A 57,671-nucleotide genomic window follows, 5' to 3' on the forward strand; every position below is an offset into this window, starting at 1 on the left:
CGCCGGACGGTCGTAGACCTCCAGCGGCGTGCCGATCTGCTCCACGCGGCCCTTGTTGAGGATGGCGATCCGGTGACCGAGCGACATCGCCTCGACCTGGTCGTGGGTGACATAGACCATCGTCGCCCCCAGCTCTCCCTGCAGGTGCTTGATCTCCGTGCGCATGTCCGCCCGCAGTTCCGCGTCCAGGTTGGTGAGAGGTTCGTCCATGAGGAATGCGCGCGGTCGCCGCACCAGGGCGCGAGCCAGCGCGACACGCTGCTGCTCCCCGCCGGACAGCTGGCGTGGTCGCCGGTCCAGGAGCGGACCGAGCCGCATCAGCCGGGCGGCCTCGTCGACCCGCGCGTGCACCTCCTGCTTGGGCAGTCCCTCGGCCCGCAGGGGGAACGCCAGGTTGTCGCGGGTTCGCAGGTGTGGGTAGAGAGCGTAGAACTGGAACACCATGGCGATGTCGCGCTCGGCCGGCGGCAGGTCGTTGACCAGCGTGTCGTCGATGCGGATGTCGCCCGTCGTCTGCCGCTCCAGGCCGGCGATGGCCCGCAGCGTGGTCGTCTTGCCGCAACCCGAGGGGCCGAGCATCACGAACAGCTCGCCGTGGCCGATGGACAGGTCCACGTGGTCAACTGCAACCGTCCCGTCCGGGTAGCGCTTGTGCAGGGCGCTCACCTCGATGCCCGCCATCAGCGTCGCACCGCCCCGAGCGTCACACCGGCGATGAGGTGCTTGCGCACCAGCCACGCGAAGACGAGCACCGGTAGGGCGAACACCACGGAGGCGGCGGCCACGAGACCCCAGTCCGTAGTGGTGCCGCCGATGAGGCCGGCGATGGCGGGTGGGGCCGTCCGCACGCTGTCGCTGGAGGTGAGGAAGGTGGCGAACACGAACTCGTTCCACGAGAAGATGAGTGCGAAGACCGCCGTTGCGGCGATGCCGGGCACGAGCAGCGGCAGGGTGTGCCGCCAGAACGCCTGCAAACGGGTGTAGCCGTCGAGCATGGCGGCATCCTCGTACTCCGCCGGCACCTCGTCGACGAACCCCTTCATCATCCAGATCGTGAACGGGACGTTGAACGCGGTGTAGATGAGGATCAGGCCGAGCTTGTTGTCGATGAGCCCGACCTGGCGGTACATGAGGAAGATCGGGATCACGACCACCACGGGCGGCATGAAGCGGGTGGACAGGATGAAGAACAGTTGGTCCTTCTTGGCCTTCACACCGAAGCGTGCGTAGGCCCAGGCCGCCGGGACCCCCAGCACGGTGGCCAGCACCGTGGAGACACCGGCGACCACCACGGAGTTGAGGAACGAGACGGACAAGGCTGAGCGACCGCCGGCGGGGGCGACGAACACGTCCTTGTAGTGGTCCAGAGTGACCGTGAAGTCGAAGAACTTGGCGGGGATGGCGTAGACGTCCCGGTTCTCCTTGATGGACGTCTCGATCATCCACAGCACCGGAAAGAGCATCACGACGGCCAGCACGGTCAGCAGCGCGATTTCCAGCACGGAGCGGCCCCGGCCGCCAAGGCGGCGCACGGGGGGCGTGTGATCCCGGGCAGGACCTGTGGACACGGCCTCGTCGACGGAGACGGCCATCAGCCCTCCTTGAGCTTGTTCAGGTAGCGCAGGTAGAACTGCGTGAGCACGATGACGACGAGGACCATGAGGATCCCGTACGCCGAGGCGGTTCCGGTGTTGAAGCCGAGGAACGCGACCTTGTAGATGTGGAACGACAACGTCTCGGTGGAGACGCCCGGACCTCCGTTGGTGAGGATGTAGACGAGGTCGAACAGCCGGAATGCCTCGATGGCCCGGAACATCACGGCAATGAGAAGCAGTGGCCAGACCAGCGGAAGAGTGATGGTGCGGAACTTGAACCACTCGGACGCCCGGTCGATCGAGGCGGCCTCGTAGAGATACTTGGGAACCGCGGTGAGGCCCGCGAGCGCGATGAGCATGATGAACGGCGTCCATTGCCAGGTGTCGACCACGATCAGGGAGAGCAGTGCTGTTCGCTGCCGGGTGAGCCACTCCACCTGCCCCAGACCGACCGAGCCGAGCATGCTGTTGACCACGCCGAACTGCGCGTCGAGCATGAATCGCCAGAACAGCCCGACCACGACCGGCGACAGCATCATCGGAACGAGGAACAGAGTGGTCAGCACTCCTCGCCCGTGCGTGCGTCGTGAGATCAGGTAGGCGATGCCGAAACCGAGCACGATCTGCAGGCCGACCGCGCCGACCACGTAGATCAACGTCGTCAGGGCCCTCGTGTGGACCTGCGCCGACGTCAGGATGGCGGTGTAGTTCCCGAACCCGATGAAGTTGGCGGGCCCCCCGCGGGTGGCCGAGTAGTCGGTGAAAGACAGGTACAACGCCCACAGCAACGGGAACACCGACATGGCGAGCAACAGCAGCATCGCGGGGGAGATGAAGGTCACGGCGAGCCAGCGGTCGCTCAACCGGCGGGACCGACCCGGTGCAGGTGGCGTCGCGGACGCCACCTGCCCGGGGTGATCGGTCGTCAGAGGGACGGCGTCACTCACAGTCCGCCGCCGCCCTTGCGGTTGCTCGAGTCGAGCACGCTCTGCTGCTCCTTGGCGATGTCGTCGAGCGCATCCTTTGGCTTCTTCGCGCCGTTGAGAGCCGCGTTCACGTTGGTGTTCTCGATGTCGACGAGGCGCGCGTACTCGGGCACGTTCCACATGTCCCGCATCCGCGGAACCGAGTCGGTGTACACCTGGTTGAACGGTCCGGCATTGAGGAACTCGGGCGACTCCAGGGCGTCCGTCCGCGATGGCACGCCACCGGCCGCGGCCCACTTCTTCTGGATGTCAGCCTGCTCGAACCACTTCATGAAGTTCAGGGCCTCCGCCTGGTTTGCCGTGGAGGAGTAGGCCGACACGTGCATCCCCATACCGCCGAGCGGGACCAGGTTCGTCTTCTGGCTCGGCAGGGTGGCAAAACCCAACTTGTCGAGAATCTGCTCCCGCGTGGTGCCGAGCGTCGACTGCTTCGGATCGAGCAGGCCGCCGCTCGCGGCGATCCAGTTGAACGCGATGCAGGCCTTGCCCTGGGCGACCGCCGCGTTCACCTCGTCGATGAACCAGTTGCCGGAGCCCTTGGCAGTCAGCGGCTTCATCTTGTTGACCAGGACGTCCATCGCCTCCTGGCCGGCAGCGTCGTTGAGAACGCCCTCGATCTTGCGGTTCTTGGGGTCCCAGAGGTTGCCGCCGTAGACGCCGTTGACCGTGTTGTAGGTGACGGCTGCGGCGTCGGAGCCGTTGGCCTGGTGGAAAGCCAGCCCGCTGACGCCGGGGTTGTCCGCCTGGCACTTCTCGGCGGCTGCGATCATCTGGTCCCAGGTCTGCGGTGGCTTGTCGCCGATCAGGTCCTTGCGGTAGATCATCGTCCAGGTGTCGCCGAGCAGCGGCAGTCCGTACAGGCTGGCGTTCTCGTCGCGCTTGCCGGTCTCCGCCTGGGGGAACTGGCCGTACGCCGCCAGGAGGTACGGGTTGTAGGCCGTGACGTCGATGTTGTTCTTGACGAAGTCGGTGAGGTCGAGGATGTTGCCGTTCGTCACGGCCTCGCCGATGTGTTGCGAGTCCAGGATCGCGATGTCGAAGTCGGTCTTGCGCGCGGCGAACTGGGTGAACATCGCGTCGTGCCAGTTCGCGTTCGGCACGGTGTTGACCTTGATGGTCGCGTTCGGCCGCTCCTTCTTGTACTCCGCGTTCGCGAAGGCTTCCAGCGCTTGGGCCGGGGGCCAGTCGAACCAGATGAAGCTGAGAGTCAGCGGATCCTTGGTGAGCTCCGGGATGGTCGCCGGTGCCTTGGGGGCGCTCGCCTTCCCGCCGTCGTCCTTGCCATCGCCGCAAGCCGTTACGGCCGTGGCCACCAGCAGCATGGCCGCCGTCGCCAGCCGCACCTTTCGTCCGGGAGCGGATGTTCTTCCTATTTGCTTCGGATAGCGCATTTTTATGCCTGCTTTCTGGGTGGGGACTTCTAGAACCTCGCTATGTGCTTCGCCGAGCAGTTGCTGGGTTGTTCAGGCGTGTCGCCGGGCTGTCGCGGGGGCCGACCCGCGGACCGGCGTCACGGGTACGCCGCGATGTACGGGGTCTTCCTGCATGCTCATCGCGGCTCCGGGTGATCGAAGTAGAGCGATGGCCGGCGGTTCCGCGGTGGTGCAGGATGGCGGGCGTCCGTCACTTTTCCTATACGATCGAGTTGGGGCGTCAGCATGTCGCAGCGTTGTGACTGATGTCAACAGGTTCCCGAAGACGCAAGGAAGGACCTCACGTCACGATGGACGACGAAGCGATGATCACGCGGGGCCGTAGGGCCGTGACGGGCGGAATGCCGGCGGGAAGAACTGCCGGCCGGCTTGCCGACGAGGTGTACGACACGCTGCTCGGCCAGTTGATGTCGCTACGGATCGAGCCCGGCTCCCGGGTCACGATCGACGTCCTGGCGCGAGAGTTGGGGGTCTCGCAGACGCCGATCCGAGACGCTCTGAACCGCATGGAGGCCGAGGGCCTGGTCGTGCGCGTACCCCATGCTGGCTATCGCATTCCCCCCCAAATAACCCGTCAACGATTCGAGGACATGCTCGAGGTCCGCCTGCTCCTCGAGCCGGCGGCGGCGCGCAGATCCGCCGAACGCGCATCCGCTGAGCAGGTGGCCGTTCTGCGGCGAATGCTGGCGGAGATGGCGGAGCTGGAGAGGGGCGACGGTCCCATGGCCTATGGCGCCTTCGGGCTACGCGACGCCGCTTTCCACGATCTCGTCGCCCTGAGCGCGGAGAACCAGGTCATTCGTGAAGCACTCGCCCGCCTGCACAGCCACGTGCACCTCTTCCGGCTTCACCACGACACCCAGGTCACGCACTTGGCCATGGCCGAGCACGAGGACGTCGTCGCCGCGATCGCCGCGCGTGACCCCGACGCCGCCGCCTACGCGATGCGTCGGCACATCTTGCGGTCCGGCGAGCGTTTCCGGCGATTGTTCGACGAGGTCAAGGACGCGGACGGAATGGCGGTGGAGGCTTGACGGGCGGGCAGGGCCGAGGAATGCTAACTCGATCGGATCGGATTGGATCTACCTCCACCACCCCCAGATGCGAGGAGAAGCAGGTGCCCAGAGCGCTGCTCCTGACCGGCGACGCCGCCGAGGAACTCGACACCATGTATCCCTACTATCGCGTGCAGGAGGGCGGCTGGGACGTCGACGTCTCGTCACGGACGATGCGTGACGTGCAACTGGTCATCCACGAGTTCGACCCCAACTCCGACGCCTACGTGGAGAAGAACGGCCGGAAGCTGCCCGTCGACGTGCCCTGGGCCGAGGTAGACGTCGAGCGCTATGACGCCCTCATCATCCCCGGGGGACGTGCCCCCGAGTGGATCCGGGTCGACGCCGACGTCAGGCGCATCACCGAGCACTTCTTCGCGCGCAACCTCCCCATCGCGCTGGTGTGCCACGGCGCGCAGGTACCAGCGGTGTACGGGCTGCTGAAGGGCCGAAAGACGGCATGCTTCCCACCCATCACCGGTGACATGGAGAACGCGGGCGCGACGGTCATCGACGCTCCCGACGTCGTGGACGGCAACCTCGTCTCCTGCCGCGGCTGGCCCGACATGCCGCAATTCGGCAGGGCGATGATGGAGCTCTTCTCGAAGTCCGTCAACTCCGCCTCGGCATGAGCACACCTGGCCTGCCCCGGTGACGGCACTTCGGACCGTCACAGTCGACGGGTCGCCCGTACACGTCCTGGAGAGCGGCACCGGGCCCGCGGTGCTGATGCTGCACGGCTCCGGACCCGGCACGACCGGGTCCGGAGCCTGGGCAGCGACGGCGCAGGCGCTGGGCACGTCCTGGCATCTGGTGGCTCCGGACCAGGCGGGGTTCGGCGGTACACCTGTCCCGGCGGGCTCCAGGGGCGGGCTCCGGCTGTGGACGGAGCAGGCCGCGGGCCTGATGGATGCTCTCGGTATCGAGCACTACGCCGTGGTGGGTCACTCCATGGGCGGTGCCGTGGCGCTGGCGTTGGCGGCCGCGCGCCCCCAGCAGGTCACCCGTGTCGTGGCGGTCTCGACGATGGGCGCCCCCGGGGCACCGCTGTCCGCCGAGCTCGACGCGATCTGGGCCGCCCCCGCCGGCCCGCTCGGGGCCCGAGACATGCTGAGTCGCCTCGTCCTCGACCAAGCGCTCATAACCGATTCGGCCGTCGAAGCCCGTGCAACTGCGATGCGGGCGGGCGCGGCCGCGTTCGCGTCGCTGTTCCCTCCACCCAGGGCACGATGGGTCGACGAGCTCACCCTCTCGGCGCAGACGCTGGCCGCGGTCCGCGCGCCCGTGCTGCTCGTCCACGGCGCAGACGACCGAGTCACCCCGCTCGAGACGGCAGCCCAGCCCCTGCTCGAACACCTGGCCGATGTCCGTCTGCACGTGCTCGGCCGATGCGGACACGTGCCGGCGATCGAGCACCCGCACGAGTTCCGGCAACTGCTGTCGTGCTTCCTTCGCCGGGACCGAGGTCACTGATCGCCGTTGCGGGCGATGTGCCGACTGATCGCCAAGGCGACGACCGTGCCAGAGTCACGGCAGGTCATGGGGGCGAGCCCGTGCCCGTGAGGCACCGCCATCATGGTGCTGCCGAACGTGTCGGCCAGGACCTCGCGAAGGAACGGCACGTCCTCGGCGACGGCATCCCGGACGGTGATGTGAGCGGCCGGTGCGGGTGCGTCCATGTGGGAATCTTGGCGTACTCGCCTCCGCCCGGCTCCCCCCGGTCGGGGACGCCGCCGGCCGCACGCTCACGGCCGGAGTACCTGCCGGTCGCCTGGACCGGCCGGGCGCTGCTCCCGTCATGGGTGTGGCGATTGCTGCGTGAGTATCAGCTGTCCGAGCTCCTGGGTGCATCGGGTGAGCGCGACGTAGAGGCCGTTCCAGCCGCGCGGCTCGGCGGCGATGCCTGGGGGGTCGATGAGTAGCGTCGCGTCCCATTCCAATCCCTTGGACTGGGTCGCGGTGAGCACTGGCACATCGCTCAGCACGGCGAGGAGTTCGGCGATGCGGTCGGCGGGGGCGATGACGCCGACGGTGCCGCCATGCCACCGTTGCTGCAGCTGGCGCACAGCGCGGACGGCGGCGTCGGCAAGGTCGGCGGGTGTGATCGTGAGCTCCCAGGGGGAGATGCCGGAGGAGCGTACCGCCCGCGGCGGCGTGTTGTGGCTGCCCGCTTTCTTCAAGACCGGTTCGGTGAGGTCCATGACCTCGCGCGGGGTCCGGTAGCAGATGGTGAGCTCAGCGGCGCTCCAGCGGTCTCCGAAAGCCGCCTGCACCGCTTGCGCCCAGCTGGTGTGCCGGTGCGCTGCCGCTGCCTGGTCGATGTCGCCGACGGCGGTGATGGATCGACTGGGACAGCGCCGTAGGACCATGTGCCACTGCATCTCGGACAGCTCTTGCGCCTCGTCGATGACGACGTGGCCGTACACCCAGCCGCGCTGCCGGCGAGCGCGGTCGGCGACGAACTCGCCCTGTGGCTGCGGGGCGTCGACCTCGCCGAGCAGGTCGGCGAGTGCGTCGAGCAGAGGGATGTCGCTTGATGCCCATGAGGCGGGCTCGGCCGAGACCGCGGCGATCTCCTCGGGGGACAGCTGCGGGGCGAACCGGGCCAGCAGGGTGCGGTCGGTCAGGAAATCACCCAGCAGGGTCTCGGGGTCGAGGGTTGGCCACCATGCCTCGATGAACCGGGCGATGATGGCGTTCTCGGCGATCCGACAACGCAGGTGCTCGAGCTCCTCCTCGGAGAGCAATCCGTCGATCTCGCTGCCGGTGGACGTCCGGGTGGAGTGGTGATCATGCCCCATGCTCCTGTCGACGCGGGCGAGGATGTCCTCGAAACCCTCCTCCATCTCGTCCATCAGCGCCTCGCGCTGTTCGGCGACGACATCGGCAAGGAGGTGGTGCAACTGCTCGGCGAACGCCGCGCGGGCGCGGTGGTACGGGCGTCCCTGTATCGCCGAGGCGAGCGCCTGTGCCACCGGTGCGGCCGCGATGACGTAGAACTCGCCCTCCCAGCGCAGCCTCAGCTCGCGCGGCCGGGGGAGTAGTGACGCGACGTAGCTTTCGAGCGTGGGCTGCCAGAGCGCGCGGCCCTTGATTTCGGCGAGCGGTCTGCTCTCGCTGCGGCCCACCTGGACGCCGGTCAGCAGGGTGTCGCAGGTCGCCGAGACGACGGCGGTCTCACCGAGTGCGGGCAGCACCTGGGCGATGTACTGGAGGAAACGCGGCGAGGGGCCGAGGACCAGGACCGCCTGGTCGGCCATGTTTCGGTGAGTGAACAGCAGGTACGCGACGCGGTGCAGAGCAACCACGGTCTTCCCCGTGCCGGGACCGCCCTGAACGATCAGCGGGCCGGTCGCCTCAGCCCGGATGATGTCGTCCTGTTCGCGTTGCAGCGTGGAGATCGCCGTCGACATCCGACCGGTGCGCCGCTGGTCGAGGGCGGCCAGTAGAGCGCCTTCACCGACGAGTTCCGCCGTCATGGTCCCGTCCAGTGGCTCGTCGTCCACGCCCACAACGGTCGATCCCGTCGTGCGTATGTGGCGGCGCCGTGCCTGACCTTGTGGGTCGACAGCCGTCGCGGTGTAGAACGGCCGAGCTGCGGGAGCGCGCCAGTCCACCAGTAGCGGTTCACCGTCCTCGTCATCGTTGCGGAGACCGACACGGCCTACGTGTCGCACGGTGCCATCAAGACCGTCGAGGCGGCCGAAGACCAGCCCTTCCCGTGCTCGCCGTAGCTCTTCGTACTGCTGGCGGAGCAGGCGCTGCCGGGCCCGTTCCAACGCGTCCAGGGCCTCTGCCGAAAGCTCGGCCTGCAGGTGATCGGCCAGCCTGTCGCGCCGGGCCGTGGCCATGTCGAGAAACGCCTGTTCCTCGGCGACCGCGGATCGGCGCGCGACGCCCTCCGCGGTAGAGGTCGGCGGTTCGCCGTCCGGTGTTACGTCGCTGACGCCAGCAGTGTCGTTGTTCAGAGCAGACTTCGGGCGCATGCGCAAATCCTTGATTGGTGTTCCTCGGCGCGGACGAGCCGCAGTTCATTCGGCGGCAAGCATAGAGTTCGTTTCTCTCGTCGGCCAGGAACTCCGGCGACAGAGATGGGAGTCTCAATGCCTTGCCGTTCCGGGTTTCTTGTGGCCTCATCCAATCTTGATTCGCTTATTGACAGTCCGGTCCTTATCTGATCTGCGGGTGCGTTCCGAGAGGCCATACGCCCGGTAACGGGATCGCAGCGGGCGAATAGGCCGGTGTCGTCCCGAAAGAAGGAAGCCCTGACCAGCGAGAACGCTGGTCAGGGCTTTTTGGGTTCCATCTATCAGGTGCTGTACAGCCCATCCCACGGTTCCGTGAACCCGAGGCGGTCAGGGCACAACTCGACCCAGTCGCCTCGCTCAACGTCTGACTCGTCAATCAGGCCGAATGTGACACCGTCATGGACCACGCGAAACAGCTGGACGGCGATGTCGCCATACTGCCGTCCGGGTAACTGATCGAGCAGGCCAACCAAGCGGGCCTCGGCTTGGTCACCAAGCTCACCTCGTAGATACGGAGCGATGGCCACCAGGGAGATGTCTGACCGGCGGTGGCGGCCGTCGACGTCGAACAGGTGCAGGTAGGCGTACCAGCGAAGCCGCTCCCGGTCCGGATCCGACTCATGGTCGTCGTCGCGATGCGCGCCGTGTACCGCCGCGTAGAACTGTCCGTCGGAGTATCGCCCTACCCGGTCGGTACGGCAACCCGGTTCGCGCGCAATGGGCACCAGGTCAGGCAGCGTCATTCCGGCGACGACACCCTCCTACGGTTTGCGGGCGAGAAGCCCGACAAAGGTGTGATAGGTGTCGGTCTGCTTCGGAGCGGGCGTACCCGACTCTGGACGCCACTCGGCCAGCGGCACCAGGCCCGGTTCCAGCAACGTCAGCCCATCGACGAACGAGAGGATCTCCTCGTCGGTGCGCCAGCGGCCGGTGCCCAGCGACTCGTTGAAGACCCGCTCGACCTCGCGGGCCTTGCGGGAGCCCTCTGGGTCCCGCTCGGCCGGGTCGCGGAAGTGCGATATCGCCACGTAGCTGCCGGAGGGCAGCGCGTCGATCAACTCCGCCGCCACCGCTCGCGGGTCCTCGTCGTCACCAAGGTGGTGCAGGATCGCGAAGAGCAACAGACCAATCGGCCGGTCGAAATCGAGGAACCGACGTACGTCCGGGTGGTTGAGGATTTCCTGTGGTGCCCGAACGTCCGCCTGGATCACGGTCGCGGTGCCCTCCGCGGCGAGTAGGGCCCGTCCGTGTGCCAGAACGATCGGATCATTGTCCACATACACCACCTGAGCCTTCGGGTTCTGCTCGGTGGCGACCTCGTGCACGTTGCCCTGGGTGGGCAGCCCCGACCCGATGTCGAGGAACTGGTCGATGCCCGCCTCGGCGACAAGGAAGCGAATCACTCGACGCAGAAAGGCCCGGTTCGCCTGGCCGGCTGCCGGACCGTCCGGTGTGATCCGCAGGGCGTGCTCGGCGACCTGCCGGTCGACCTCGAAGTTGTCCTTGCCCCCCAGGAAGAAGTCATAGACCCGGGCCACGCTGGGAATGCGGGGGTCGATGCCGGGGGGCGCCGCCTTGTCGCGGGTCACAGGCGTCTCCATTCGATGGGGATGGGCGCAGGCTGGGGTCTGCGGGCGGTGCCGGCGTTGCGGCGAGTGTAGCGATCGGAAGGGTCTATTTCCGCCCCGCCTGGTATCGCTCCCAACGAATCGTTCCTTCACGAGCACGGGTTGCGGCGGATGCGCGCACTCGAGCGCGAGTAGCCGCACTCCTCGAACGCGGCCTCAGACCGCTCGAACCTCGGCGAGCCGCTTGACCGCGTACTCGTCGTCCCAGCAGACGGCGGCTTCCCATGCGGCTGAGGCTTGCGCGGCGATGTCGTACGCGCCGGCGTCGAGGCCGGCGGCGTTGTCGGGCAGCACGAGGTCGAGGTCGGGGACGTCGACGTGCGACTCGTCCCAGTCGATCAGCGCGACCTGATTCGCGGTCAGGCGGACGTTGCCAGGGTTGGGATCGCCATGGACGACGCATGTCTGACGTCCGCTGAGCCGTGCCCACGCTGCTCGGCATCGCGCGACGCCCTCAGGGGGCATCGCTCCGAGGTTGATCTTCGTCCCGGTCTCGGCGTGTAGGAGGTCGGTCGACGACCGCCAACCTGGGCGCTGCGGCCAACCCTGCGTCAACCGATGCAGCTCACGGAGCATGCCGGTTACGCGCCGCCAGTCGGCCTGCGTCTCGGGCGGTCCGCCCTCGATGTAGGTCATCACCACCAGACCGTCGGCGAACAGTCGGCCGTCCCTGGTCGGGATCGGCAGCGGCACGGTCAGACCCGCACGGTCGAGGTGTTGAAGGAGCCCGGTCTCCCACGCCAGATCAGCGTCGCTCCTGGCACCGAGACGACCGACCGCGAGCTGCCCGTTGACGCGCACACTCCACACGTCGTTGGCGATTCCGCCAGCAAGCGGTTCGATGCGAGCAGCGTCTTCACCCCACTGCCCGAGTGCCTCCCACCCCACTGGCCAGATCTTACGCGGCTCCGAGCAGTGCGCAGGTCGCCGCCGTGCCGCTGCACGATCGATTCGTTCCTGGCGGGAGGGTGCTCCCCGGGGGATGCTCTCGTGTAGAGCTTGACCGGTCGACTCCAGCGGATATTCTTTCGACCTCAGATCTCTCTGTCCCACGTCTATAAGTAGCCGGTGAGCGAAAGCCGTTAGCAGAGCGGAATACTCGAGCCTGGTGGTGGGCTATCGACGCGCAGGTCACTGAGGGCGGAGGCGAGTCGGGCTGCAAGCGCCGCATCGGCGAGCGCGAGTTCCGCGGTCAGCGCAGCCGTAGCTGCGGAGAGAGCGCGGGTCAGCTCCGCTCCTTCGAGCGCACGGACCAGGGTGGTGTTCAGCGATGCGGTCACCTCTGCGGGAAGCAGGTGGGCGCCTTTCGCGTAGCTGGTGGGATGACCGAGGCGCAAGCAGGCCAAGGCGAGGACCTGGCCGCGTAGGGCGCTGATCCACTGCTCCGCCTGCCACCAACGGTGGCGTTGGATGCATATCCACGCGTGCAGGGCGTGGTGCCATCCCAACCCGGCCAGGGTCCGCCGACAGGGTGGCGGATCGTCCCTCGCGAGCGCGGGATGCCCGAAGACGGTACGCCAGTGCGCACCGTGCGGTCCGAACTTCGCAGCCGGGGTGAAACCGATGTCCAGTTCGAGCATTCCGGGAAGCAGGAACACCCGATACACCGCCGAGCCGGACGGCAAGTCCCAGTGGTGAACGGCGGCGAAGTCACGGTAGAGCAGTTCGGTCCAGCGGTGCATTGCTGAGTCCAGCGAACCTTCGATACCAAACATCAAGTCGATGTCCGACCACCGGTCGCTGTCGCCGACAGCGTGGGATCCGGTGATGGCGGCCCCGACGACGGCGGGGTCACCTTCGGCTAAGGCGAGCAACTGCTCCCGGATCGAGTCACGCTTGCCGCCGGAGAACACCGCGCCACCCTATCGCCTCGATTCCGGTGTCATAGGCGTTAGCCGACGGCGCACGTGACGGCGCGGTGTGACCCCGTCCATCACGACGCCGGGGCGGCCAGCTGTCAGACGCCGACGCGATCCAGGAGCCGCCAGCCGGCTACGCGCGGTGCCCGCTGGCGCGGTGCCGGCGCTGGCCGACGCCGCCGAACTCGCCGATCTGCTGATCCGCCGACAATCGGACCGCCGCGTTGGGAGACCTGCGCCGCCTCATCCGCGCCGACGGCACTCTGCGTGGCGTAGAGCCAGATGTCCGCGTGCCCTCTGGCTGAAGCGAGTTTGTCCTATCCCTGTGCTCCAATTCCGCCATGCATATCGTCGTCTGTGGCGCGTTCGTGGAGAACGGGGCGGTCCTGCTGGTGCACCGCAGCGCGGCCCGCCGGGCATACCCGGATCTCTGGGATCTGCCCGGGGGGCACGTCGAAGCAGGTGAGTCGGAACTACAGGCCCTCGCGCGTGAGATGCACGAGGAACTGGGGGTTCACATTGTGGCGGAGTCCTCGTCACGGTTGGGCGACCTGCGTGCCGGCAGTGGCGAGGACGGCGTCCACGTGGGCGTCTGGCACATCAGAGACTGGGTCGGCTCTCCCACCAACCGCGCACCTGAGGAGCATGACGACCTTGCCTGGGTCGGGATCAGCGAGCTGGGCGGTCGACCCCTCGTGTTTGGCACCCTGCCGGTGTTGCTTCGTTCCCTGCCTGAGCCTGGCCGGCTGTCTCAGCTCGAGGAAGCACGGGCAACCGCATCCAACGGCACGCCTTGACGGAGGGCTGCACACTCCCGGTGGCCGCGACGGGCATCGTGATGGTGCTGCCGCAGGTGATCCCTCGGAGCAACGCAGGCAGCCGCGCGGACCTCGTCGGCCGGCCGGGCCGGCGGCGTCACGCCGTGCGGTAGTGGCCGGTGAGCCGACCGAGCTTCATGGCCAGGTGCAGGCACAGCCGTTCGTTGCCGTCCTTGAGGTCGGTCCCGGCGAGCTGTTCCACCCGCTGTAGCCGGTAGTAGAGAGTGGTCCGGTGCAGTCGGAGTTTCTCGGCGGTGGCATGCGCGTTGCCCGCCAGGTCGAGGTAGGCCTCCAGGGTCTCCAGCAGCACCTGGTGGGCGTCGTCGCGCAGCAACCGCTCCAGCCCGGGATGGACGCCCGCGACGTCGAGGTGCTGGCTGTCCAGTTGAGACAGCACCCGGTAGATGCCCAGGCTGGCCCAGGAGACCACCCGGCCCAGCGCGGGCAGTTGCGTACCGACGCGGGCGGCCTGCGCGGCCTCCTGGTAGGACTCGACCGCGCTGGACAGCCCGGCGCGTGGCTGGCCGATTCCGGTCACGGTCCGGTCCACCGAGGCCAGGCCCCGGGTCGCGGTGCGCAGCGCCTCGTCGAGGTGCCCGGCGGCAGCTTCCGGCGAGGGGCGGCCGGCGACCCGGTCGCCGCAGACCAGCAGCACACCGTGGTCGTGCCAGACCAGGTGCAGCGTCTCCCGTACTCCGATCCACCGGCGGGTGGTGACCAGGGCCTGTTCCAGGGCGATCCGGGCCACCTCGTCGGGCTGCCGCCCGCCGCCCGGCACCAGCTGGGCGACGAGTGCGACGGTCGACCCGTCGGCGGCCACCACGCCCTCCTCCAGCAGCGCCCGCGCCGCGTGCTCGCGCGCCTGCCGGCTCTCCACCAGCAGGGTGCGGGTGGCCTCGGTCTCCCGCTGTGCGGCGAGCTCACCGAGCAGGTTCTCCCGGTACAGGGCCAGCGACAGGTCGGTGAAGGGGCCGGTCGCGGTGGCGATGTCGGCATCGGTCATCGACCCGTCCGCGTCGATGAACCAGACGAACCCGAGCAGCAGGTCGTCGTGCCGGATGGGCACGCAAACCCTCGCCAGCAGGTCCAGCTCGGCGCATGCGGGGGTGCGGACCGGCGCGTGCGCCGTGAGCACGCCCATGCCTCGGAACCAGGCGATCACCTCCGGCGTCGTCTGCCGGCGCAGGATCGACGTCCGGCGGACGTCGTCCATCGGGCCGTCGTGCTCGCTGTAGGCGACCACCCGCTGTCGCCGGTCCTCGATGAGGGCGGGTCGCCCCACCCGGGCGGCGACGGCGTCGACGATTCGCTGGAGCTCACCGTGCATGTAACTCCCCTGGTTGCACTGCGTGACAGGGATCGCGCGACCGCCAGTCCTTACCCTCCGGTGTGGGTGGGTCATCGCGCAAGGTCCACTGTCGAACTGACGACAAAAAGACGGGCGGCAACGCGACTGTTCCGGCATCTGTCCGAAGACCGAGGGCGACAGACGTTCCTAGGGTTCGGTACGGACCGCACCAGCGGCGCCGCGCACGGTGCGGCGGGAAGGTGGGGCGGTGCCGGCGCGGAGAGGGGATTTCCGAGTGGGAACTGGTAGGCCCTGGCGGGGTGTGCTGGTGGCCGTCACCACGCCGTTTCGCGCCGACCTGTCGGTCGACTTCGACCAGCTCCAGGAACACGTCCGTTGGCTCGCCGCCGAGGGGTGCCACGGGGTCGCGCCGTGCGCGTCGATGGGGGAGTACCGGGCGCTCTCCGACGGGGAGCGGGCCGCCGTGGTCAGGGCGACGGTGGCGGCCGCGCCGGCCGGCTGCGCGGTGGTGCCCGGCGTCGGCGGCTACGGCAGCAGGCAGGCCCGCCGCTGGGCGGAGCAGGCCGCCGAGGCCGGCGCCCACGGCGTGCTCGCGCGGCCACCCGATGGGCCCGCCCGCGCCGCCGACGTGCTCGCCCACTACCGGGAGGTGGCGGCGGTCGGCCTGCCGGTGGTCGCCCACAACGAGCCGTACGACACCCGGTTGGACCTCACGCCGGACCTGCTGGCGACCGTCGCCGAGATCGACGGGATCGTCGCGGTCAAGGAGGTCACCGGCGACGTCCGCAGATTGCATCGCCTGCGGGACCTCTGCCCGCACGTCGACGTGCTGGTCGGCGCCGACGACGTGGTGCTCGAACTGGTGCTGTGCGGCGCCACCGGATGGGTCGCTACCCTGCCCAACGCGCTACCCCGCCAGGCCGTGCGCCTGTACGACCTGTGCGTCGCCCGCGATCTGGGCCGGGCGCTGCCGCTCTACGCCGAGCTGCACCCGATCCTCGGATGGGCCTCCCGGCCGGAAGCCGTGCAGGCCGTCAAGCTCGCCATGCAGTGCGCCGGGCGGTTCGGCGGGCGGTGCCGCCCACCGCGCGGACCCCTGTCCGGGCCGGCCGCCGACCAGGTGCGCCGGGACGTGCTGCGGGCCCTCGCGGCAACGGGCGAACCGGCTCCCGGTGCCGGTCCTGGCTGATCCGCCGACGGGTGCCGGTCCTTCAGGTGTCGGAAGTCGCCGGCCCACCTGCCGACATCTGCACGGTGACCGGCACCCGTCCGCCCTCCTAGATTCGCTGCGCGGCCTGCTGACGGGCGTTCCGCGCAACCCCCACCGGGACGCCGGCGCCGCGTTTTCCTCCGACGAGAGGTGGTTCCGTGCACCGTGCTACCCCCCACCGCACCCGGCTGAGGCGGGCCGTCCTGGCCGCAGCCGTGGTGACCACGCTCGTGGCGACCGGGGCGGCGCAGGCCGCCGCGGCCCCGGCCAACCCGGCCGGCGGCACCGCGCCGTTCCAGGTCCTCGACCCGCAGGCCTGGCAGAACCCGGACACGATGACCTGGAACGATTTCAAGGCGGTGCCCGGCAAGAACTGGGCCGACCCGAGCGTGTCGGGCTCGGTCCGCAACTTCAAGATCGCCCTGGTGGCGCTCGACTATCCGGACGAGACGTTCGCGGTCTCCCAGCGGGCCCGGTCGACGGTCTTCGGCAACCCCCAGTCCGTCGCGACCAACGTTCCCCGGGCGGACGTGCCGAAGTTCTACCAGGACTTTCTGAACACCCCGAACACCCTCAACAAGGGCCACACCCTGCACGAGTACTGGATGCAGGACTCCAACGGCCGCTACGGCGTCGACCTCACCGGGTTCGGGCCGTACCAGATGCCGGCCAAGTCCTACCAGTACGGACTGGACAATGGGTTCAACCCGGGCGCCTGCCCGAGCGGGGACGTGTGCGGCAAGAACATCCGCACCGACGGCCTGGGTGCCTGGCGGGCGGCCGTCGGCGAGGAGGTCGCCAACCAGTACGAGCTGGTGTTCATCCTCAGCGCCGGCCAGGACGAGTCGTCGACCTGGCAGGAGTTCGGGCAGATGATCTTCCAGAACAAGGAGGACGTGCCGGACGCGTGGGGCCCGCCGGACCCCAACCTGCCGAACTGGTCGAAGACCCGCTACGTGGACTGGACCTCGTGGAAGGCGGCGGCGACGCTGTGGCCGAACGCCGGCGGCGGCTCCTCCACCCAGGGGGAGAGTTCCGGCATGGGCGTCTACGCCCACGAGCTGACCCACCTGCTGGGCATCGGCGACAACTACAACAACCCGTACGGCGAGCCGCTGCGCAGGGCGTACACCGGGATCTGGAGCATGATGTCGCGCGGGTCGTTCAACGGCCCGGGCGGTCCGCACACCCGCTGGCAGATTCCGCCGACCAACGGCGGCTCGATGGGTTCGTTGCACACCGTGCGGGACAAGCTCAAGATCGGCCTGCTCGGTGAGGAGCACGTGCTGCGGCTGTCGCGGGAGTCGCTGGCCTCCTCGGGCCTGGTGGTCGCGCAGGTCACGGCCCGCGCGGTTGACGCTGGGCCGAAGGGTCTGAGCGGTGTGAACATCGCGCTGAACAAGGACCTGTCGCCGGCGTGTGGTGTCAGCACCGACCCGCTGTGCGACGGTGGCAGCTTCAACAACTACACCGTCGAGGTCGTCGACCGGATGGGTGCGGACTCCTTCACCCCGGACAGTGGCGTGCTGCTGAGCAAGACCAAGAACGCCGACAGCGCCCCGTTCCAATGGGTGGTGGACGCCAACCCGCAGGACATCGACATGATCGACTTCTACCGGCCCGACGGCACTCCACAGAAGATCACCATGGGTGACTACCGGCAGCTCTCCGACGCGCTGTTCCACGCCGGCGCGGACACCGGCAGCCAGTACGAGTTCGTCGACGAGGCCAACCGGCTGCACTTCTACATCATCGACCTCAAGCGGGACGCGGCCGGCTTGCTCTCCTACACGGTGGCGGTGCGTTCGCTCGACGGCACCGGCGGGCCGAGCAGTCACGGCGTGACGCTGGGCAAGGGCGAGGTGACTGGCGGCGGCAAGCCGACGAGCCGCGGGGTGACCTGCTCGTTCGAGCTGACCAACACCGGTTCGTACTCGGCCGGCGGCCAGCAGCACCCGGAGGACGTCAGCGCGTACCTGAAGTCGGACGTCTACCGCCTGTCAGCGGAGGTGGCCGGTAAGGGCTGGCGGTCCTGGCTGCCCAACCAGCTCGCCACCGCGCAGTTCGGCAAGGCCACCACGGTCAAGGTGTCGGTGGGCGCCACCGCAACCGCCGCGGCGACCGGTTTCGTGAAGCTCACCGCGACCTCGGAGAGCGACCCGACGAAGACGGTGACCAAGCAGTGCCGGGTAGAGAAGTCCTGACCGACGCCCGAGGTCGACCCCGTTCCTGCCGGGTCCGCGGCGGCCTGTCGCCGCGGACCCGGCAGGCGGGCGGAAGGAGGATGACGTGCGGCGAAGCATCATGACGCTGCTACCGCTGCTGCTGGCCGGCGCAACCGGCTGCGGCGCCGTCGGCGCCACCCAGGAGGCGGTCTCCCCGACGACCGTCCGGGTCCTGGTTCGCGACATCAACATCCGGGCCGCGGGGGTGGACTGCGCCGGCACCGGTCCGTACCAGCACTTCCACAACCGGGCGCCGTTCCGGGTGCTCGACCCGGACGGGACGGCGCTGGCCAGTGGGCAGTTGCCGGCGGGGACTGCGGTGGCCGCCTTCGCCGAGGATCTCGGGGTCGAGCGCCTGCCCACGTACTGCGAGTTCGCCGTCGGTGTGCGGGTGCCGCAGCGGGCCTCCTATCGGCTGGAGGTGGACGGCCGGGCGGCGCTCGACCTGACGCCGGACAGCAGCGAGGGCCCGGCGCTGGTGGCGGTGGTGCCGTCATGAGGCACGCACTCCTGCCACTGTTGCTGGCGGCGGCGCTGTTGGGCGGATGCAGCACGCCCGATCCCGTGCCCGCGCCGACGCCCGCCGGAGGAGCTGCGGCGCTGCCCGGCCCGGTCCCCGCCGACCTGGTGTTGCGCCCGGCACCCGGCACCGCACCGGCCGCCCCGGCGTTCACCGGCGCGCTGACCGACGGCACACCGTTCGCCGCCGCCGAGCTGTGGGCGCAGCGTCCCGTCGTGCTCACCTTCTTCAGCTCCTGGTGCACCACCTGTGCCAGCCGCCAGGCCGCCCTCAGCGAGCTTGCCCGCAGCTATCGGGACCGGGTGGTCTTCGTCGGCGTGGTCGGCACGGACCAGGCCGACGAGGTCCAGGACTACCTGCGCGCGCACCGGGTGGAGTATCCGGTCGTCCTGGACGACCAGCAGACGATCTGGCGTTCGTACGCGGTGCGGGAGCCGCCGGCCGTCGTGCTGGTGGCCAAGGGTGGCGCCCTGCTCCGCGGCTGGCCGGGCGGGCTGGACGCCCCGACACTCGACCAGCGGCTGCGAGAGCTGGTGCTGGCCGGCCAGCCGTAGTCTCGTCGCCCAGGCACCTCGGTGCGGCCCGACCCGGCACCGGTCGGTGCCGCACCGAGGCCTTTCCGGGCCCCGGAGCACGGCTGCCCGCCGGGCAAGGGCCGCACCTCGTCGAACCACGCCCGGCGAACTTCCTACACGTGCAGGTGGTGACACAGGCCACCGGCTCGTAGCGTACGCAGCCTCGGACACATCAAGGAGACTGCATGGCTACAGTGGGAACGCGCTGGCGCACAGGCGTGGCCGTACTGTCCGCGACAGTGCTCGCCGCCCTCGGCGCGGCGCCGCAGGCGCTGGCGGCGGACGGCCCGCCGTCGATCGTCGTCCAGGACGGCGTCACCCAACCGGTGTTCGGCTACGCCGACGCCATTCGGGAACGCCTCTTCATCGACTCCACCTTCGACAGTGACAACGACGGTCTGCGCGACATCATCGCCTTCGACCTGATGCGGCCGGCGGCCACCGCGCAGGGGCTCAAGGCCCCCGTGGTGATGGACGCCAGCCCCTACTACTCGACGGTCTGCCGGGGCAACGAGTCCGAGTGCAAGGCGGACCTCGACGGCGACGGGCTGCTGGACAAGTGGCCGCTGTTCTACGACAACTACTTCGTGCCGCGCGGCTACGCGGTCATCCTGCTGGACATGGTCGGTACCAACAACTCCACCGGCTGCCCGACCACCAACGCCAACCAGGACAACCTGAGCGCCAAGCAGGCCATCAACTGGCTCAACGGCCGGGCCACCGCCCGTAACGCCGCCGGCGAGATCGTCAAGGCGGACTGGCACAACGGCAAGACGGGCATGATCGGCAAGTCGTACGACGGCTCGCTGGCCATGGCCACGGCGGTGACCGGCGTGCCGGGCCTGACCACCATCGTGCCCATCAGCGGACCGACCGAGTACTACGACTACGTGCGCAGCAACGGCGTGATCACCCGTGGCAACAGTTACGTGGCGTCGCTGGCCAACACGGTCACCAACCCCGAGCGCCGGGATTACTGCAAGCCGGTGCGCGACGCGATGGCCGCCGCCGACGGCGACGAGCACGGCGACTACACGGCCTTCTGGAACGAGCGCAGCTACGTCAAGAAGGTCCCCACCGTCACCGCCAGCGTGCTGCTCTACCACGGCCTCAACGACGACAACGTCCGGCCGGACCACTTCAGCAAGTTCTGGTACGCGCTGGCGCAGAACAACGTGCCGCGCAAGCTGTGGCTGTCGCAGGAGGGTCACGTCGACCCGTTCGACTCACGCCGCGCGGTGTGGGTGTCGACGCTGCACCGGTGGTTCGACTTCTGGCTGCAGGGCGTCGCCAACGGCATCATGGACGAGCCGCGGGTGGACCTCGAGCGGTCCGCGGACGTGTGGGAAACCCACGCCGACTGGCCGATCCCCGGCAAGGCCGACACCGAGGTGTACCTCCAACCCGGCACCACTGGCGCGGGTGGTCTCGGGCTGGTGCCCACCGCGAAGCCGGCGACCGGGAGGTTCCAGGACAGCCGCACGCAGAGCCAGAACACCATGATCCTCGACCCGGACGTGGTGCAGCCCAACCGGCTGGCCTTCCTCTCCGCGCCGCTCTCCGCGCCGCTGCACATCTCCGGCACCCCGACCGTGCAACTGCGGGCCTCCGCCGACCAGACCGACACCAACCTCGGGGCGATCCTGGTCGACTACGGCACCGACGAGCGGGTCGCGCACCGGGCCTCCGGCGAGGGAATCATCACCCTGACCACGGAGGACTGCTGGGGCCAGAGCAGCCCGACGGACGACGGCTGCTACAAGCAGACGGCGAAGCGGGTGGCCACGGCCGACTATGAGCTGGTCACCAAGGGCATCATGGACGCCCAGAATCGGCAGTCGATCCGCGTCGCCGTGCCGCTGGTGCCGGGGGAGTCGTACAACTTCAGCTTCCCTCTGCTGCCGGAGGACTACGTCTTCAAGCCCGGCCACCGGATCGGCGTGATCATCGTGGCCAGCTACCCGCAGTACTCCAGCCAGGCGGACACCACCGCCGCGAACCTGCAGGTGGCGCTGAAGAGCAGCAACATTGTCCTGCCCGTGGTCGGCGGCACGGCCGCCGCGCACGCCGCCGGCCTCTGACCGGCTGATCGAGCTGGGGACGGCCGCGTCTAGGCGGCCGTCCCCAGTATCACGGGTGCGCAGGGTTGCCCCCAGGGTTCAGCGGTTCGCCGCCCCGCCGCTCCGGGCTGGCTGGACCCGCTCGAACCGCACCTTGCTCAGCCATCCCGGGAGGTCACTGAGCACGTACAGTTCGCCGTTCACATCGGCGCCGAACGCGGTCGGCTGGGTGGGGAAGGTGCCGATCTCAGCGGACTCGTAGCCACCCGTGGACTTGGGACGCACGGCGAACGCGCGGGTCGAGCAGTAGTCGCTCGCGATGTAGGTCCCCCGCGCCTCCGGGGTGACGGACCCCCGGTACACCAGACCGCCGATGATGGAGCAGTTCTCCGTCATGTAGTGGTCGTATTCGACGACCGGGTCGGTAAGCCGCACGCCCGGCCGGCATTGCGTCTGGTCGAAGACCGGCGTGCCCTCTCGGCAGGACCAGCCGAGGTTCGCGCCGCGCTGCGACGGGCGGACATGGTTGATCTCCTCGATCAGGCCCTGGCCGACATCACCGATCCACAGTGAGTTGTCGACTGGGTCGATGGAGAACTTCCACGGGTTGCGCAGCCCGTAGACCCAGATCTCCGGGCGCGCGCCCGGCGTGCGGACGAACGGGTTGTCGAGAGGCACGCAGTAGGGCTTGCCACCGCAGGAGCGGTTGACGTCGATCCGCAGAATCTTGCCGAGCAGGGTGCCCAGGTTCTGGCCGCTCTTGAACGGATCGTTCGCGTAGCCACCGTCGCCAAGGGACCAGTAGAGGTAGCCGTCCCGACCGAAGGCCACCTGTCCGCCGTTGTGGTTGCCGTACTGGGCGTGCTCCTGGGTGAGCAGCACCTGCACCCGGCTGGGAGCGCTGATGGGCACTCGTGCCAGGGTCAGCGCGCCGGCCGGCAGGCTCGTGTAGGCCACGTAGAGCATCCCGGTTTGCGCGAAGTTCGGCGCCGGCGTGATGCCGAGCAGGCCGCGCTCGTTGTCCGACGTGTCGATCCGGGCGGTCAGGTCGAGCACCGGCGCGGCCGCCAAGCCGGTGTCGGGGTGGTAGGCGCGTACGGTGCCGTTCTTCTCCGCGATCAGCATCCGGCCGTCCGGCAGCCCGGTGATCGCGATCGGGCGCTGCAGACCGAAAGCCACCTGTTCGGATACCACGGTCAGCTCGGTGAGTGGCGCGGCACGGGTGTGAGATGTGCCGGCTGCGGCGGTACCGGCCGCCGGCGTCGGTGACAACAGGGACGCGGAAAGGCCCAGAACGAGCAGCCCGGCCAGCATGGTGCCCGGGCGACGACGTCGTCGCGGCATGTTTCAGCTCCTCGAGTAGTGGATTGGGGGACGCAACCTGGGAGCGTTCCCACGATACATCGACGTAATCCAATGTCAAACTCGCCGTCTCGCCGCCTTCCGGTCGGCGGGGGTGTGTCCACTCGGGAGAGGGGCCCCCGTCGGTGCCGAACGGGTGACCGGACCGGTTCAACGTCGAGGATCGTCGATGTTGCCAGAGGGGATCCAGACGTGTTGGAATGGCGTACATCGCCGCAGCGCGGGGGCAACCGCGCTGGGAACGGCCAGCACGGGAGCACTGCAGTGTCGACAGCGTGCCGCTTTGGCAGACGCTCGCATGCCGCATCGCCGGGCCATCTTCTTGACGACGGGCATTGTGCCGGGCAGGCATCCTCGCCCGCCGTCCGTAATCCCCGGTACATGTCCCCGATGGCCGACGCGCTCGACGTCTGACCCGCCGGGGGCGTCCGATTCGGTCTGCCAACGCACCAGAACCGGCGACGAGGTGAGAAGCAGTCATGATTTCCCGAGAGAGTCTCGCGGGTTGGTACCGAAACCGCTTCGTGTGGGTGGCGGTGATCCTGTTGGCGGTGTCGGTCGGCACGACCGTGCTGGTCAACCGGGCTGCCGCCCCGGAGGCAGCCCCGGCGGATCTGCACGGGCAGATCATGAGCCGGATGCGTACCACGCTCGAGCAGGCGGACCCGGGGCAGCACAATCACGCCGGACACAATGTCCAGCAGGCGGCCACCACGCAGCAGAAGCCGGCAGTGATCTGCGGCGTCCGCGTGTATGGGTACGAGCCGGCCGAGGTCACCGCGCTCGCCGACGTGCAGACGGTCTACGGCTTCCATCTCTGCGGGGTCGCCGAACAGAAGCGCCCCTGGGACGTGGCGGTCAAGCTGGCCGGCCCGGTGATCATGGACATGTCCACCGATCCTCCGGGCATCCAGGTGGTCGAGGCGACCGCCGACGTCAGGTTCGTGGACCGGCTGCGGGAGATGTTCCCGGACAAGTACGAGGAGTTGGCGCTCAAGGAGGCGCTGTCCGAGTCGGAGATGGCCGACCAGCGCCGCCGGTACGACGCCGCAGCCGGGCTTTGACCATGCCGGGCGAGGTGGCGGAGCGGTCGTACTCGCACCCGCCCGTCCGCCGGGTCCGAACCTGCGAATCCGGAGGCTGGGCAGCTGCTTCACCGCCCCTGCGGTAGCTGTCTCGGTGAACGCGGACCCGTCGTCGATGAGGCAGGGGTCGGCAACCTGTGCCGGCCGTCGGATGGGTGATGGTGACCCCAGGGGTTGGCATGTCGTCGACGGTTCCACGGCCCGACCAAGCGGTCGATCCGGTCAGCTCGATCCACATCCGACTATAAATAGATCAGGATTGATATTTGCGCCCATAGATGCAACAGTGGGCTTGGGAGCGTTCCCATTCTGATCTTTAGTACCGAAGAGCGGAGGATGAACAGTGCGTTCACACACGTCCGATCTATCCGGCGGACGATCCCGGTCACCCGTCCGTCAGTCCGTCCGGGCGCTCGTCATGCTGTTCGCCATTGTGGCCGGCATGCTGCCCTTCGCCGGGGCAGCCCAGGCCCACGGCACCATCATCAACCCGGCGAGTCGCGCCTACCAGTGCTGGAAGACCTGGGGCAACCAGCACATGAACCCGGTCATGCAGCAGCAAGACCCCATGTGTTGGCAGGCATTCCAGGCCAACCCCGACACCATGTGGAACTGGATGAGCCAGCTGCGGGACGGCCTCGCCGGCCAGTACGAAGCTCGTACCCCAAACGGGCAGCTCTGCAGCAACGCCCTCTCCCGGAACAACAGCCTGAACCAGCCCGGAGCCTGGAAGGCGACCAACGTCAGCTCCAACTTCACGGTCCAGCTGTACGACCAGGCCAGCCACGGTGCTGACTTCTTCCGGGTCTACATCACCAAGCAGGGGTTCAACCGGGCTACGCAGCAGGTCGGGTGGGGCAACCTCGACCTGATCGCGACGACCGGGCGGTACGCGCCAGCGCAGAACATCTCGTTCAACGTCTCGGCCTCCGGGCGCAGCGGAGGTCACGTCCTGTTCGTGATCTGGAAGGCGTCGCACCTGGACCAGACCTACATGTGGTGCAGCGACATCAACGTCACCTGATTGGCGACCGACAGTCGCGACACAGCTCCGGCCCAGGGCGTTTGCGCCCTGGGCCGGAGCCTTCTTCCGGTGTGCCCCACCGATAGGTGGGCGTGGTCTGACCTGTCGGGCGCGACGCAGGTCTTACTGGAGCGCGGTCGGGCGGGCAGCGTCGCTGACACGCCTCGTTCGCCAGTCCATGGTGGAGTGTCGACGCGGTGTACCGTCGCCGCATGACGGTGCTGCAGGAGTTTGTCGCCGCTCTTTCCAGCGGCCGGATCCAGGTTGTCGACCTCACCGCTCCACTCTCGGACCAGACCCCGATCCTGGGTCTGCCCGAGCAGTTCGGCCAGACGTGGCCGTTCCAGCTCAGCGAGATCAGCCGGTACGACGACCGTGGCCCGGCCTGGTACTGGAACAACTTCTCCACCGGCGAGCACACCGGGACCCACTTCGACGCCCCCGTGCACTGGGTCAGCGGGCAACAGGGCACGGACGTGTCGCAGGTCCCGGCGAGCCAGTTGATCGCCCCGGCGGTGGTGATCGACCACGCCGCCGACGCCGCCGACAACCCAGACTTCCTGCTGGAGGTCGAGCACATCAAGGCGTGGGAGGCGGAACATGGTGCCCTGCCCGCCGGTGGTTGGCTGCTCTACCGCACCGGCTGGGACGCGTACGGCGACGATCCGCAGCGGTACGCCAACTCGGGGCGTACCCCGGGCATCTCCGTCGAGTGCGCCCGCTGGCTGGCCGAGGAGTCGCCGATTCAGGGCGTCGGGGTGGAGACGGTCGGCACCGACGCCGGCGCCGCGCATTCGTTCGACCCGCCGTTCCCGTGCCATTCGTTCCTGCTCGGCCAGGACAAGTACGGCCTGACCCAACTCCGTAACCTGGCGCGGTTGCCGGCGACCGGTGCGGTGGTGATCGCCGGGCCGCTGCCGATCGTCTCCGGGTCCGGCAGCCCGTGCCGGGTTCTCGCGCTCGTCGAACGGTAGGGCCGGCCCACCGATGCGGGTAGCCGAGGTGGTCGGTCGGGTGCTGTACGCACACGGCGCACGGTGCGTCTTCGGGGTGGTCGGCAGCGGCAACTTCCATGTCACGAACGCGCTGGTGGCCTCCGGTGCCCGCTTCGTGGCGGCTGCCCACGAGGGCGGCGCGGCGAGCATGGCCGACGGCTACGCCCGCACCTCCGGGTCGGTGGGCGTGCTCTCGGTGCACCAGGGGCCGGGTGTCACCAATGCGCTGACCGGCCTCACCGAGGCCGCGAAGAGCCGTACCCCGATGGTGGTCCTGGCCCCGGAGGCGACCGCGCCGCGGTCGAACTTCTTTCTCGACCTCCCGGCACTCGCCGCCTCGGTCGGGGCCGACTTCCATCGGGTACGCGCGACGCACGCGGCCGAGGACGCCGGCGCGGCGTACCGGGCCGCCGCTCGGGGCGCGACGGTGGTACTGGGCCTCCCGTTGGAGGTACAGCGCACCGTGACCGAACCCTGGTCCGGCCCGGTCTCCGTGGTCGCGCCGGCCCCGGCCACCGGCCCACACGTCGAGCCGTTGCGGGACGCGCTCCGGGCCGCACGTCGGCCGGTCTTCATCGCGGGTCGGGGCGCCCGGGCGGCCCGGGAACCGTTGACCCGGCTCGCCGACGCGTGCGGCGCGCTGCTCGCGGTGTCGGCGGCGGCGAAGGGTCTGTTCGCCGGGAACCCGTGGAACCTCGACGTGGCCGGCGGCTTCGCCACCCCGCTCGCCGCCGAGCTGATCGGCGCGGCGGACCTGGTCGTCGCGTGGGGCAGCACGCTGAACATGTGGACCACCCGGCACGGCGAACTGATCCCGCCCTCCGCCGTCGTCGTCCAGGTGGACCACGACCCGGCCGCGTTCGGGGTGAACCGCCCGGTTGACCTGACGGTCACCGGCGAGGTGACGGCGGTCGCCGAGGCGGTGCTCGGTCGGCTGGACGTCGACTCCGCGAGGGCGCTCGACGCCGGGGCCGGTGGCTGGCGTACGCCGGAGCTGGCACGACGGATTCGCGACCACGGCCGGTGGCGGACGGTCCCGTACCGGGACGAGGGTGCGCCGGCACGGGACGACGCCCCGGCGACGATCGACCCGAGGACGCTCTCGGCCGCACTGGACGACCTGTTGCCGCCCGCCCGGACGGTGGTGGTCGACTCCGGCAACTTCATGGGCTACCCGTCGATGTGGCTCGACGTGCCGGACGTGGCCGGGTTCTGCTTCACCCAGGCGTTCCAGTCGGTCGGGCTCGGCCTGGCCAGTGCGCTCGGCGCGGCGGTCGCCCGGCCGGACCGGCTGACCGTCGCCGCGGTCGGCGACGGGGGCTTCGTCATGTCCGCGACCGAACTGGTCACCGCCGTCCGGCTGGCGCTACCGCTGCTCGTGGTGGTCTACGACGACTCGGCGTACGGCGCGGAGGTGCACCACTTCGGCCCCGACGGGCACCCGCTGGAGACGGTCACCTTCCCCGAGACCGACCTGGCCGCGATCGCCCGTGGTTACGGCTGCGACGGGCTGACCGTCCGGACCGTCGCAGACCTTGAGCCGGTACGACGCTGGCTCGCCGGTCCCCGGACCCGGCCGCTGGTGCTGGACGCCAAGGTCTCCGGCGCGCGCGCCTCGTGGTGGCTGGAGGACGCGTTCCGAGGCCACTGAGCCACCGCCGTGCAAACGACGAGGCGGGGCGGCGTAACAGTGCCCGACCGGGTCACTTGACGAGCAGGTCACGATAACCGCGCCGCTGGGAGTTGGGCGCGCAGTCGTTCAACAGCTGACGGACGGTCGGCCGCGGCTCGTCGTGGTCAGCTCAACGTGTGGGTCACGTCGTCGACGTCGAAGGCCGTGGCGCCGTTGCCAGCCGTCTCGCTGCCGACGAAGCTGACCGTCGCGGTGCGCTCGGTCGCCGCCGTCCCGGTCGCCATGGAGTATTCCCGCCACTGCGACCCGCCGTCGAAGGCCAGCGAGAACCTCGTCTTCGGAGGTATTCCGGTGACCGCCAGCCCGACGTTGAGGTAGTCACCGCGGCTGGTTTCGCTGGTGGTCGTGCGAACCCAGAAGCGGACCGTCAGGTTGCAGTTGGCCGGGACTGTGACGGTGGTGCGCAGCAGATCGGTACGCGTCACGTCCAGCCCGGCGAAGGTGGCGTACGCGCGGCCGGTGTGTGCGGGCCGGGTCGCGTCGCCCAACACGACGATGCGGGGGCCGGCGGTCCAGCCGGTGGTGCCGCCTTCGAACCCGGGGTTGGGGTGGATCTGCCCGGAGCAGGGCGCCTCGGCCGTTGGCCGACCGTAGGATGCGCTGGCGGTGGTCAGGAGCAGCAGCGCCGCCGCCGAGGCGGCGGCGGTGACGACGGCCTTCATCGGTCCTCCCCATGGCAATCCATTTGCTGCTGTCGATGCCTGCTTGACCATGCGGGATGGGCGTCGGTGCGTCAAGCCCTTCCCATCGTCGGCTCCGGGTTGACCGGACCGAACCCCGCGCTATCGGCGGCGGCGGGCCTCGGCCTCGGCGTCGAGCAGGTCGTTGAGCGTCAGCGCCGAGTTGATCAACGAGAGATGGCTGAACGCCTGGGGGTAGTTGCCGATCTGCTCGCCGGTCGACGCGATCTCCTCGGCGTAGAGGCCGAGGTGGTTGCTGAAGGTGAACATCTTCTCGAACGTGAGCCGGGCATCGTCGAGGCGGCCGGAACGGGCCAGCGCCTCGACGTACCAGAACGTGCACATGTTGAAAGTGCCCTCGTGGCCGGGGAGACCGTCGGGGGAGTGGACCGGGTCGTACCGGTGGACCAGGCTGTCGGAGACCAGTTCGCGCTCGATCGCTGTGAGGGTGGACTGCCACAGTGGGTCGCTCGGCGTGACGAAGCCGACCGCCGGCATGGCGAGCAGCGCCGCGTCCAGCACGGCCTCGTCGTACGCCTGCACGAAGGTGCCGCGACCGCGGTCGTACCCGCGCTCCATGACCTGGTTGTAGATCCGGTTGCGTTGTTCGGACCAGCACGTCAGGTCCCCGGGGCGGCCGGTGCGGGTGGCCAGGCGGATGGCTCGGTCCAGCGCCACCCAGGACATCACCCGTCCGAACGTGTAGTTGCGGGGGTGGTGCCGGCTCTCCCAGATGCCGGCGTCGCGCTGATCCCAGTTGTGGCAGAGCCAGTCGACAAGCCGGACCGTGCTCTTCCATACCTGGTGCGAGACGCGGATGCCCTGCTCGTCGGCGAGATGCATGGCGTAGAGCGCCTCGCCGTGGATGTCGAGCTGGAGCTGGTCGGCGGCGCCGTTGCCGATCCGCACCGGTCGCGAGCCGCGGTAGCCCTCCAGGTGATCGAGAACCTCCTCGTGCAGGTCGGAGGAGCCGTCCACCCGGTACATGATCTTCAGCGGGTCCTGGTGGTCGCTGGCCTCGCGGATCCGCTCGTCCAGCCAGTCCATGTACCGGCTGACCTCCTCGGTGAAGCCGAGGCCGAGCAGCGCGTGCACCGAGAACGACGTGTCCCTTACCCAGGTGTAGCGGTAGTCCCAGTTGCGGGTTCCGCCCGCCAGTTCGGGCAGTGCGGCGGTGGGCGCGGCGATCATCGCACCGGTCGGCGCGTAGGTCATGAGCTTCAGTGTGATGGCGGAGCGCTCGACCATCTCCCGCCAGCGGCCGGTGTAGCGTGAGCGCTCGAGCCAGCGCCGCCAGTAGTCCCTCGTCCACTCGAACATGCCCTGGATCTCCTCCGGCGGGAAGATCCGCGGCTCGGCCTCGCCCGTCTCCAGGACCACACCGCCGGTGTCGCCCTCGTTCAGGGTGCCGTACGCGACGAGGTCGCCGCCTTCGAGACGGACGTCGCCGCGTTCGGAGATCAACTTCCGGACCGGGTCGACCGGGTTGAACGTCATCGTCGCCGACCGGCTGCGAAAGACGTAGCCGTTGCGGTGTCGCTCCAACTGGTGCTCTTCGCGGGCGTAGTCGAACCGCGGCCGGCACTCCACCCGGAAGCGCATGCTGCCCCGCACCATGGTGACGATGCGCACCAGGCGGTGCGCGTCGGTGGCCCGCTCGCCGGTGACGGGCATGAAGTCCATCACCTCGGCGACGCCGTCGGCACTGATGAACCGGGTGATCAGGATTGGTGTGCCGGGAAGGTAGAGCTGCTTGGTCACGTACCGCACGTCGTGCGGCGCGATCCGGAAGTAGCCCCCCTTCTCCTTGTCCAGCAGCGCGGCGAAGATGCTCGGCGAGTCGAAGCGCGGCGCGCAGAACCAGTCGACCGTCCCGTCACACGTCACCAGCGCGGCGGTCTGCAGGTCGCCGATGAGTCCGTGATCCTCAATCGCCGGATAGCTGTCCACGTCTCTCCCCGGTTCGGCTGCGTCCTGCGCATCGAACCTAGGGGGAGAATTGTCGACTTAGGTGAGATTCACGTTCCGCCACCCTGTCGCGTACCCCCCGACGTGCCGGGGTGCCAGCCGCACCCGTGGCTGGCCCCGGGTGTCAGCGGTGCGGGCGGCAGGAGGAACGGATGACCAGCTCGGTGGGGAGCCGGATGTGGGTGTCGCGTTCGACGCCGGCGATCAGGTCGATGAGCAGGCGCAGCGCCTCGGCGCCCATCCGCTGCAGCGGTTGCATGATGGTCGTCAGCGGCGGGTTGACCAGCGCCGACTCCGGTACGTTGTCGAAGCCGATCACCGACAGGTCATCGGGCACCGAGAGGCCCATGTCGCGGGCCACGGTCATCGTGGATATCGCGGAGAGGTCGTTACCCGCGAAGATCGCGCTCGGCCGGTCGGCGAGGGCGAGCAGCTCCGCCGCCGTGCCGGCGGCGCTCTCGATCCGGAAGCCGCCGACGCGGACGAGCCGCTCGTCCACCGGCACGCCGGCGTCGGCCATCGCACTGCGGAAGCCCGCCTCGCGCAGCTGCGCCGACTTCAGATCGGTGCGTCCGCTGATGTGGCCGATTCGCGTGTGGCCGAGGGACAGCAGGTAGTTGGTCGCCAGCACGGCGCCGGCGAAGTTGTCCGAATCGACGGTCGGCAGGTCGGACGGTCCGGTGTGCGGGTCGACGGCCACCACGTGGAAGCTGTGTTCGGTCTCGACCACGGTCGGCGTGACGATCACGGCGCCGTCGATGAGGGTGCCGGAGAGGCGGGCGAGCGAGCGCCGCTCCCACCCGACGGCGGCACCCTCGCCGTCCCCGCTGGAGTAGGCCAGCAGCTGGTATCCGCTCCCCGCGACCTCCTGGGACGCACCTTTGAGCAGCTCGGTCGAGAACGGCTCGAACTCGGCGACCAGAATGCCGAGCACGTTGGTGCGGTGGCTGCGCAGGCTCTGCGCCCCCAGGCTCGCCTCGTAGCCGAGCTCGTGGATCACCTGCTGGACGCGCTCCACGGTTGCCTGCGCCACGCCGTACCGGCCGTTGACAACCTTCGATACGGTCGCGACCGAGACGCCGGCGGTCCGTGCGACATCCGACATCTTGACGCGCTGCTGAAACACCACGCCGATGATGATAGGGCCGCCGCCGGGGGTGCGTCGCCAGCGATTCGAAAACGTTATCGATACCGATTGACTTCAAGTTACGTGACTGTAAAACTTCGCCGCAAAGCCGAGTACCGCGACTGACTAGTCGAGGAGACATCGATGGCGAAGCGCCGTACGAGTGCCGTCCTGGCACTGTTAATGACAAGTGTTCTCGTTGTCGCCGGGTGTAGCGGCGGCGGCGAAGAGGCGGCCCCGCAGAGCGAGCTGTACAAGAACCCGGTGACCCTGACTTGGTGGCACAACGCCTCGCAGGACGGGCCTGGCAAGACCTACTGGGAGAAGGTCGCCAAGGACTTCTCCGCACTCCACCCCACCGTCAAGATCGAGATCGAGGCGATCGAGACCAATCAGCTCCAGCGCACCCGGCTCCCCGCCGCGCTGCTGAGCAGCGACCCGCCGGACATCTTCCAGGCCTGGGGCGGCGGCGAGATGACCGAGCAGGTGGAGGCCGACTACCTCAAGGAGATCACCGACCAGGTCAAGACCGAGGTCAGCGACATCGGCAGTGCCGCGGAGATCTGGCAGGTGAAGGGCAAGCAGTACGGCCTGCCGTTCCGGATGGGCATCGAGGGCATCTGGTACAACAAGGAGATGTTCGCCCAGGCGGGCATCGCGGCTCCGCCGACCACCTTCGAGGAGCTCAACGCCGCGGTCACCAAGCTCAAGGCGATCAACGTCATTCCGATCGCCGTGGGTGCCGGTGACAAGTGGCCGGCCGCGCACTGGTGGTACAACATGGCGCTGCGCGCCTGCTCGGTCGACACCCTCAAGAAGGCGTCCGCGGAGAAGAACTTCGACGATCCGTGCTTCGTGAAGGCCGGCCAGGACCTGAAGGCGTTCATCGACACCAAGCCGTTCCAGCCCAACTTCATCGCCACGCCGGGCCAGAACGACCCGACCAGCGCCAACGGCATGCTCGCCAACGGCAAGGCCGCGATGGAGCTCATGGGTGACTGGAACCGCGGCACGCTGGACACGGTCACCACGGACAAGGCGAAGCTCGCGTCGTTCCTCGGCTGGTTCCCGGTGCCGGCGATCTCCGGTTCCCCCGGTGACCCGAAGGCGGCCCTCGGCGGTGGCGACGGGTTCTCCTGCGCCAAGAACGCCCCGGCCGAGTGCGTCGAGTTCCTCAAGTACATCGTGAGCCCCGAGGTGCAGAAGGGCTATGCCGAGACCGGCACCGGACTGCCCGTCGCCAAGGGTGCGGCGGACGCCGTGAAGGACCCCGCGCTGAAGTCCATCCTGGAGGCCACCTCCGGGGCGAGCTACGTCCAGCTCTGGCTGGACACGGCCTACGGCAGCACCGTCGGCACCGCGATGAACGACGCGATCGTCGCCATCTTCGCCGGCAACGGGACGCCTGAGAAGGTCGTCTCGGCAATGAAGGCGGCCGCAAGCAAGTGACCTCCGCCAACCAGATCCGTATGCCCGCCGGCGGCGCTTCCGCGTCGCCGGCGGGCCCCCACCGGGCCGGACGCGCGCCCGGCCGCCGAGCCGACAACCGCCGCAAGTGGTTCGAGATCATTGGGCTCACCACACCGGCCGTCGCCATCTACGTGATGTTCGTGCTGGTGCCGATGGGCTTCGCGGTCTACTACAGCCTGTTCCGGTGGCGCGGGGTCGGGCCTCCCACCGAGTTCGTCGGGCTGCGGAACTACACCCTTGCCTTCCAGGACCCGATCTTCCTCGACGCGTTGCGCAACAACGCCATCATCGTGTTCGGGTCGCTGCTGATCCAGGGCCCCATCGCGCTGGGCGTCGCCCTGCTGCTCAACCGTCGCTTCCGTGGGCGGGCCGTCTTCCGCCTGCTGGTGTTCGTGCCGTACGTGCTCGCCGAGGTCACCGTCGGCATCATGTGGAAGCTGCTGCTGACCGGCGACGGCACGGTCGACGCGCTGCTGCGGTCCCTGGGGATGGGCGGTCTGGTGCAGGCCTGGCTGGCCGACCTGGATGTGGTCATCTGGACCCTGCTGGCCATCCTCACCTGGAAATACGTCGGCTTCGCCATCATCCTGCTCCTCGCCGGACTGTCCAATGTGCCCGACGAGCTGACCGAGGCGGCCGCCATCGACGGCGCGAGCTGGTGGCAGATCCAACGGCACGTCACGATCCCGCTGCTCGGCCCGACGATCCGGATCTGGATGTTCCTGTCCATGATCGGCTCACTGCAGATCTTCGACATGATCTGGGTGACCTCGGTGCCCGCGGTGCGGTCCCTCGGCGCATCGGCCACCATGGCGACCTACATGGTGGACAACGGGTTCTTCGCCCGGCTGTGGGGCTACGGCAACGCCGTGGCGGTCATCCTGTTCGTCATCTCCTTCGTGGCGGCGCTGCTGTTCCAGCGGTTCCTGCTCCGCCGCGACATCGAGGGCGCCATCACCGGAAGGGCGAAGTGACGATGGCCGTGAACTCGGTTCTCCCCCCGTCCAGCGGGCGCCGTCAGGTTTCCTGGGGCACGCCGCTCACCTACGCGCTCGCCCTCGCGATCGCAGCAGTGTCGATCGCCCCGGTCATCTACGTGGTCATCGGCGGTTTCCGCACCACCCCACAGATCGTCGCGGACCCGGCCGGCCTGCCCGACCCGTTCGTCTGGGACAACTACGCCAGGGTGCTGACCCAGAGCAACTTCTGGCAACAGGCGTTCAACAGTGCGGTCATCGCCCTCGGCACCACGCTGGCCGTGGTCGTGCTCGGACTGGCCGCCGCGTTCGTGCTCGCCCGCTACAGCTTCCGTGGGCGGGAAGGGCTCTACACCTTCTTCACCCTCGGCCTGCTGTTTCCGGCCGGGGCGGCGATCCTGCCGCTCTACCTCATGCTGCGTGACCTGAACCTGATCAACTCCTACTACGCGGTGATCCTGCCGCAGGTCGCCTTCTCACTGCCACTGACGATCGTGATCCTGCGTCCCTTCCTCTCGGCCATCCCGAGAGAGTTGGAGGACGCCGCGGCCATCGATGGTGCGAGCCGGCTCGGCTTCCTCTGGCGCGTCGCGATGCCGCTGTCGCGGCCCGCGCTCGTCACCGTTGGCGTCCTGGCGTTCGTGGCGAGCTGGAACTCGTTCCTGCTGCCGCTGCTCGTCCTCAGCGACGTCAACCTGCACACCCTGCCGCTGGGCGTGCAGAACTTCTCCAGCCAGTACACCACCGACACGGCGGGCGTACTCGCCTTCACCTCGCTGGCGATGTTGCCGGCGCTGCTTTTCTTCACGCTCGCGGAGAAGCAGATCGTCGGTGGCCTGCAGGGTGCGGTCAAGGGCTGAGCGGCAGCGGTACGAGCACAACCAGAGGAAGGCACAGCATGACTGAGGTCCACGCGGTAGTGGGCGGGCCGGCGCCGGCTCAGGCGGGTCCGGAGCACGGCCGACCGGATGGGCGCGACGGCGGGGCGCGCCTGCGCGATCTCCTCGGCCGAATGACGATCGAGGAAAAGATCGCCCAGCTTGTGGGCTTCTGGGAGAAGGAGGACGGCGAGGCGGTCGCACCGTTGCAGGGGGAGTTCGGTGACGTCTTCAAGCTCGAAGACTTCTCCCGGCACGGGCTCGGTCACCTGACCCGCGCCTACGGCACCCGCCCCGTGGACGCGGCGGAGCGCGCGGCCTGGTTGTGGAAGTTCCAGCGGGACCTGGTCACCGGGACCCGGCTCGGCATTCCGGCGATCGTCCACGAGGAGTGCCTCACCGGGCTGTCGGCGTGGAAGGCGGCCACCTTCCCCACCCCGCTCGCCTGGGGTGCCGCGTTCGACCCCGAGCTGGTCACCGAGATGGCCGCGGCGATCGGCGCCTCGATGCGGAAGCTGGGCGTCCACCAGGGGCTCTCTCCGGTGCTCGACGTGATCCGTGACCCCCGCTGGGGCCGGGTGGACGAGTGCGTCTCCGAAGACCCGTACCTGGTCGGCACCATCGGCACCTCGTATGTGCGCGGCCTGCAGTCGCAGGGGGTGCACGCCACCCTCAAGCATTTCGCCGGCTACTCCGCCTCGCGCGCCGGGCGCAACTTCGCTCCGGTGCACGTCGGCCGCCGGGAACTGGCCGACGTGCTGCTCCTCCCGTTCGAGATGGCGATCCTCGACGGGGACGCGCGCAGTGTCATGCACTCGTACGCCGAGATTGATGGAATGCCCGTCGCGGCCGATCCGACGATGCTGACCGGCATCCTGCGGGACCAGTGGGGCTTCGATGGCACGGTCGTGGCCGACTACTACGGGGTCGCGTTCCTGAACCTGCTGCACCACGTGGCGAGGGATCACGCGGAGGCGGCCGGGCAGGCGTTGACCGCCGGTGTCGACGTCGAGCTGCCGACCGGCGACGCCTATCTGACCCTGCCGGAGGCGGTGCGGGCGGGCAAGCTCGACGAGGCGATCATCGACCGCGCGGTACTGCGGGTGCTGCGCCAGAAGCAGGACCTGGGTCTGCTCGACGCCACCTTTGACGACGAGCCACCCCAGGCGATCGACCTCGACTCGCCCGAGCACCGGTCGATCGCCCGCCGGCTCGCCGAGGAATCGATCGTGCTGGTCGCCAACCGGGACGTGCTGCCGCTGCCGGCGGGGCGACGGGTGGCCCTCATCGGTCCGAACGCCGACCGGCAGGGTGCGCTCTTCGGGTGCTACTCGTTCCTCAACCACGTCCTCGTCCAGCATCCCGGCGTGGAGACCGGTATCGAGGTGCCGACCGTGCTCGACGCCGTGCGGGACGAGTTCGGTGACGATCTCGTCACCTGGGCACACGGCTGCGACGTGGACACCGACGACCGATCCGGCTTCGACGATGCTGTCGCCACGGCCTCCGGCGCGGACGTCGCCGTCCTGGTCGTCGGCGACCACGCGGGCCTCTTCGGGCGCGGCACGGTCGGCGAGGGCTGCGACCGGGACGACCTGGAACTGCCCGGCGTCCAGCGCGAACTGGTCGAGGCGGTGCTGGCAACCGGCACCCCGGTTGTCCTGGTGCTGGTCACCGGCCGGCCGTACGCGATCGGCTGGGCGGTCTCGCGCTGCGCGGCGGTGGTGCAGGCGTTCTTCCCGGGCGAGGAGGGTGCCGGGGCGATCGCGGGGGTGCTCTCCGGGCGGGTCAACCCGTCGGGCAGGTTGCCGCTCAGCCTGCCGGGGTCGGCCGGCGCTCAGCCGTACTCCTACCTGCACCCCACCCTCGGTGCCGGCAACGAGGTGACCAACCTGCCGGCGACGCCCGTGGCGCCGTTCGGCCACGGCCTGTCCTACACGACATTCACGTACAGCGATTTCGCGGTGCCGGCCACCGTGCCCACCGACGGGGCGATACGGGTGACCGTGCGGGTGACGAACACCGGCGCGGTCGCTGGCGACGACGTCGTCCAGCTCTACGGTCGCGACCTGGTCGCCTCGGTGACCCGGCCGGTGGCGCAGCTGCTCGGCTACCGGCGAGTCCACCTGGAACCGGGCCGGTCCGTCACGGTCGAGCTGATGGTCCCCACCACCCGCCTGGCCTTCTCCGACCGCACGTTCACCCGCGTCGTGGAGCCCGGCGACGTGGAACTCTGGGTCGGCACCAGCGCACGGCGGGACATCCAGGCGGTGACCACGCTGGTCGGTGACACCGTCGCGGTCACCAACGCGTCCCCACGCTGGACCACCGCCGACATCCGCTGAAAGCCGGTCCGCCGTCGTGCCCACCGGGCAGTCGGCGGACCGGCCCCCCCGGTCACCCTGCCGGACGGCAGTCCGGCGCGCGCGTTGGATGCCACGGCGCCAGCGGGGCCGACGTGCTACTCGTGCGCGCGGTCGTGGTGCGGGCCCAGTTGGCTGATCTCGTACCCGTCGGGGTAGCTCGTGGTCTTGATCCCGTCGGCGAACAGCGCCGTCGCCGGTGGCGCTCCGAACCACCGCTGCAGCCGCGCACGTGTCTTCAAGGCCAGATGCAACCCCGCCCGGACTGACCAGGCCGGCGTGTCGACCCGCGTCGCGCGCCGCAGCGGGGCGTCGTAGAGGGCGCTGACGAGTGCGTTTCCCAGTGGCGCGAGCATCCGGGGGAGCCGGGTGAGCATCAGCATGCGGGTGGCTCGTTCGATGGCCGCCGCGTCATCGTTGGGCTGCAGGTGAGCGGCGTCGTGCGCGTCGAACCAGGCCTCGAACTCCTCGTACGACGCGGGGATGTCCGTGATACCCATCCGCCGACCGAGTTCCCGGTAGAACAGGTAGGTGGCCTGACGCTCGTGGCAGCAGGGTGGGCGCCAGCCGTACTCCTGCAACCACCGGGTGGGGATCACCACCAGGCAGCCGAGGACGTAGCGGAAGTCGTCGTTGCTGATGTCGTACGGACGGTGGATCTGGTTGACCCGCCGTAACGCGTCGCGGCCCCGAGGCTGTTCGAAGCCGTTGAGCACCATCTCATACATCAGCAGGCCGGTGTCGTCGATCCGCTTCTGGGTGCGTTCGGTCAGCTCGCCCGTGGCGGTGTGCACCCTGGCGATGGCGGGGATGGAGAAGGACCGGTTGAAAGCGAGGTTGAGCCCGAGCTTCAGGTCCCACGGAAACTCGTAGCGCAGCATGGTCTGGTAGATGCTCAGGTAGTCCCGCTCCGGGTCGAGAGCACGGGTACGGGTCAGGTTCTCGTGGCGGCCTTTCATCGGCGGGCGTCTCCAGCGGTGAGTTGTCGGGTCGCGGCGATCGTCCGCGCCACCACCGGCGAGCGGTTGTAGACGTCGGTGACGAGCGTCAGCCAGGCGACCTCACCGGCGTAGCCGCCGTCCGGGCGGTGCAACTCGTCGGCGGGTTGCGGGACCGCGGCCACCAGGCCGGCACCATGGCGACGCAGTGCGCAGGCCAGGTGGGTGGCCTCCACGGCTGCCTGCCTCTCCTCGGCGGTCAGCCCGGCCTGCTTGGCGAACTGCTCGGCCAGCGCCGTCACACCGACTTCCATGTACGGGCGCAGCGCCAGGCGGGCGTCCCGGATCTCGGCCACCCGGCGGGTCAGCGCGTAGTCGGTGTCGCGGACGGCGGCCAGGCGGCGGCGCAGGGTGGGGTCGAGTTCGAGTTCGGGTAGGGCCGCGATGAGGTCGCGCCAGAGTGGTTCGAGTCGTCGGTAGGAGTGGTAGTCCTCCCACCTTCGTGTGATCTTGAGGGTGGGCCCCCACGCCGGCATGGTGAGGCCGATCGTGATGAGCAGAGCGCCGATGGTCACCAGGACCGCGGCGATCTGTCGCTCACCGGCCGGTTGGTAGCCGGCCCAGTAGGCGATGAGATACCCGATCTTGTTGGTGCTGTAGAGCAACGCGAAGGCGGCACCGACCGCGGTGATGCGCAGGCCGCGGCGCAGCCAGGGTCGCCCGCAGATTTTCGCGAAGCTCCAGCACAGCCGGGTGATGTCGAAGCAGTAGGCGAAGAAGCCGAGCAACAGGAAGATCAGCAGGTATGCGGTCACCACGGGGTCGGTCGCGTACTCGACCGTCAGGAGCACCGGGTCGTCGTAGGTGAGGGTGTAGGCGAACAGACCGACCATGACGAGAAACGCGCACGCGGTGACCCAGATCCACTTGCGGGCCCGGGCTGTGGCCGTCGCCGGCGGCAGCGCGAAGTGCAGGAGCATGATCTCGGCGTTCACCGAGATGGTCAGAGCGCCGGCGTGGGCCATGACCTTGGCCAGGTTGGGTAGACCCGACACCTGGTCGATCGTGGTCGCGATCGGCGGAATGGCGACCGTGATTCCGGCCGCGAACGCTCCGAGGCCGAAGCAGATCGCGCGGCGGGCGTGGCTGGGGTGCCGGCGTTGGAGCCGCACCATGTACCCGAGGGCGATCCAGCCGGCGGTGGCGCATACGGCGTAGAGGACGGTGTCCATCTCGGCGCTACCGGTGGGGGTGTTCGAGTGAGTGCCGCAGCCGGCCGTACAGCTCGACGTCCTGGCCGTTCAACGGCCCGTCGTCCGCGTCGCCGTGGTTGCCGCGGGCCCGCCGGAGGAGCAGTGAACCGATCATTTCCGCTTCGCGTTCTTCGGCGGCGGCGTAGTTGCTGCGACCGAGACTGCGCTGCACCAACTGCGGGTCGAGGTCCGGTAGCAGCAACCGGGAGGCGTCCGCGTCGAGGACTTCGGTCGCCCGGTGTCCGGCGAGCAGGTGACCCAACTCGTGACCGATGATCAGCAATTGGTGCAGCGGTGAGGTGTCCTGCTCGAAGAAGATGGCGTCGAAGTCGCTGGTTGGCACGCACATCCCGCACACGGTGTGGGCCGGCAGCTTGATCGGCACCAGGTGGATGGGCCGGTTACGCCGTTCGGCGAGGACGTCGCACAGCTTCTGGATGTCGAAAGGCTCGGGCACCTCAAGCTCGGCAACGATCTGCTCGCAGCGCCTGCGTAGCCGGTGCAACTTCACGTCAGCGTTCTCCCGCTCGTCGGTGTACTGCCACCGAAGGATCTGCATGGCTATCCGCGATCGGCCCGCGCGGAACTGGTCGTGCCAGGGGCGGTGCCCGCCGCTACGGCTCGCAATCGGGCGACCATCTGCTCGATCAGCTGTGTGTCGGTCGCGGAGAGCCCGTTGTCAGCGAGCACCCGTCGTAGCGCCACCTGTTTGACGTCCATCCGACGCAGCTCGTTGAGCAGGGTGATCTGGTCCTCTATTCGTCGTGCCGCCGCGTCGTCGACGAAGTAGCCCGAGTTGACGCCGAAGGCGGCGGCCAGGGCGCGGACGTGTGAGGTACGGGGATCGCTGGCGACGCCACGGCGCAACTCTCCGATGTAGGCGGCGCTGATCGTCACACCCGTCTCGGCCGCCACTTCATTAATCTTGTCGGCGATCTCCTTGTTGGTGTACCTGCGCCCAGGCTCGTCGGAGTCGCTGAGCTCGTCGGGCGTCGGGCGGATCTTGTCGAAGAGGTACTCCAACCTCGCGGCCAGCGTGTCGAGGGGCGGCAACTCCTGCTGTGCGTGCCGATCGTCAACCATGGTCTCCACCCTCCAGCGGCCTAAACGACAGTGTCGCAGATGCGCGGCGCGGCGAAACAGCTGTTGACACAGGTACGGAACGTGAGCGTATGCTCGCTCCTGTTTGGAGCAACGTGCGTTGAGTGCGAACCCGATCGGCTCAACACCCGTTGCGTGGCCGGCGGGGGTGTGGTCCGGCCAGCCAAACCCGGGGGAGCCATCGGGGAGGGGTTAGCTCCGGGAGGAGCACAACGGGGGCTCCTCCCACGGCGTTGGCTGGCGCGTCGGTCGGTGGCGGCAGACCGCCCCGGCCCGGCCGCCGCGTTGGTGGGGGTCGCTGGGCCGCTTCGGCAGAGGATCGTTCTGCCAGCGGCCCAGCGGCAGTGGCACCGGACGTCACCCCGGTAGGCGGCCCTCGGTCTCCGGCACGTCCCTGGCTCTACAGCGAGGTCCGCGCCAAGCTGTTCCAGCTCTGCCCGCAACTCGTCCGCGTCCCGGCCCAACAAGCCGATCCGGCTCGCCCACCGGGCCGCCCACGGACGGAAGGCGGCAATCGCGCTTCTGCGGGTCGCCATCGTCGACCGACCGGGTCAGCTGCCCTGATCGCTGAGTGGCCAGGCTGTGCCTGGCCACGCAGCAGCCTCTACCGGCCGAGGAGGTCGCGTGAGACGCCGTGATCAGTACGGGTATCCCGGGACGTTGAGCCGCACGCTGTACAGCCCGGAGTCGCCCCACGGGCCGGACGTGATGAAGAGGGTCTGCCGATCGGGGCCGCCGAAGGCCACGTTGGTCGTGCCGGAGTTGCCGGGCCGGATCGTGCCGAGCTGGGTGCCCGTGGGGGAGTAGACGTGGACCAGGGAATCCCCGCCCGACGCCCAGTACACGTTGCCGGCGCAGTCGATCGTGCCGCCGTCCGGACCGCCGATGTAGTTCACGAAGACACTGCGGGCGCCGATGCTGCCGTCGGGCTGGACCGCGTACTTGTAGATCTTGTTCTCCGAGTACGCGCCCACGTAGAGCGCGGTCCCGTCCGGCGAGAGCGAGATGCCGTTGGGCTGGCGGAGCCGGTCGTCCACCAACGACACCTGACCACCGGAGACGCGGAAGACGCTGGTACGTCCGTTCATCTGGTCCGAGCGGTTGCCGCGCTGGAAGTTGGGGTCGGTGAAGTAGACGACGCCGTCGGAGCGGACCGCGACGTCGTTGGGCGAGTTGAACGCCCGGCCCTGGTAGTTCCCCGCGACGGCGCTTCGGGTCCGGTCGCTCAGCCGGTACGCGGAGACGCTCCGCTGGTCGTGGGTGGCCGCGACGAGTTGCTGGGCGTCGGCGCTGAGCGCCAGACCGTTGCTGCCGGCGTTGGCGATGAACGTGTCGAAGGTCGCCGGCGGGGTGAACCGGCGGATCGTCGACGGCTGGATGTTGTACGGCCCGGTGCCGGCGGCCATGTCGGACATCAGCAGGTAGCCGCCGTCGGCGACCCAGACCGGCCCTTCGAGGAAGGAGAATCCACCCTGGATCTTCGTGGCCGACACGGACGTCGTCGGCAGGGGCGGACCGTAACTGGCCCCGGTCGGGCAGACCCCCGCCGGTGCGCCGGGCGGGCCGGCGAGCGCGGCGTGAGCGCTAACAGTCGCGACGTTCAAGGACCCCCCGGGTTTTGCGGCGGCACCGCTGGGAACGGTCGTGAGGCACAGGCCGGCCAGCGCGGCGATGGTTGGACGCCAGGTCATCGAATACTCCAATCGGCGTCGATGATTGCGAAAATGGGGTGGTCGACGGCGTGGTGGCCGGGCCTGGCCCGGCGGGTGATGCGGGCCGTCGAGCGGGGCATGAGGCAGCATAGGTGACGGACCAGCAGGTCGCATCGTTTCCGTAACAGCTATTTCACTGAAATCGGCAACGATTGGCAAAGATGCTGGTCAATGCATCCGAATTCCTTCGAGTGCGACTGAGGCGCTTATCGCCGCTAGCGACCGTCACCCATGCATGTCCACTCGTGCGGTGGTGGAACGTTTCTTCGCTCCGGTAGGGATGCGCCCCAGTCGGGTGCTACCCGTTGTCGGGGGACCGTCGACGCGGTACCCGACGGCGTCGACTCGGTTGCGCCCCGCCGCCGGGGCAGCAGACCGGCGGCAATGGCGCCGAGCAGCATCAGCAGGTAGGTCGCGCCGCACGCCGCGCTGGCGAGCACGTCCAACACGACCAGCATGGCCTCAGTGTGCGGCCGCCTGTCGAGCCGCCATATCAGCCGGCGTCCAGCACCTCCCGCAGCCGTGCGGCGAACTCCGCGGGCTTGCCCGCGTAGCCGAACTCGCCGCCGAGGAACCCGCCGTGGTGGCTCGGGAACACCACGGCCTCCTGGCCGAGCAGCGCCGCGAGGCCCAGGGCGGTGCGCGCGGTGTACGTGCCGGCCGACTCCTCGCCGACCGCGATCACGATCCGGGTGGGCGCGGCGGTGAGCAGGCTCGGGTCGGGGCGGTAGTCGGTGATCGCCCAGGAGCGCTGCGACAGGAGCGGATCGTCGCGGCTGCCGTCGTCCTCGGCGGACATGCCGAACATCGCCGGGTCGGGCGTGGGCTGGGCGAAGTAGGCATCGGTGAACTCGCCCTGCCAGGACGTCATCGCGATGAACGCGGCCATGCCCGCGCCCGTGCCCTTCGCCTGGTACGCCTCGTAGAAGCCGGCGCGGGCGCGCTCGGCGGCCGTGGCGTCGGGGAGCACGGCGTTGATCGGCGGCTCGTGCGCCACCAGCGTGGCGACGTCGCCGGGGTGGGTGGCGACCAGTTCGAGTGCGGTCACCGCGCCGCCGCTGCTGGCGAACACGTCGACCGGACCGGCGTCGAGTGCGTCGACGAGCGCGTGCAGGTCGGCCGCCTGCTGCTGTGGCGTGTGGTCGGTCCGACCGTCGTTACGGACGCTGCGGCCCAGGCCGCGCGGGTCGTAGGTGATGACCGTGCGATCGGTGAAGTGCGGGGCGAGCGCGGTGAAGCCCTCGGCCGTCATCGGCTGGCCGATCATGAGCAACGCCCGTTGGCCGCCCGCGGGAGGTAGCGGGCCGCGAACGTCGTAGACCAGGTCGACGCCGGGTATGACGAGGGTGTGCGTCTGGATGTCCGTCATGCCGATGAGACTACGGTCGGCCAGACCGAATCGGCGGCGGCTGCCGTAGCGCGTCGTCGATGAGGCCTGGCATCCGCCGGGCGACTCCGGCGAGGAGGTCGGCGACCTGGACGCGCGGATCGTCGCGGGAGTCGACCACCACCAGCCCTGCCAGGGGTGACACGCCGCGCGGCAATGCCCCAGTCCGGTTGGCGTCGGCCGCCGACGCGTCGCCCAGCACCCGCTGGAGGCGGGTCAACCGGTCGGCCGTCAGGGCACTCTGCTCGTCGTGGGTCACGAGCACCTGCCGCTGGCCGCCACTCCAGGCCAGCACCGTCTCCGCCAGTGCCGGCAGCAGCGGTTCCAGCGGAGGCGGAACCGAACGGTCGTCGCTGTCGAGCCGGGCCACCACGGCCCGCACGTGGCTCGGGTCGAGCCCGTCGAGGACGGCGTTGGCCGCCCCGCCGAGCCGGCGTTGCCGCAGCGCGTCGCGGGCCTGGAAGAACCGCCGCACCGTCTGGTCGACCGGAAGTCGCCGTTTCATCCGGACGAGATCGACGAACGCCGCCAGGAAGGCGTCCCAGTCGCCTCCGGCCGAACGCCCGGCCTCGTGCAGGGCACGAGCGGCCGGACGGTGCTCGCCCGCAAGACGGGTACCGGCCGCGTACGACGGCTCGGTCAGCAGGAAGTCGACGATCCGGGTGACGAGGAAGAACTCCTTGTCGATGAGGTGGACGTGCGCCCGGCCGGCCAGCGCCGCCAGGAACCACTCCAGGGCCTCGGTCGCACCCGAACCGCGCAGGAACCGCCCGGACTTGAGCTCGTGCGGTGCGAACCGGAATCCGGACCGCAGGGCGGTGATGAGCGTGACGGCCTCGTCGACGACCAGGTCGACGCTCGCGTGCGTGATCACCGGGGCGGACGAGTGCAGCAGATTCGTGCCCGAGAATCCCGACTCGTCGCAGGCGATCTCCACGGCGGCCCCGACCACCACCGCGCCGCTCGGCGGTAGTCCACCCTGAAGAGGCGACCTCACCCCCGAGCTCCCGCCATGCCGCCCATGGTCACCCGTGTGCCGGCCCGAGAACAACCCGATTGTGTACGGCGACCGCTGTGCTCGATGGGAGCCTTGGCCGATGATCGATGCATGAGCGCGGCGACCTGGCGGTTGGTGGGGCGGTCTCTTCCCGGCCCGGTGGCTCTGGCGGTGTGGCTGCTGGTGACGGTGCCGGCCCCGCTGGTGTTCTTCGAGTGGACGCACCGGTGGGAGGAGGACCCAACGGTCGCGGCGGCAGTGTGGTGGACCGTGGGTGCGGCGCCCGTGCTCGCCGCTGTGGCGGCCGCCCGGTGGACCTGGCGCACCGGTCGGCGTCGCGCCGCCCCCGCCCTGGTCGCGGCCGCGTCGACCAGCGCGGTCTTCGTGGGTACGTCGTTGGCCGTCTATCGGTGGGTCATTCCGCTCACCGGTTCGGCGCCGTGGCGGAGCGTACTGGTCGGGAGCGCCGTCCTGGTGCCCTGTGGCGCGGCGGTCGGTCACCTGCTGGCCCGAGGTCGTCTGCGGCGGAAGCACGTGCCGTCCCGCCGTGGCGTTGTCACCGGGGCGATAGTCGCCGCGGTGGGCGCCCTGCTCGCGCAGACGACGGTGCAGCTCGGTGCCGAGGGCTCCACCGTGCGGTACGACCCGGTCGAGTACGGGGCGGTGGGACCGTACGTCGCCTCGGCCAGCCAGTCGGGTGACCTGCGGCTGCCCGCTGCCGGCCAGTACGCGATCTTCGCCGTGGGATCCGCGCCCGGCAGTCCGGACTGCCGGATCACCGGCGCCGACCGGGTGGTCGTGCCGGCGACGCCGGTCACCATCGCGCCCGGTGACTACGGGGGTGACTACGCCTCCTACGCCTGGGTCGCTTCCTTCGACGTGCCCGCGAGCGGGAGCTATTCGCTGTCCTGCCGTACCTCGCATCCCCAGGCGTCGTACTCGGTCGGAGAGGTTCCGCGGATCCGCGGGGCGGTCGGCGCGCTGATCCACTGGCCGCTGATCGCGGTCTGGTTGCTCGGTGCCATCCCTGGCCTGCTGATCGTCGGGGACGCCGGCCGCAGACGCGGCAGGCGACGCCCCGCGCCGGACGCCGTGGCGGCGGTGTGACCCAACGGCATTGGGCTCTTGTGTCGTCGGGCGTTCTCGACCGCGTACATCTGATGTATGTCCGCCCGGCCGGGTGCTAGTCGCCGTCATTCTGGCGAATCGTCGTGTGGTGCCGCAGGGATCCACGCCTGCTCATCCACTTCGGCATCTTGCTGACCGGCCGCAGGGTGCGGTGCCCGGCCCGTCGATCGACCGTTGCCTATTCTGTGCCCCCGGAGTAACCTTCGCGAAACACATCAGATGTCTGGCTCGTCAGGGCTCGACGTCGGCCTGCTCAGCACGGATCCCGGTTGGCCCCACCACGCGGATCCCCACGGGGTCCCACAGTTGTCACGCTTCGGGGTGGCCGGACTGGTCACCGTTTGGAGGATCGATGTCAGACCTGACCCGGCGGCAAGCCCTCAAGATCGGCGCAGCCGGTGCGGGCGGTGCTCTCCTGCCGCTGCCCTGGACCGCCGTGGCCAAAGCGGATTCGGTGGCCCCGCCGCAGGTGTTGGCCGCCGGGGACCTCGCGCTCTGGTACGACGAAGGGGCCGGCACCGACTGGCTGCGGGCGCTGCCGATCGGTAACGGCCGGCTCGGCGCCATGGTCTTCGGCAACGTCGACACCGAGCGGCTCCAGCTCAACGAGGACACGGTCTGGGCCGGCGGGCCGCACGACCCCAGCAACCCCCGGGGCGCGGCGGCGCTGCCGGAGATCCGGCGGCTGGTCAACGCGAACCAGTGGACCCAGGCCCAGGATCTGATCAACCAGACCATGATGGGCAACCCGGGCGGCCAGCTGGCCTACCAGACCGTCGGCAACCTGCGGCTCGCCTTCGGATCGGCCAGCGGAGCCTCGCAGCACAACCGGACGCTCGACCTCACCACCGCCACCGTCACCACGACGTACGTGCTGAACGGCATTCGGTACCAGCGGGAGGTGTTCGCCAGCGCGCCGGACCAGGTCATCGCAATGCGACTGACCGCCGACCGGACCGGCTCGATCAGCTTCACCGCCACCTTCGACAGCCCACAGCGCACCACCGTGTCCAGCCCGGACGGCAGCATGATCGGCCTCGACGGCGTCTCCGGAAACATGGAGGGCGTCACCGGCGCGGTCCGCTTCCTGGCCCTGGCCAACGCCACCGTCACCGGCGGTACGGTGTCCAGCTCCGGCGGCACCCTGCGGGTCACCAACGCCACCAGCGTGGTCCTGCTGATCTCGATCGGCTCCAGCTACGTCAACTACCGCAACGTAAGCGGCGACTACCAGGGCATCGCCCGGCAGCGCCTCAGCGCCGCGCGGGCCAGCAGCTACGACCAGCTGCGCAGCCGGCACGTGGCCGACTACCAGGCGCTGTTCGGTCGGGTCACCCTCGATCTGGGCCGCACGTCCGCGGCCGACCAGACGACCGATGTCCGGATCGCCCAGCACAACAGCGTCAACGACCCGCAGTTCTCCACGCTGCTGTTCCAGTACGGCCGGTACCTGCTGATCTCGTCCTCACGCCCCGGCACCCAACCGGCGAACCTGCAGGGAATCTGGAACGACTCCCTGGCCCCGGCGTGGGACTCGAAGTACACGATCAACGCCAACCTGCCGATGAACTACTGGCCGGCCAACACCACGAACCTGGCCGAGTGCCACAACCCGGTCTTCGACATGGTCCGAGACCTCGCCGTCGCCGGAGCGCGGACCGCCCAGGTGCAGTACGGCGCCGCCAGTGGCTGGGTCACCCACCACAACACGGACGCGTGGCGGGCCACCGCCGTGGTGGACGGCGCGTTCTGGGGCATGTGGCAGACCGGCGGCGCCTGGCTGTCCACGTTGATCTGGGACCACTACCTGTTCAACGGCGACATCGAGTTCCTCCGGACGAACTACCCGGCCATGAAGGGCGCGGCGCAGTTCTTCCTCAAAACCCTGGTCACCGAGCCGACCCTCGGCTACCTGGTGACCAACCCGTCGAACTCGCCAGAGCTCAGCCACCACGCGAACGCCAGCGTGTGCGCCGGCCCCACGATGGACAACCAGATCCTGCGGGACCTGTTCGACGCGTGCGCGCGCGCGAGCGAGATCCTCAACGTGGACAGCACGTTCCGGGCCCAGGTCCGGGCCACCCGGGACCGGCTCCCACCGATGAAGATCGGCTCGCGCGGCAATATCATGGAGTGGCTCTACGACTGGGTGGAGACCGAGCCCAACCATCGGCACATCTCGCACCTGTACGGGCTGGCCCCCAGCAACCAGATCACCAAGCGCGGCACCCCGCAGCTCTTCGAGGCGGCCCGGCGGACCCTCGCGCTGCGCGGCGACGACGGAACGGGCTGGTCATTGGCCTGGAAAATCAACTTCTGGGCTCGGATGGAGGAGGGCAAGCGGGCCCACGATCTGATCCGCTACCTCGCCACCACCGCGCGGCTCGCGCCCAACATGTTCGACCTGCACCCGCCGTTCCAGATCGACGGCAACTTCGGCGCGACGGCGGGAATCGCCGAGATGCTGCTGCAGAGCCACGTCGGCGAGCTGCACGTCCTGCCCGCGCTGCCGCCGGCCTGGCCGAGCGGGCGGGTGACCGGTCTGCGCGGTCGGGGCGGGCACACGGTCGGCATCACGTGGGCGAGCGGTCTGGCCACCGAGATCCTCATCCGACCGGACCGGGCCGGCACCGTCCGCCTGCGCTCCCGGATCCTGACCGGCACCGTCACGGTGGTCGACACCGCAGACGGTACGGCGCCCCGCACCACCCGGATCGAGTCGGACCTGATCGAGGTCACCGTGCAGGCCGGGCGCACCTACCGGGTCACCAGTTCCGGTGCCACCACACCGACGCTGGAGCAGAGCTTCACCAACGCCGGCATCACCAACGACAACAACACCAACGTGGGGAACTTCGACGGCGGCGGGGCATCGCTCTCCGCGCAGGCCCTGGCGCAGGCCGGCGCCAGCCCGGGCAGCACGATCAGCCGCAACGGGGTCACCTTCCGCTGGCCCAACGTCAGCCCCGGGGTGGCCGACAACGCCATCGCCTCGGGCCAGACCATCGGCATCAGCGGCACCGGCAGCACGCTCGGCTTCCTGCTGACCGGCACCTACGGCGCGGTGTCGGGCACCGGCACGGTGGTCTACGCCGACGGCACCCGACAGACGTTCACGCTCAGCTCGCCCGACTGGTACGGCGGGCCGCACTCCGGAGGAACGGCGGCCATCGTGTCCGCCTACCAGAACCGGCCCAACAACGGCCGTCAGGCCACCGCGGCCTGCATCTACTACGTGGGTGTCGCGTTGCAGAGCAAGGCGGTGGCCTCGGTCGTGTTGCCCAACATCAGCGCTCGGCCGGCGACGAACGTGCCGACCATGCACATCTTCGCCATCGCGATCGGCGGCTGACCGCAACGTACCCGGCATCGGGGAACGCGTCCGGGCCCGTCCCAGTGGGGACGGGCCCGGACGCGCCTGTCGTCAGCGGATACGCTCACCTCGGCTCTCGATCCGGAAATAGTCGAAGGCGACGTCGAGATCGGTCGACGTGCCGGCCCGGTTGAAGGCCAGCAGACCGGCCTTCGTCGGCTCGGCGGTCAGCGTCGTGGCGCCGAGGTAGCGGTACACCTCCCCGTCGCTGGAGTAGTAGGCGCGGTAGCTGTCACCGATCTTGGTCAGTCGGAGCCAGATGGCCCCGTCCGCCCCGACGATCCGCTGGGCGTCCGCGCCGGTGATCTCCAGGGTCGACGCCGTGCCGTTCTGTTCGCGGAGGAAGACGATGCGGGCCTTGTTGACGGCGGCGGTGGCGTTGCCCATCTCCCAGGCGAGCTTCACGTAGTTGTTGTCGTCGGCGTACCCGAGGAGCCCGCCCTGCTCGTTGTTGGTGGCGAGCGGACGGGAGAAGACCACCTTGGATTCGGCCGTCCAGTCGCCGTCGACGTCCTGGAGGGCCAGGTTCCTCGCGGTGTTGGTGCTGCCCTGCAGGTCGCCCTGCTGCGCGGTGATGATCAGGGACCCGTCGGCCAGCCGCTGCCTGCTCTCGTCCGGCCGGACCCACTGCCACTGCGAGCCGAGCTGGGTCGAGTCGAACTCGTCGCTGCCCGTGATGACGGTGTTCAGGTCCACGGTGTAGACCGACGACGCGCCGCCGTTGGTGACGGTGACCCGAGCCTGGCCGGTGGGGCTGGTCGCCTGCTCGACCGTGACCGAGGCGGCGGGGTCGGCGGCGCTGGCGGTGACCGTCGGCACGGTCGTGGTGCCGGCCGGCGTGAGGGCGTTGTAGCGCAGCACCGTCGGCGTGAAGGACGCCAGGCGCTTGCCGTCGATGCGCAGCGCGGTGAGCGTGGTGTCGGGCACCAGGTTGAAGACGTAGTTCTTCACCAGCGGGCCGAAGAAGCTCTCCGTCGTGACCTTGACGACCGCCTGACCGGGTACGCCGGCCGCCTGGGAGACGATCTCGTAGCGAGCCTTCCGGTCGGCCGTCCGCACCTTGGTGATGGTCGGCGAACCCCCGGCCGGCACCGGAATGGTGTACGAGGGGTCCGACAGGTTGAAGCCGCCGAACTCCCTTCCGTTCACGACGATCGTCGCCGACAGTGGCGCGTCGTCGACCGGGATGTCCCGCCCGCTGAACTCCTTCCAGTAGTTCACCGAGGTGTCCCGCCAGTCGGCGGCGTCCGCCTCGTGGACCGCCAGCTTGGCGCGTACCTCGGCGAACCGGCGCGCGTCGATGTGCGGCTGGAGCGCGTCCCAGGTCTCCCGCATCCAGGTCACGTACTGCACGCCCATCTGGTAGCGGTAGACCAGCTCGTCCCAGAACGTCCGGCCGTTGTCCATCCGATGGCCCCACGGGACGTGGTGGAACCACATCAGCAGGTTCTCCGGGACCGAGTCGATGTTCCCGTAGCGCTGTTGCAGGCGCGGGAAGTACTGGGCGACCAGGTTACTGCCGGTGGGGGAGCGGTCGAAGCCGAGGCCGACGCTGTCGGCCTTGTTGTAGTAGACCGGGCTCCAGTCGTCGCGGCCCGCCCAGTCGGCGGGGTCGGGCCGGTAGTGGGCGCCCTCGGCGAACTGGTGGCCGATGCCCAGCGGCGTCTGGTAGCTGACCAGCGACTCCCACGAGCCCATCATCATCTTCCGGATGGTGTCGACGACGCGCCGGTCGTTGCTCCAGGTCATCCGCACCCAGTCGGTGGCGATGTCCGCCGAGTCGAGCGTCCAGTCCCATGCCTGGCGCCCGAAGGTGAAGAGGTTCGCCTGGGAGAAGTGGTGCCCGGTCAGGTTGTCGGCGTTTCCGAGGTTGGCGACACCAACGATGGCGGTGTCCGGGTGGTGCTGGGCGCTGCCGTCGACGATGTTGCCGACCAGGCGCTTCTTCAGCAGCTTCCCGTTCGCGTCGGTCGCGTACGTGTCGGTCTTGAGGATCTCCTCGTACATCGGACCGAGGTAGGCCAGCATCCAGTTCTGGCCGGTGTACTCCTGCGTGATCTGGAGTTCGAGGGCCTGGTTGGTGTTCTCCATCCGGCCGAACATCGGGTGGATGGGCTCCCGGGCCTGGAAGTCCAGCGGCCCGTTCTTGGTCTGCAGGAACACGTTGTCAGCGAAGCGTCCCCGGCTGCCGTCCGGCTGGACCTCGTCGTCGATCGGCCCGAACTCCAGGTAGGCCCGCTTCAGCCGGTCGTTGTCGACCTCGGCGTTGTAGACGAACGTGCGCCAGTGGACGGTCATCCCGAGCGGCGCCACGGCGGCGGCGATCGCGTTGGCGCCGTCACCGTGGTCGTACCCGAAATCCTGGGGCCCCGGCTGCCCCTCCGAGTTGGCCTTGACGGTGAGTCCCATGAAGTCCGGGATCGCGGTCTGGATCTGCTGCGCCCGACGGTGCCACCAGCCCCGGAAGTCGGCACCGTACGGGTCGAGTTGGCTGTTGGTCAGCGTGTCCGGCGCGAACCGGCTGTCGGTGGGCGCGGTGTAGCGGATCGACAGGCCCAGCCGGATGCCGTACGGGCGCAGCGCGTCGGCGAGCGCCGCCTCCTGCGCGATACGGGCGCTGGTCAGGTACGCGTTGTCGGCGTTGACGTTGTTGATGGTGATGCCGTTGATGCCCAGCGACGCCAGCGCACGGGCCGTGACGAGGTAGCGGTCGAGGATGACGGGCAGGTTCCGGCCGGCGCTGGCGCCGGTCGCGGCGAAGTTGAAGATCGCCCCGCTCTCCCCGTTCAGCCCGCCCAGCCCGGAGGCGTTGTTGCCCGCGTAGAGACGCTCGGTCTCCCAGTTGTTCAACAACCGATGCTTGATCTTCGGTGACTCGGCGACGCGGAGGTGGTCGATGGGTTTCTGCGTCTGGATGAGCCGGAGGAAGGCGAAGGTCCCGTACAGCGCGCCGAGATCGGTGTTGCCGGCGATGACGGTGAACCGTGCCCTGCCCTTCGACACCGAGCGGACGAGGTAACCATCGTCGCCCACCTTGGCCAGGTCGCGGGTCGCAATGGTGCGGCTCACCAGCGGCGAACTCGTCGGCGTGCCCACCACGACCGCTCCGTCCGGGACCGAGCCGCCGTCGACCGTCGCCACGGGGGTCGGCTGGCCGAGCAGCCCGCCGAGGCCACGTACCAGTTCGTCGCGAGCGGCGCCGAGGGTGCTCTCGGCCAGCTTCTCACTGGACCCGGGTGCCATGGCGAGGTTCGTCGTGTGCCGATGGACCTTCGTGGCGTCGGCGTTCTCGACCACGATCGCCCTGGCCGCGCGGCGGTAGTCGCGCAGCAGCTTTGCGTCGTCGACCGGCACGTACCGTAGCCACAGGTCGGAGCCGCTGTAGTCGTCCGGAGACGGAGCCGCGGCAACGGGCGTCGTGGCGACCGTGAGGGTGGCCGCGACCGTGGCGAGTGCCGTGCCCAGTACGATGAGGGTTCGCCGTAGCCGGGGCACCGAAGCTCGGTTCATCGCCATCTCCTCGTTCGTCCGCTGGGGACGCCGCCCGGCCCGTCTCGCGGGCGCGACGACGCTGATGGATGGATGCGCGTCGATCCTGTCCGGTTCGGCTGCGCCTCGGCAACGAGTTGTCATTTCTTGTCGCGGGCTCGTGCGGCCCTACGGCAGGTGGGCCGCCGGGCTGGGCGCGGGCCGCTGCCGCAACCACTGCGCTCGGGCCCGACCAGGGCTCGGATTGCGTGCGGCCGTCGAGTGGCGGACCACGAGGCGTACCGGCAGGACCATCGGCCGGCCGGTGTGCCCCGGCGCGCCCTCGATCATCGTGAGCAGGTGCCGGGTCGCGGCCGAGCCCTCGGCGTACAGCGGTGCCGCGATCGTGGTCAGCCCGGGCGTGACGATGTCGGCGGCGAGGATGTTGTCGAAACCCACGACGCTGACGTCTCCCGGCACGTTGACACCCATTCGGGTGAGGCCACGGATGAGCCCGATGGCCATCTGGTCGTTGAAGGCGAGGACGGCGGTCGCGGGGCGTGCGCGCAGCTCCTGCGCGGCCCGCTCGCCACCCGCGATGGTCGGGCTGAACGGCCCGATCTGGCGCACCTTGATCTCCAGTTCCATGCCCGCTTCGAGCAGCGACCGCCAACGGATGCCGTTCGGCCAGGACGCCTGCGGACCCGCGACGTAGGTGATGTGGTCGTGCCCCAGCTCGCCGAGGTGCTCGGCGGCCCGGCGTACCCCTCGGGGGTCGTCGGTGACGACGCAGGGCACGTCGGCGAGGGCGCGGTTGAGCACCACCACCGGCCGCTGCTTCGCGAACATCCGGATGGCCGAGTCGGACATCCGGCTGCTGGCCAGCACGATGCCGTCGACGGTCGACATCGTCCGTTCGATCGCCGCCCGTTCCAGCCGGTCGGATTCCTGGGCGTCGATCAACACGGTGGTGTAGTGCCCGTCGGTCGCCGCCTCCTGCGCGCCGCGCACGATCTCGGCGTACACCGGGTTGGTGATGTCGGCGATGACCAGCGCGATCATCTGGGTGCGGGAGGTGCTGAGGGCGCGAGCCAGGGGGTTGGTCCGGTAGCCGAGCCGCTCGGCGACCTGGCGGATCCGTTCGGCGGTCTCGGAGTTGACCCGACTCGGTCGGGAGAAGGCGCGGGACACGGTGGACGGTGAGACGCCGGCCTCGACGGCGACGTCGTAGATCGTGACCCTCTTGTCCGGCGGCCTGGTGTGGTCGGGCATCTTCATGCTCCTCCCGGCTACGCGCCGTGATCATGGTATGGCGGTCGTGAATACTCGGCAATGCCCCGGCAACAATCTGGCTGCCCGATCGCATTCGCGCGAGGCAATACATGGCAACCCGTTGCCGTCGCGGCGCGCCGGCTGTCTCAATCAGCGGGGATGACACCTGGCGGAGGGAACGGCTCATGGGTATGACGCGGCGCGGCGCTCTCCTGGTCACGGCATCGTCGCTGCTGGTGGGCGCGGTGGGGTGCGGAGCGCCCGAGGCTCCCGGCGACACCACGGGTGACAACACGGGCGAGGTGCCGCAGCGGCCCGGCAAGGCCGTCACGCTCAACGTCCTCGACGTGGCTGGCAACCTCCAGCTGACCCAGGGGATGATCGACGAGTTCGTCTCGAAGAACCCCGACGTGATCTCCCGGGTGACCTACTCCAAGGCGCCGGCGCCCGAGCTGGCCGGCAAGATCAAGGCCCAGCAGGGGGCGAACCGGGTGGACATCGGTCTCGTGCTGACCGGCGTGGACGGCCTGGCCGCCGGTATCGAGCAGGGCCTCTGGATCGACGTGTTGCCGACCTTCCAGGACCGCCTCGGCGGCATGCGCGACTACCTCGAACCGGCCGCCGCGATGCAGCAGCTCGCCGGCAACGCGGGCGTCACCGTCACCTACTACCCGTCCGGCCCGCTGCTCGAATACCTGCCGAACCGCCTCGCGACACCACCCACCAGCGCGGCGGCGCTGCTCGCCTGGGCCAAGGCCAACCCCAAGAAGTTCCAGTACGCCCGGCCGGCCAACTCCGGCCCGGGCCGGACGTTCCTGATGGGTCTGCCCTACATCCTGGGTGACACGAACCCCAAGGACCCCACCGCGGGCTGGGACAAGACGTGGGCCTTCCTCAAGGAGCTGGGCCAGTACGTCGACTACTACCCGTCCGGCACCACCGAGACGATGAAGAACCTCGCCAACGGCACCGCACACCTCATCGTCAGCACGACCGGCTGGGACATCAACCCGCGCGTGCTCGGCACGGTCCCCAAGGAGGCCAGGATCACCCCGATCGACGGCTTCCACTGGGTCACCGACGCGCACTACGCTGTCCTGCCCAAGGGGGTGTCGACCGACACCCAGGCGGCGGTGCTGGCCCTGCTGGCGTTCATGCTCACGCCGGAGCAGCAGGCGAAGGCGTACGACGAGGGCTACTTCTACCCGGGCCCGGCGATCAAGGGGGTCCAGCTCTCGTCGGCGCCGCAGAAGAGCCAGGACGCGATCCGGGAGTTCGGACGCCCCGAGTACGACGCGCTCATCGCCGGTAACCCGACCGAGGTCCCGCTCGACGCGAAGAGCCTGGTGGCGGCGTTCAGCCGCTGGGACCGCGAGATCGGCGGCGGGAAGGTCAAGCAGGGATGAGCGCCTTCTCCCAGCTGCGGTTGGACGGTGTGTCCCGCCGGTTCGGCGGGCAGGCCGCGCTCACCGAGCTGGACCTGACGATCGAGGCGGGGGAGTTCATCGCCCTGCTCGGGCCGTCCGGTTGTGGCAAGTCGACGGCGTTGAACTGCCTGGCCGGGCTGTTGCCGTTGACGGCGGGGAGCATCTGGCAGGACGAGCGCCGCATCGACACGCTGCCACCGGAGCGGCGCGGCTTCGGCATGGTGTTCCAGTCCTACGCCCTCTTCCCGCACCTGACGGTCCGGGCCAACATCGCCTTCGGGCTGCGCATGCGGCGGCTGCCCAAGGAGGAGACCCGTCGGCGTACCGACGAGGCGGTGCGGCTGGTGCGACTGGAGGAGCACGTCGACAAGCTGCCCGGTCAGCTCTCGGGCGGTCAGCAGCAACGTGTCGCCATCGCCCGCGCCGTCGTGTTCGAGCCGTCCCTGGTGTTGATGGACGAGCCGTTGAGCAACCTCGACGCGAAGCTGCGGCTGGAGATGCGTACCGAGATCCGCCGGCTGCACCAGTCGCTGGGGCTGACCACCGTCTACGTGACCCACGACCAGGAGGAGGCGCTCTCCCTGGCCGACCGACTGGTGGTGTTGCGCGACGGGCGGGTGCAGCAGGTCGGCTCGCCGCGTGCGCTGCACACCCGACCGGCGAACTGGCACGTCGCCGACTTCATGGGCTACCGCAACCTGTGGCGGGGGCGGGTGGAGCAGGCGGAGGGCGGCCGGGCCACCGTCGAGTCGTCCGGTCATCGCCTGCTCGGCGAGGCGGTGGGAAACCTTCAGGCCCGGACGGACGCCGTGCTGGCGGTACGCCCCGAGGACATCCGCGTCGACGGCCCCGGCGAGATCCGCAACGCCATGTCGGCCACCGTCGAGGTGGTGGAGTATCAGGGCCGCGAGCTGGCGGCCGAGGCCCGCACCGACACTGGGCTGCTGCTGCACCTGCGCACCGAGCAGCGGATCGCCCCGGGCGACCAGGTCAAGCTCGCCATCGACCCGCAGCGGCTGCTCGTCTATCCGGCCGACACGTCGGTGCAGACCGACCGCCTGGCGGACGCCGCAGGGGCGACGCGGTGAGCGGCACCGGGTCCGGGAGGCCGCTGGCACACTGGCAGCACCGTCTCGCCGAGCGGGGGGTCGATCGTCAGCTCTGGTTGCTGGTCCCGGCCCTCGTCTTCGTCATCGCCCTGTTCCTCTACCCGTTCTTCTACGGGCTGACCCTCTCGTTCCAGCCGACCAGGGGCGGGCCGTTCAGCGACTACGCCCGGTTCTTCTCCGACTCCTACGAGCGGGGCACGATCTGGATCACGCTGCGGATCGCGTTGCCCGCCGCGTTGCTGAACGTCCTCGCCGCGGTGCCGATCGCCTACCGGATGCGCGGACGGTTCCGGGGCAAGCGGCTGGTCACCACGCTGCTGGTCGTGCCGATCACCCTCGGCACGGTCCTCACCGCACAGGGGTTGTTGAACTTCCTCGGCCCGACCGGCTGGTTCAACCGGATCCTGCTGGCCACCAACCTGGTCGACGAGCCGGTGCGGCTGACCCACAATTACTGGGGCGTGTTCTTCTCGCTGGTGATCACCGGCTTCCCGTTCGCGTTCCTGCTGGTGCTCTCGTACCTGTCCGGCATCGACCCGACCCTGGAACGGGCGGCCGCGACGCTGGGCGCGGACTGGCGTCGCCGGTTCACCCGGATCACCCTGCCGCTGCTGATGCCCGGCCTCGCCACGACCTTCTGCCTGACCTTCGTGCTCGCGTTCAGCGTGTTCCCGTCGGCGGTGCTGGTCGGCAACCCGGCCGGCGAGACCCGGGTCATCTCCCTCGCCGCCTACCAGGCGGCGTACGAGCAGTACGACTACCCGTACGCGTCGGCGATCGCCATGATCATGGGCTTCGTCGAGCTGGTCGTCATCGCGGTGGTGCTGGCCGCGCGTAGCCGTTTCTACATCGGCTCCACCGGAGGCAAGGGCTGATGGCTTCGATCACCCAGGCGCCACCGGCGCGGCCCCCCGTCGGCACCGCCGAGCGGCGGCGCATCGCCGCGCGGCCGGCCGCCTGGATCGTGTGGGGCGTCGTCATCTTCTTCTTCCTCAATCTGCTGGGCGTCGTGGCGTCCGTGGTGGTCAGCTCCTTCGGCCAACGGTGGTTCGACACCTGGCTCCCGGACGGCTACACCACCAACTGGTACGCCCGCGCCTGGGACGAATTCGCGCTGCTGCAGGTCATCGTCGTGACGCTGGAGGTCTCGGTACTCGTCGTGGGCCTCTCGCTGGTGATCGGCGTGCCGGCCGCCTACGCCCTCGCCCGGCGCTCGTTCCCCGGCAAACGGCTCATCTTCCTCGTGTTCCTGCTGCCCATCCTCATGCCCCCGATCACGTACGGCATCCCGCTGGCGACCGTCCTCTACAAGTTCGGCCTGGCCGGGCACCTGTCCGGCGTCGTGCTCGCCAACCTCGTACCCTCGGTGCCCTTCGTCATCCTGACCATGACCCCGTTCATCGAGCAGATCGACCCGCGGATCGAGAGCGCGGCGCGCATGTGCGGCGCGGGCCTGCGGACGGTGTTCCTCCGGGTCCTCACGCCGTTGCTCGTGCCGGGCATCCTCGCCTCCGCCATCCTCGTGCTCGTCCGGACCGTGGGCATGTTCGAGCTCACCTTCCTGACCGCGGGGCCCGACTCGCA

At 69.2% G+C, this 57,671-nt stretch carries 48 protein-coding genes (2 of these 48 cut by a window edge); 23 read left to right on the forward strand and 25 right to left on the reverse strand.

The features are described 5' to 3' along the window. The 4 genes from ACIBF8_RS27955 to ACIBF8_RS27970 all read right to left on the reverse strand — a co-directional run. On the reverse strand, positions 1 to 681 hold the 5' portion of the coding sequence (locus tag ACIBF8_RS27955; protein ID WP_396786898.1) for an ABC transporter ATP-binding protein. 387 nt of this gene lie to the left of the window's left edge; the window shows 681 of its 1,068 coding nt (coding positions 1–681); the start codon lies at positions 679 to 681; the stop codon falls past the left edge of the window. Further along, positions 681 to 1,592 carry a carbohydrate ABC transporter permease gene (locus ACIBF8_RS27960; RefSeq protein WP_396786899.1) on the reverse strand — a complete coding sequence of 304 codons (912 nt, stop codon included), beginning with the start codon at positions 1,590 to 1,592 and terminating at the stop codon, positions 681 to 683. The genes ACIBF8_RS27955 and ACIBF8_RS27960 overlap by 1 nt, the downstream gene beginning before the upstream one ends. Continuing rightward, complete coding sequence (locus ACIBF8_RS27965; protein ID WP_396786900.1) at positions 1,592 to 2,458, reverse strand: carbohydrate ABC transporter permease; 867 nt, start codon at positions 2,456 to 2,458, stop codon at positions 1,592 to 1,594. The genes ACIBF8_RS27960 and ACIBF8_RS27965 overlap by 1 nt, the downstream gene beginning before the upstream one ends. Before the next feature lie 80 nt (positions 2,459 to 2,538). After that, positions 2,539 to 3,924: an extracellular solute-binding protein gene (locus tag ACIBF8_RS27970; RefSeq protein ID WP_396786901.1), complete on the reverse strand. Its 1,386-nt coding sequence runs from the start codon at positions 3,922 to 3,924 to the stop codon at positions 2,539 to 2,541. 380 nt (positions 3,925 to 4,304) lie between these two features. Here ACIBF8_RS27970 and ACIBF8_RS27975 point away from each other — a divergent pair, with 380 nt between their 5' ends. From ACIBF8_RS27975 to ACIBF8_RS27985, 3 genes are all read left to right on the forward strand, one after another. After that, complete coding sequence (locus ACIBF8_RS27975) at positions 4,305 to 5,048, forward strand: GntR family transcriptional regulator (RefSeq protein ID WP_396786902.1); 744 nt, start codon at positions 4,305 to 4,307, stop codon at positions 5,046 to 5,048. A gap of 83 nt (positions 5,049 to 5,131) precedes the next feature. Further along, entirely contained in the window at positions 5,132 to 5,701 is a 570-nt protein-coding gene (locus ACIBF8_RS27980) for a DJ-1/PfpI family protein (RefSeq protein ID WP_222952845.1), read from the forward strand. A gap of 97 nt (positions 5,702 to 5,798) precedes the next feature. Continuing rightward, the gene (locus ACIBF8_RS27985; RefSeq protein WP_396786958.1) at positions 5,799 to 6,542 is read left to right on the forward strand and encodes an alpha/beta fold hydrolase; all 744 of its coding nucleotides are present in this window, start codon (positions 5,799 to 5,801) and stop codon (positions 6,540 to 6,542) included. Here the strand turns inward: ACIBF8_RS27985 and ACIBF8_RS27990 are convergent. The 6 genes from ACIBF8_RS27990 to ACIBF8_RS28015 form a co-directional block, all read right to left on the reverse strand. After that, positions 6,536 to 6,748 (reverse strand): hypothetical protein, encoded by a 213-nt coding sequence (locus ACIBF8_RS27990; protein WP_396786903.1) that lies wholly within the window; start codon positions 6,746 to 6,748, stop codon positions 6,536 to 6,538. The genes ACIBF8_RS27985 and ACIBF8_RS27990 overlap by 7 nt on opposite strands. Before the next feature lie 117 nt (positions 6,749 to 6,865). Beyond that, entirely contained in the window at positions 6,866 to 9,055 is a 2,190-nt protein-coding gene (locus ACIBF8_RS27995) for a HelD family protein (RefSeq protein ID WP_396786904.1), read from the reverse strand. Positions 9,056 to 9,378: 323 nt separating this feature from the next. After that, on the reverse strand, positions 9,379 to 9,840 hold the full coding sequence (locus tag ACIBF8_RS28000) for a hypothetical protein (RefSeq protein WP_396786905.1): 462 nt from the start codon (positions 9,838 to 9,840) through the stop codon (positions 9,379 to 9,381). An 18-nt stretch (positions 9,841 to 9,858) separates the two neighbouring features. Next, entirely contained in the window at positions 9,859 to 10,686 is an 828-nt protein-coding gene (locus tag ACIBF8_RS28005) for an SAM-dependent methyltransferase (RefSeq protein WP_396786906.1), read from the reverse strand. A 195-nt stretch (positions 10,687 to 10,881) separates the two neighbouring features. Then, positions 10,882 to 11,778 (reverse strand): phosphotransferase enzyme family protein, encoded by an 897-nt coding sequence (locus tag ACIBF8_RS28010; protein WP_396786907.1) that lies wholly within the window; start codon positions 11,776 to 11,778, stop codon positions 10,882 to 10,884. A gap of 29 nt (positions 11,779 to 11,807) precedes the next feature. Continuing rightward, positions 11,808 to 12,578, reverse strand: coding sequence for a hypothetical protein (locus tag ACIBF8_RS28015; protein WP_396786908.1), 771 nt, complete (start codon positions 12,576 to 12,578; stop codon positions 11,808 to 11,810). Between the two features lie 347 nt (positions 12,579 to 12,925). Here ACIBF8_RS28015 and ACIBF8_RS28020 point away from each other — a divergent pair, with 347 nt between their 5' ends. Further along, the gene (locus tag ACIBF8_RS28020; RefSeq protein ID WP_396786909.1) at positions 12,926 to 13,381 is read left to right on the forward strand and encodes an NUDIX domain-containing protein; all 456 of its coding nucleotides are present in this window, start codon (positions 12,926 to 12,928) and stop codon (positions 13,379 to 13,381) included. Between the two features lie 118 nt (positions 13,382 to 13,499). Here ACIBF8_RS28020 and ACIBF8_RS28025 read toward each other — a convergent pair whose 3' ends face one another. Next, positions 13,500 to 14,729 carry a PucR family transcriptional regulator gene (locus tag ACIBF8_RS28025; RefSeq protein ID WP_396786910.1) on the reverse strand — a complete coding sequence of 410 codons (1,230 nt, stop codon included), beginning with the start codon at positions 14,727 to 14,729 and terminating at the stop codon, positions 13,500 to 13,502. A gap of 256 nt (positions 14,730 to 14,985) precedes the next feature. On the opposite strand from ACIBF8_RS28025, the gene ACIBF8_RS28030 reads away from it, so the two are divergent. From ACIBF8_RS28030 to ACIBF8_RS28050, 5 genes are all read left to right on the forward strand, one after another. Then, positions 14,986 to 15,900: a dihydrodipicolinate synthase family protein gene (locus ACIBF8_RS28030; RefSeq protein ID WP_396786911.1), complete on the forward strand. Its 915-nt coding sequence runs from the start codon at positions 14,986 to 14,988 to the stop codon at positions 15,898 to 15,900. A gap of 179 nt (positions 15,901 to 16,079) precedes the next feature. Continuing rightward, entirely contained in the window at positions 16,080 to 18,125 is a 2,046-nt protein-coding gene (locus ACIBF8_RS28035; protein ID WP_396786912.1) for a M6 family metalloprotease domain-containing protein, read from the forward strand. Positions 18,126 to 18,210: 85 nt separating this feature from the next. After that, the gene (locus ACIBF8_RS28040) at positions 18,211 to 18,645 is read left to right on the forward strand and encodes a hypothetical protein (protein ID WP_396786913.1); all 435 of its coding nucleotides are present in this window, start codon (positions 18,211 to 18,213) and stop codon (positions 18,643 to 18,645) included. Next, positions 18,642 to 19,220, forward strand: a complete 579-nt coding sequence (locus ACIBF8_RS28045; RefSeq protein ID WP_396786914.1) for a TlpA family protein disulfide reductase — start codon at positions 18,642 to 18,644, stop codon at positions 19,218 to 19,220. Before ACIBF8_RS28040 ends, ACIBF8_RS28045 begins: the two co-directional genes overlap by 4 nt. Positions 19,221 to 19,426: 206 nt before the next feature. After that, positions 19,427 to 21,322 (forward strand): CocE/NonD family hydrolase, encoded by a 1,896-nt coding sequence (locus ACIBF8_RS28050; RefSeq protein ID WP_396786915.1) that lies wholly within the window; start codon positions 19,427 to 19,429, stop codon positions 21,320 to 21,322. Between the two features lie 78 nt (positions 21,323 to 21,400). Here the strand turns inward: ACIBF8_RS28050 and ACIBF8_RS28055 are convergent, their stop codons facing one another. After that, positions 21,401 to 22,645 (reverse strand): PQQ-dependent sugar dehydrogenase, encoded by a 1,245-nt coding sequence (locus ACIBF8_RS28055; RefSeq protein ID WP_396786916.1) that lies wholly within the window; start codon positions 22,643 to 22,645, stop codon positions 21,401 to 21,403. 497 nt (positions 22,646 to 23,142) lie between these two features. Between ACIBF8_RS28055 and ACIBF8_RS28060 the strand changes: the two genes are divergently transcribed. The 4 genes from ACIBF8_RS28060 (at position 23,143) to ACIBF8_RS28075 (ending at position 27,418) form a co-directional block, all read left to right on the forward strand. Beyond that, positions 23,143 to 23,727 carry a hypothetical protein gene (locus ACIBF8_RS28060; protein WP_396786917.1) on the forward strand — a complete coding sequence of 195 codons (585 nt, stop codon included), beginning with the start codon at positions 23,143 to 23,145 and terminating at the stop codon, positions 23,725 to 23,727. A 439-nt stretch (positions 23,728 to 24,166) separates the two neighbouring features. Continuing rightward, positions 24,167 to 24,772 (forward strand): lytic polysaccharide monooxygenase, encoded by a 606-nt coding sequence (locus ACIBF8_RS28065; protein ID WP_396786918.1) that lies wholly within the window; start codon positions 24,167 to 24,169, stop codon positions 24,770 to 24,772. 212 nt (positions 24,773 to 24,984) lie between these two features. After that, a complete protein-coding gene (locus ACIBF8_RS28070; RefSeq protein ID WP_396786919.1) occupies positions 24,985 to 25,746 on the forward strand; it encodes a cyclase family protein in 762 nt (253 codons plus the stop codon). A gap of 13 nt (positions 25,747 to 25,759) precedes the next feature. Then, positions 25,760 to 27,418 (forward strand): thiamine pyrophosphate-binding protein, encoded by a 1,659-nt coding sequence (locus tag ACIBF8_RS28075; RefSeq protein WP_396786920.1) that lies wholly within the window; start codon positions 25,760 to 25,762, stop codon positions 27,416 to 27,418. 146 nt (positions 27,419 to 27,564) lie between these two features. Here the strand turns inward: ACIBF8_RS28075 and ACIBF8_RS28080 are convergent, their stop codons facing one another. The 3 genes from ACIBF8_RS28080 to ACIBF8_RS28090 all read right to left on the reverse strand — a co-directional run bounded on the left by ACIBF8_RS28080 (position 27,565) and on the right by ACIBF8_RS28090 (position 31,237). Further along, a complete protein-coding gene (locus ACIBF8_RS28080; RefSeq protein WP_396786921.1) occupies positions 27,565 to 28,122 on the reverse strand; it encodes a hypothetical protein in 558 nt (185 codons plus the stop codon). Between the two features lie 120 nt (positions 28,123 to 28,242). Then, positions 28,243 to 30,090, reverse strand: a complete 1,848-nt coding sequence (locus tag ACIBF8_RS28085) for a glycoside hydrolase family 15 protein (protein ID WP_396786922.1) — start codon at positions 30,088 to 30,090, stop codon at positions 28,243 to 28,245. 142 nt (positions 30,091 to 30,232) lie between these two features. Continuing rightward, positions 30,233 to 31,237: a LacI family DNA-binding transcriptional regulator gene (locus ACIBF8_RS28090; protein WP_396786923.1), complete on the reverse strand. Its 1,005-nt coding sequence runs from the start codon at positions 31,235 to 31,237 to the stop codon at positions 30,233 to 30,235. 141 nt (positions 31,238 to 31,378) lie between these two features. Between ACIBF8_RS28090 and ACIBF8_RS28095 the strand changes: the two genes are divergently transcribed. From ACIBF8_RS28095 to ACIBF8_RS28110, 4 genes are all read left to right on the forward strand, one after another. Further along, positions 31,379 to 32,683 (forward strand): extracellular solute-binding protein, encoded by a 1,305-nt coding sequence (locus ACIBF8_RS28095; RefSeq protein ID WP_396786924.1) that lies wholly within the window; start codon positions 31,379 to 31,381, stop codon positions 32,681 to 32,683. Continuing rightward, complete coding sequence (locus ACIBF8_RS28100) at positions 32,680 to 33,678, forward strand: carbohydrate ABC transporter permease (RefSeq protein ID WP_396786925.1); 999 nt, start codon at positions 32,680 to 32,682, stop codon at positions 33,676 to 33,678. The genes ACIBF8_RS28095 and ACIBF8_RS28100 overlap by 4 nt, the downstream gene beginning before the upstream one ends. After that, positions 33,675 to 34,541, forward strand: coding sequence for a carbohydrate ABC transporter permease (locus tag ACIBF8_RS28105; protein ID WP_396786926.1), 867 nt, complete (start codon positions 33,675 to 33,677; stop codon positions 34,539 to 34,541). Before ACIBF8_RS28100 ends, ACIBF8_RS28105 begins: the two co-directional genes overlap by 4 nt. A 152-nt stretch (positions 34,542 to 34,693) precedes the next feature. Further along, positions 34,694 to 36,904, forward strand: a complete 2,211-nt coding sequence (locus ACIBF8_RS28110; protein ID WP_396786927.1) for a glycoside hydrolase family 3 N-terminal domain-containing protein — start codon at positions 34,694 to 34,696, stop codon at positions 36,902 to 36,904. Positions 36,905 to 37,020: 116 nt separating this feature from the next. Here ACIBF8_RS28110 and ACIBF8_RS28115 read toward each other — a convergent pair whose 3' ends face one another. From ACIBF8_RS28115 to ACIBF8_RS28150, 8 genes are all read right to left on the reverse strand, one after another. Continuing rightward, on the reverse strand, positions 37,021 to 37,881 hold the full coding sequence (locus ACIBF8_RS28115) for an oxygenase MpaB family protein (RefSeq protein ID WP_396786928.1): 861 nt from the start codon (positions 37,879 to 37,881) through the stop codon (positions 37,021 to 37,023). Next, positions 37,878 to 39,092: an MAB_1171c family putative transporter gene (locus ACIBF8_RS28120; protein ID WP_396786929.1), complete on the reverse strand. Its 1,215-nt coding sequence runs from the start codon at positions 39,090 to 39,092 to the stop codon at positions 37,878 to 37,880. The genes ACIBF8_RS28115 and ACIBF8_RS28120 overlap by 4 nt, the downstream gene beginning before the upstream one ends. 7 nt (positions 39,093 to 39,099) lie before the next feature. Then, a complete protein-coding gene (locus tag ACIBF8_RS28125; protein WP_396786930.1) occupies positions 39,100 to 39,672 on the reverse strand; it encodes a hypothetical protein in 573 nt (190 codons plus the stop codon). A 2-nt stretch (positions 39,673 to 39,674) separates the two neighbouring features. Further along, the gene (locus ACIBF8_RS28130) at positions 39,675 to 40,196 is read right to left on the reverse strand and encodes a hypothetical protein (RefSeq protein WP_396786931.1); all 522 of its coding nucleotides are present in this window, start codon (positions 40,194 to 40,196) and stop codon (positions 39,675 to 39,677) included. A 656-nt stretch (positions 40,197 to 40,852) separates the two neighbouring features. After that, on the reverse strand, positions 40,853 to 41,905 hold the full coding sequence (locus tag ACIBF8_RS28135; RefSeq protein ID WP_396786932.1) for an SMP-30/gluconolactonase/LRE family protein: 1,053 nt from the start codon (positions 41,903 to 41,905) through the stop codon (positions 40,853 to 40,855). Positions 41,906 to 42,141: 236 nt separating this feature from the next. Further along, complete coding sequence (locus ACIBF8_RS28140; protein ID WP_396786933.1) at positions 42,142 to 42,384, reverse strand: hypothetical protein; 243 nt, start codon at positions 42,382 to 42,384, stop codon at positions 42,142 to 42,144. Positions 42,385 to 42,419: 35 nt separating this feature from the next. Beyond that, positions 42,420 to 43,295, reverse strand: coding sequence for an alpha/beta fold hydrolase (locus tag ACIBF8_RS28145; RefSeq protein ID WP_396786934.1), 876 nt, complete (start codon positions 43,293 to 43,295; stop codon positions 42,420 to 42,422). Positions 43,296 to 43,305: 10 nt separating this feature from the next. Further along, a complete protein-coding gene (locus tag ACIBF8_RS28150; protein WP_396786935.1) occupies positions 43,306 to 44,310 on the reverse strand; it encodes a hypothetical protein in 1,005 nt (334 codons plus the stop codon). Between the two features lie 111 nt (positions 44,311 to 44,421). Here ACIBF8_RS28150 and ACIBF8_RS28155 point away from each other — a divergent pair, with 111 nt between their 5' ends. Together ACIBF8_RS28155 and ACIBF8_RS28160 are read left to right on the forward strand one after the other, a co-directional pair. Then, a complete protein-coding gene (locus ACIBF8_RS28155) occupies positions 44,422 to 45,417 on the forward strand; it encodes a hypothetical protein (RefSeq protein WP_396786936.1) in 996 nt (331 codons plus the stop codon). 373 nt (positions 45,418 to 45,790) lie between these two features. Further along, entirely contained in the window at positions 45,791 to 48,790 is a 3,000-nt protein-coding gene (locus ACIBF8_RS28160) for a glycosyl hydrolase family 95 catalytic domain-containing protein (protein WP_396786937.1), read from the forward strand. Between the two features lie 72 nt (positions 48,791 to 48,862). On the opposite strand, the gene ACIBF8_RS28165 is transcribed toward ACIBF8_RS28160, so the two are convergent. Both ACIBF8_RS28165 and ACIBF8_RS28170 read right to left on the reverse strand, forming a co-directional pair. Continuing rightward, a complete protein-coding gene (locus tag ACIBF8_RS28165) occupies positions 48,863 to 52,321 on the reverse strand; it encodes an alpha-glucuronidase family glycosyl hydrolase (protein ID WP_396786938.1) in 3,459 nt (1,152 codons plus the stop codon). 147 nt (positions 52,322 to 52,468) lie between these two features. Continuing rightward, a complete protein-coding gene (locus ACIBF8_RS28170) occupies positions 52,469 to 53,551 on the reverse strand; it encodes a LacI family DNA-binding transcriptional regulator (RefSeq protein WP_396786939.1) in 1,083 nt (360 codons plus the stop codon). A gap of 185 nt (positions 53,552 to 53,736) precedes the next feature. On the opposite strand from ACIBF8_RS28170, the gene ACIBF8_RS28175 reads away from it, so the two are divergent. The 4 genes in view from ACIBF8_RS28175 to ACIBF8_RS28190 are tightly spaced (each overlapping or abutting the next) and all read left to right on the forward strand, a layout consistent with a single transcriptional unit that may run on beyond the window. Next, complete coding sequence (locus ACIBF8_RS28175; protein ID WP_396786940.1) at positions 53,737 to 54,957, forward strand: extracellular solute-binding protein; 1,221 nt, start codon at positions 53,737 to 53,739, stop codon at positions 54,955 to 54,957. Further along, complete coding sequence (locus tag ACIBF8_RS28180; protein WP_396786941.1) at positions 54,954 to 56,066, forward strand: ABC transporter ATP-binding protein; 1,113 nt, start codon at positions 54,954 to 54,956, stop codon at positions 56,064 to 56,066. Before ACIBF8_RS28175 ends, ACIBF8_RS28180 begins: the two co-directional genes overlap by 4 nt. Continuing rightward, on the forward strand, positions 56,063 to 56,962 hold the full coding sequence (locus ACIBF8_RS28185; protein ID WP_396786942.1) for an ABC transporter permease: 900 nt from the start codon (positions 56,063 to 56,065) through the stop codon (positions 56,960 to 56,962). Before ACIBF8_RS28180 ends, ACIBF8_RS28185 begins: the two co-directional genes overlap by 4 nt. Then, a protein-coding gene (locus ACIBF8_RS28190; protein ID WP_396786943.1) for an ABC transporter permease crosses the window boundary here: on the forward strand, positions 56,962 to 57,671 show its 5' portion. 178 nt of this gene lie beyond the right edge of the window; only the first 710 of its 888 coding nucleotides appear in the window; the start codon lies at positions 56,962 to 56,964; its stop codon lies beyond the right edge, outside the window. Before ACIBF8_RS28185 ends, ACIBF8_RS28190 begins: the two co-directional genes overlap by 1 nt.

Origin of the sequence: Micromonospora sp. NPDC050276 (assembly GCF_044459545.1) — a bacterium.
Lineage (GTDB): Bacteria > Actinomycetota > Actinomycetes > Mycobacteriales > Micromonosporaceae > Micromonospora.

Excerpts from the sequence above, each read along its gene's own strand:
- ACIBF8_RS28155 (WP_396786936.1), top strand. The coding sequence starts at position 44,422 with ATGAGCGCGGCGACCTGGCGGTTGGTGGGGCGGTCTCTTCCCGGCCCG.
- ACIBF8_RS28060 (WP_396786917.1), top strand. The coding sequence starts at position 23,143 with ATGATTTCCCGAGAGAGTCTCGCGGGTTGGTACCGAAACCGCTTCGTG.
- ACIBF8_RS28170 (WP_396786939.1), bottom strand. The coding sequence starts at position 53,551 with ATGCCCGACCACACCAGGCCGCCGGACAAGAGGGTCACGATCTACGAC.
- ACIBF8_RS28045 (WP_396786914.1), top strand. The coding sequence starts at position 18,642 with ATGAGGCACGCACTCCTGCCACTGTTGCTGGCGGCGGCGCTGTTGGGC.
- ACIBF8_RS27985 (WP_396786958.1), top strand. The coding sequence starts at position 5,799 with ATGCTGCACGGCTCCGGACCCGGCACGACCGGGTCCGGAGCCTGGGCA.
- ACIBF8_RS28050 (WP_396786915.1), top strand. The coding sequence starts at position 19,427 with ATGGCTACAGTGGGAACGCGCTGGCGCACAGGCGTGGCCGTACTGTCC.
- ACIBF8_RS28135 (WP_396786932.1), bottom strand. The coding sequence starts at position 41,905 with ATGACCTGGCGTCCAACCATCGCCGCGCTGGCCGGCCTGTGCCTCACG.
- ACIBF8_RS28075 (WP_396786920.1), top strand. The coding sequence starts at position 25,760 with ATGCGGGTAGCCGAGGTGGTCGGTCGGGTGCTGTACGCACACGGCGCA.
- ACIBF8_RS28125 (WP_396786930.1), bottom strand. The coding sequence starts at position 39,672 with ATGCAGATCCTTCGGTGGCAGTACACCGACGAGCGGGAGAACGCTGAC.
- ACIBF8_RS28080 (WP_396786921.1), bottom strand. The coding sequence starts at position 28,122 with ATGAAGGCCGTCGTCACCGCCGCCGCCTCGGCGGCGGCGCTGCTGCTC.
- ACIBF8_RS28000 (WP_396786905.1), bottom strand. The coding sequence starts at position 9,840 with ATGACGCTGCCTGACCTGGTGCCCATTGCGCGCGAACCGGGTTGCCGT.
- ACIBF8_RS28055 (WP_396786916.1), bottom strand. The coding sequence starts at position 22,645 with ATGCCGCGACGACGTCGTCGCCCGGGCACCATGCTGGCCGGGCTGCTC.
- ACIBF8_RS28145 (WP_396786934.1), bottom strand. The coding sequence starts at position 43,295 with ATGACGGACATCCAGACGCACACCCTCGTCATACCCGGCGTCGACCTG.
- ACIBF8_RS28130 (WP_396786931.1), bottom strand. The coding sequence starts at position 40,196 with ATGGTTGACGATCGGCACGCACAGCAGGAGTTGCCGCCCCTCGACACG.
- ACIBF8_RS28065 (WP_396786918.1), top strand. The coding sequence starts at position 24,167 with ATGCTGTTCGCCATTGTGGCCGGCATGCTGCCCTTCGCCGGGGCAGCC.
- ACIBF8_RS28095 (WP_396786924.1), top strand. The coding sequence starts at position 31,379 with ATGGCGAAGCGCCGTACGAGTGCCGTCCTGGCACTGTTAATGACAAGT.
- ACIBF8_RS28020 (WP_396786909.1), top strand. The coding sequence starts at position 12,926 with ATGCATATCGTCGTCTGTGGCGCGTTCGTGGAGAACGGGGCGGTCCTG.
- ACIBF8_RS28110 (WP_396786927.1), top strand. The coding sequence starts at position 34,694 with ATGACGATCGAGGAAAAGATCGCCCAGCTTGTGGGCTTCTGGGAGAAG.
- ACIBF8_RS28115 (WP_396786928.1), bottom strand. The coding sequence starts at position 37,881 with ATGAAAGGCCGCCACGAGAACCTGACCCGTACCCGTGCTCTCGACCCG.
- ACIBF8_RS27990 (WP_396786903.1), bottom strand. The coding sequence starts at position 6,748 with ATGGACGCACCCGCACCGGCCGCTCACATCACCGTCCGGGATGCCGTC.
- ACIBF8_RS28140 (WP_396786933.1), bottom strand. The coding sequence starts at position 42,384 with ATGCTGGTCGTGTTGGACGTGCTCGCCAGCGCGGCGTGCGGCGCGACC.
- ACIBF8_RS27960 (WP_396786899.1), bottom strand. The coding sequence starts at position 1,592 with ATGGCCGTCTCCGTCGACGAGGCCGTGTCCACAGGTCCTGCCCGGGAT.
- ACIBF8_RS28165 (WP_396786938.1), bottom strand. The coding sequence starts at position 52,321 with ATGAACCGAGCTTCGGTGCCCCGGCTACGGCGAACCCTCATCGTACTG.
- ACIBF8_RS28120 (WP_396786929.1), bottom strand. The coding sequence starts at position 39,092 with ATGGACACCGTCCTCTACGCCGTATGCGCCACCGCCGGCTGGATCGCC.
- ACIBF8_RS27995 (WP_396786904.1), bottom strand. The coding sequence starts at position 9,055 with ATGCGCCCGAAGTCTGCTCTGAACAACGACACTGCTGGCGTCAGCGAC.
- ACIBF8_RS28160 (WP_396786937.1), top strand. The coding sequence starts at position 45,791 with ATGTCAGACCTGACCCGGCGGCAAGCCCTCAAGATCGGCGCAGCCGGT.
- ACIBF8_RS28175 (WP_396786940.1), top strand. The coding sequence starts at position 53,737 with ATGGGTATGACGCGGCGCGGCGCTCTCCTGGTCACGGCATCGTCGCTG.
- ACIBF8_RS28180 (WP_396786941.1), top strand. The coding sequence starts at position 54,954 with ATGAGCGCCTTCTCCCAGCTGCGGTTGGACGGTGTGTCCCGCCGGTTC.
- ACIBF8_RS28025 (WP_396786910.1), bottom strand. The coding sequence starts at position 14,729 with ATGCACGGTGAGCTCCAGCGAATCGTCGACGCCGTCGCCGCCCGGGTG.
- ACIBF8_RS27975 (WP_396786902.1), top strand. The coding sequence starts at position 4,305 with ATGGACGACGAAGCGATGATCACGCGGGGCCGTAGGGCCGTGACGGGC.
- ACIBF8_RS28070 (WP_396786919.1), top strand. The coding sequence starts at position 24,985 with ATGACGGTGCTGCAGGAGTTTGTCGCCGCTCTTTCCAGCGGCCGGATC.